Below are 56,158 nucleotides of genomic sequence, written 5' to 3'. Positions count from 1 at the left end.
ATTCATGTGATCGAACCCATTGCACAGCTTGTCTGGTCACCGGATCGCGCATTCGACAGCCCGAACGAAGATTCCCCACAGGCAGAATTTTCCGAAAACAATCTGTTTTCCACTGATCGGTTTCAAGGATTTGACGAATCCGAACGTGGTTTGCGGTTAAATGTCGGGGTGAATTATCTGCGTTATGATCCGCGCGGCTGGGAATTGGGTGTCACTGTCGGGCGGGTGTTTCGCCAGCGTGATTTAAACCAATTTCCAGACAGCGTATCAGCGGGGCTAGATGGTATCGTATCCGATTATGTTGGCGCGTTTAACCTTCGCTTTCCAAATCAATTCAGCCTGTCCAGCCGCGCATTATTCGATGGACGGGGCAAGGTTTCCAAAAACGAAACGCGGTTTTCCACAACTTATAAAAAGCTGGATTTGGATGCGTCATATGTCTGGCTTGATGAACAGGTGGTATTGGACGAAAATGATCGCCAGCACGAAATCGCGCTGGATGCTCGGTATCAAGCCAATCAAAATTGGTTGTTCAATGCCGAATGGCGCCATGATCTCGAGGCAAATGATGCAACCGAACGTACTTTGGGCGTGGAATATGAAAATGAATGTGCAAAAATAGCCTTTTCGGTCTCGCTTCAAAACGAAGCCCTTGGTAAGCTAACGCGCGAATTCGGGCTTAAAATCTCACTCGAGGGATTGGGCGCGCGTAAATCGAAACCTAAATTCGCCCGTCGCTGTGGGCTCTAAGTTGGTAATGTAATATGAATAAATTGATGTCATTGGTCTTGGGTTGTTTTATGGTATGTGCGCAAATCGCATATGCACAAGCACCGTTTAACACGGCGATCGCCGTGAATGACGGCATCATCACCAATTATGAAATTTCCCAACGCACAGCGATGATTACGGCATTTGGCGGTGGTGGCGACACACGTGATACCGCGGTGAACCAATTGATCGACGAGCGCCTGTATCAACACGCTGCAAATCTGATCAACGTCACTGTCGGCGAAGACGAAATCGCCGAGGGCATGGAAGAATTTGCAAATCGTGGTAACCTAAGCACCGAACAGATCATTCAATATTTGGCCGCGCGCGGAATTGAAGAACAAAGCTTTCGCGATTTTGTCACCAACGGTTTGTTGTGGCGCCAAGTTGTACGCGCACGGTTTTCACGCCAAGCGACCGTTACAGATAACGAAATTGACAATGCATTGGGCGGTGCAAATCAGGGTGCGTTATCCCTGCTAATTTCAGAAATTGTTATTCCACACATCGAACGTGGCCCCGATGGTGCTAAACAATTGGCGCAACAATTGTCTGATTCAATCAAGAGCCAAGGCGCGTTTTCATCCGCGGCGCGGCGTTATTCACGTTCGCCATCTGCGCGTAATGGTGGGCGTTTGGATTGGGTGCCAGCGGCGAACCTGCCGACATCCATCATCACACAATTGCTCGCGCTTGAAAATAACGAGGTCACAGGCCCCCTTGAATTAAACAATGCCACAGCGATTTTCCAACTGCGAGGTACACGGCGCGATGCAACCGCAGCCAAGGAAACAACAGTATCCTATGCACAGGTTCCCCTGCCTACGGGTGTTGAACTGAAAAAACAAATCGCGGCCGCTCGCGTGTTGATCAACAAATCTGATCGGTGTTTGGATTTGCGTGCAAACGCGGAGAAATACGGCGCAAACGCATATCAAGAATCCGCGGCGTTACAATCCGAATTGCCCCAAACCATCGCAATGGAATTGGCAAAACTGGATCGTAACGAGGCAGGATATTACGCTAATTCCGCAGGTGGCATGTCTGTGATTATGCTGTGCAGCCGCACAACAGAATTACAAGAAGGTGAGCGTGAAGCGTTGCGTGGCAACATTTTCAATCGCAAAATCGCAGGGCTTGGCAACGGTTATTTGCAAGAGCTCAAGGGCTCAGCATATATCGAATACAAATGAGTGCGCCCATCGCATTGACCAGCGGCGATCCAAGCGGCGTTGGTCTGGAAATTGCCCTGTCTGCGTGGGGCGCATTGCGTGAAAAACTGCCGTTTTTCCTGATTGCCGATGTCGATTACATGCGCGAACTGGCCGCGACATCAGGACAAATGGTGGTGCAAATCGCAACACCCGATGAAACGACCACGGCGGCGAAAACAGGGTTGCCAGTATTGCATTGTCCATTTGGTGAACGTCCAAAAATCGGTGTGGAACATCCCGCAAATGCCACCAGCACCATCGCATCCATTGATCGCGCCGTGGCATTCGCACAATCTGGCGCGGCTAGTGCGGTATGTACATTGCCGATCAATAAAAAGGTTTTGTATGACGGCGCTGGGTTTGCATACCCAGGGCATACAGAATATCTGGCCCATCTGGGCGGTGTTGATCGATCATTTATGATGTTGCTCGCACCCGAATTGCGCGTGGTTCCCGTGACCATTCACATCGCCCTATCCGCTGTGCAATCTGCCCTGACACCTGAATTGTTAGGCGCAACGATCAGCGCAACACATCACGCATTGCAGCGTGATTTTGGTATCAAACAGCCCCGTCTTGCGATTGCGGGATTAAACCCCCACGCTGGCGAAGGTGGTGCCATGGGGCATGATGAAATCGACATGATCCGCCCCACGGTTGATCAATTACGTAGCGCTGGATTGGATATTGCAGGCCCACTGCCCGCCGATACGATGTTTCACCCTGCCGCGCGCGAAAAATATGATACCGCCATCTGCATGTATCATGACCAAGCATTGATCCCATTGAAAACGCTTAACTTTAGCGAGGGTGTGAACACAACATTGGGCTTACCCTTTATTCGCACATCACCCGATCATGGCACCGCATTTGATATCGCTGGCAAAGGCATTGCAGATGCAAGCAGCTTGATCGCGGCATTAAAATGCGCAGGCGATATGGCACAGAACAGGGCACGATATGACGCTGAATAACCTTCCACCGTTGCGCGAGGTGATCGCCGAACACGGCTTGAATGCGCGAAAATCGCTGGGGCAAAATTTTTTGCTGGATTTAAACCTCACATCGAAAATCGCGCGGATGGCAGGTGATTTATCGGGCCATGACGTGTTGGAAATTGGTCCGGGTCCCGGTGGTTTAACCCGTGGTCTGTTGATGGAAGGTGCGCGAAAGGTCGTTGCGATTGAACGCGATGAACGCTGTTTGCCAGCACTCGCAGAGATCACAGATGCGAGCGATCATCGTTTACAAGTGATCAGTGGTGATGCGCTTGAAATCAATCCGCTTGACCACATGCAAGCCCCGATAAAGGTCGTGGCCAACCTGCCCTATAACGTGGGCACAGAATTATTGATCCGTTGGCTCACCCCCGATAATTGGCCGCCATTTTGGGATAGTCTGACCTTGATGTTCCAAAAAGAAGTCGCACAGCGCATCGTCGCAAAACCAGGGTCCAAGGCATATGGGCGTCTGTCGATATTGGCGCAATGGCGCAGTGATGCAAAAATCGTGATGGAAATTCCACCACAAGCATTCACGCCCCCGCCCAAGGTCACATCCGCCGTCGTGCATATCACACGTTTGGATCAACCCAAATTCGCGGCGGATCGCAAAACATTGGAACGTGTTGTGGGTATGGCATTTGGCCAGCGTCGCAAAATGTTGCGCGCTAGCCTGAAATCAATTCATCCAAATATCGAAGATATTTTATTGGCCTCAGGGGTGAAACCAACGGAGCGTGCAGAACAATTAACAATTGAACAATTCTGCACGATTGCGCGCAACCTTTAGCTGGCTTTTTCGTCCGCAGAAGGTGTTGTTTCCACGGATTTTTCTATCTTTTTAGCGCTCGGTTTTTTCAACGGCTCGGTCACGAAAGTCGGCATTGCGGGCTGTTCGTTTTGATCTGTTGTGGGCTTTGGCTTGGGTGTGCGTTTTGCGCGTGGCTTGGGCGCTGGTTTTTCCGCCTTTGCATCGCTTTCTGGTGTTTGTACCAGATCGCTGGTTTCATCTTGGGCTGGGAACAAATCATTTGAATTTGAACCTGAAACATCTGGCTGATCGCCTGTGCCATTCGCCGCAGTATTGCGAGGCTGTTGGTTGTTATTCTGTTGATTATTATTGTTCTGCTGGCTTTGTTGTTTTTGCTGCGCTTCTTTGCGTTCTTCGATTTCGCGCTGTGCTTCGTTCAACATGCGCAAATAATGTTCCGAAAATTGCAGAAAGCTTTCATGTGCAATACGATCACCTGACAATTGTGCGTCACGCGCCAAGGTTTGGTATTTTTCAATGATTTGCTGGGGCGTGCCGCGCACCTTGCCCTCTGGACCAGAAGAGTCGAATACACGATTGATGATATTGCCGCCTTGATTACGGCGATTATTATTATTCTTATTTCGTGAACGCTTGTTCGAAGGGCGCATAAATAGAAAGTCCTGTTTTGTGAATTGGCGCGCTTTGCGCGAGGTCCAAGAATGTTTTGCTTGGTTGCGACGAGACCCCCGTGATCAATCGTCTGGAATAGCTTATACTGTTGCTTGCGATAATGACAAGACTAAAGGTTTCATTTCATCATTTGAGCGGTTGTTTTGCCCGAATTTTCGGTGGTTTTGCACAAATTACACGCGTATTCCCGCCTAAATCACGCAAAATGCGTAAATCAGCCCAACCATGCTGTTTTAACAGATCGCTAACCGATTCTGATTGTTGCCAACCGATTTCCAACATCAGGTTTCCACCCTCGTTTAAATACGCCTGTGCTTTGGCCGCGATGATGCGATACGCACCCAAGCCATCCCCGCCCGGTGTCAGCGCCAAATGGGGTTCCCAATCGGCCACATCACGCGACAGATCATTCATTTCGCTTGCGGTGATATAGGGCGGATTGCTGACGATCAGATCAAACTTTTCATCCAACGTGTTAAACCAATCGCCCAACTGCAATTCCGCACGATTGGCGACATGCAACGCATTTGCATTCTGTTTGGCCACTGCCAGCGCGGCGGGTGACACATCAATCCCAACGCCCGTCGCATTGCGCCATTCCGCAAGCAATGTAAACAGGATACAGCCCGTCCCCAGCCCCAAATCCAAAATGCGATTGGGTGCGGGTAATTCCAATGCCGCCTCGATTAAGGTTTCGGTATCGGGGCGCGGGTCTAACACATCGGGGGTGACCAAAAATTCACGCCCCCAAAATTCGCGCGTTCCAATGATTTGCGATACGGGTTGAAACGCCGCGCGTTGTGCGATTTTTGTATTGAACGCCAGTGATTGATCGCGCGTTACATCATCCGTCATGCGCATACGCAAACTGGCCGTCGAAATCCCCAAAACATGCGCCAAAATGATCTGTGCATCGCGCGCACAATCATCACCCAAAATGGGGTGCAGCGTTGCAAACGCGCCATCCAACAGGTCCTGAACGCTGGTGGTCACGGGTTCATTTCGGCCAATCGCGTGGCCTGATCATCCGCTATCAATGCATCAACGATTTCGTCCAAATCGCCCTGCATAACTTGATCCAGCTTATAAAGCGTGAGGTTAATGCGATGATCCGTCAAGCGCCCCTGTGGGAAATTATAGGTGCGAATGCGCTCTGATCGATCGCCTGATCCCACCTGATCTTTGCGTGCCTCGGCCCGTTCATCTGCCGCCGTCTGGCGTTGCAAATCATAGAGCCGTGTACGCAATACATTCATCGCAATTTCACGATTTCGGTGCTGTGATTTTTCTGCGCTCACAACGATAATCCCCGTTGGCAGATGAGTAATGCGCACCGCGGAATCGGTTGTATTCACGTGCTGACCACCCGAACCAGATGCTCGCATTGTATCAATGCGAATGTCGGTTGCGGGGATATCAACGTCAACGATCTGTGCCTCTGGCATGATCGCAACGGTGGCGGCCGATGTGTGCACCCGCCCCCCGCTTTCGGTTGTGGGCACACGTTGCACACGGTGCACGCCCGATTCAAATTTCAATCGCGCAAAAACACCGTCGCCGCGAATATTGGCAATCACCTCTTTGTATCCGCCAAGCTCTGTTGCGCTCTCGGATACCATTTCGAATTTGAAACCCGTTTTTTCGCAAAACCGTTGATACATGCGTAACAAATCAGCGGCGAATAAGGCCGCCTCGTCCCCCCCTGTGCCTGCACGAATTTCAAGAATTGCGGGGCGGTCATCCGCCTCGTCCTTGGGCAGCAATGCCAATTGTAAATTATGTTCCGCCGTTGGCAATTCGGATTTAAGGCGCGGCAATTCTTCTTCTGCCAGCGCTTTCATTTCGGGATCAGATAACATGTCCTCGGCCTCTGTCATTTCATTGACAAGGGCGCGATACGCCTCGATCTGTTCCACAACGGGGCGCAGATCGGAATATTCCTTGGACAAGGTGGCGATTTCATCCGCCGCAGACCCATCGGCCATTTTCGCCTCTAGAAATGCGAAACGGGACAGGATCTGTTCTAATTTATGTTCTGGTACCATGGCGTCACATTGCGTGTTGCGCGCGTTTGGTCAAGGGCACAGGTGATTTTTGCTTAAAAATATGTTACGCTGTTGGGATGAACAGGTTCATTTTGATCTTTTTCGTGGGTTTTCAGGGCATTGCCAACGCAGACCCAATTGAATGGCCCGAATGTTATTGCACAGATCGCAACGGTGCACGCATCGAGCTTGGCCAGCAAATTTGTATGCAAGTTGACGGGCGCAGCTATACCGCGCGGTGCGAAATGTCGCTCAATGTGCCGATGTGGCGAGAGGTGAGCGCGAATGAATGCCTCAGCTCATCGCGCGATTTGGGCGAAACTGTCCAACCATTGCAAAGCGCGCTTTTGGTTCACCCCTAAATCAGAATGGCCGACAACGGAACGCGAAAACATTGTAAACGTTGAATTATCCGCATCGATTTCACGAAAACGCACCGTAATCACATCGGGATAGCGCATCAATTTCGTGCGTTGAACATATGTGATTTTACCTGTTTCAACATCCCCAGACAGGCGCGTGGTCGATGGCTGTGCCATTGCAAAATCATCGAATTTTTGCGCCAGTTCGGTTGCATGAATTGGGAATACACCCGCGTCATCCTCCGACAAAGTATAGCCGTTCGGCTTGGTCAGTTCAGCCGCTTGGCTTTCGGAATTGATGTGCCAGATTTCGCTGTCCAACACCAAACGATCCATACGGAACCGCATGTAAAAATACCCACCCAAGGCAATTGCCAAGACGATTAATCCAACCATTTTCTTGCTCACCTATTCTGCCGCCGTGTCCTGAGCGTTTTGCGCATCAAGCACCGCGGCGCGTTGTTCAACCAAATCAACGATATGATCAACCATACCCGCATTATCGGTTTTGTGATCTTGCTTACCAGCCATGTAAACCATACCAGAGCCAGCACCACCACCCGTGAAACCAACATCTGTCATCAATGCCTCACCTGGGCCGTTCACAACACAGCCAATAATTGACAAAGACATAGGCGTTTTAATATGTTCCAGACGTTTTTCCAATTCGGCAACGGTGTCGATCACGTTAAACCCTTGGCGCGCACATGATGGACAGGAAATGATATTCACGCCGCGATGGCGAAGCCCGAGTGATTTGAGGATTTCAAAGCCAACTTTGACCTCTTCCACGGGATCGGCGGACAGGGAAACGCGCATCGTATCGCCAATGCCCATCCACAATAAATTGCCCAATCCAATGGCGGATTTGATCGTGCCCGATGTTAATCCCCCTGCTTCGGTAATACCGATATGGATGGGGGCATCTGTCGCCTCGGCCAAACCTTGGTACGCGGCGGCGGACATAAACACATCAGATGCTTTCACCGAAATTTTGAATTCGTGAAAATCATTGTCCTGTAAAATGCGAATATGATCCATCCCACTTTCGATCATCGCATCGGGGCATGGTTCGCCGTATTTATCCAACAGATGTTTTTCCAACGACCCGCCATTCACGCCGATGCGGATGGAACAATTGTGATCACGAGCGGCCTTGATCACTTCGCGCACACGCTCAGGCGACCCAATGTTGCCAGGGTTGATCCGCAAACAGGCAGCACCCGCCTCGGCGGCCTCGATTGCGCGTTTGTAATGAAAATGAATGTCTGCAACCAATGGTACTGGGCTTTCGCGGACAATTTCGTGCATAGCATTTGTCGCCGCCTCGTCTGGGCAGCTGACCCGTACGATATCCGCCCCCGCATCGGCACAGGCCTGAATTTGCGCAATGGTTGCCTTCACATCATGGGTTAATGTGTTGGTCATGGTTTGCACGCTGATCGGAGCATCCCCGCCAACAGGCACATTGCCCACGTGAATTTGGCGGCTTTTGCGGCGATAGATATTTCGCCACGGGCGAATTTCATTCAATGACATAACACTGGCCTAATTTGTTCTGTGTTCTGGTTTGATATACGCGGAATTAGCGTGGTTTCACACCGAAAAATATCACATTGGGGTGATGAATTAATCGGTCGTGATTTCCGCCACGTCGGCCAATTGCGCGGTGTTCACCGGTGGCGCGAGCGGGGAATCAAACAAATCCGTCACTTCGGCAAATTTTTCGGAGACTTCGCTGGCCCCCAATGGCACCTTGCGCGCAACACCTGTTTTTACCCCAACGGGGCCATATGTTTTATCGCCAACCATGACGTAAACGGAACCTGAATTACCCGCGCGTAACAATGCATCTTGCACATCGGCTGGTACGCGATACCGCTCACCTGCATCCAATGTTTTTTCAAACAATATGCCACCAGATTTTTGAAAAACTCGCACCCATGCTGGGCGCAATGCAACGATATCAACGGCCGGTGGGCCATCTTCGACAACTTTTACCTTGGTTGGTTGCTGTTCCACCTCGATCGCGGCGACCTGAATTTCGGGTTGCTGTGGTGCGACGGGCATTGTGCCAACCAATTGCGGATCAAGTGCCACAATCGGGCCATCACGTGCGACAAGCTGTGGAATTTCCAATTCTTGCGGACGATACAAATCTTCTAATGTCATGCCAGAGCTTTCGGCGACATTGAGTGATGTTGTTTCGGTGCTGATGTCGTCAATCAGCGCCAGATCAAGGTTCACCGTATCCGATGCGACGCCTGGTGTTTCGTTGATCGGTGCGAATTGTACGCGCTGCACTTCTTGTAAAACCGAATAACCACCGTAACCAACGCCTGCGATCAATGCACATAACAGCGCCGTTGAAACGATTCCTGATACGGAAATCATTTCAAACACGCCCACTGGCGCGGGGCGATTGGGAACGCGTGGGTTGAAAATCGGGTCGTTCATCAACGCTTGTGAACGTGGGCTTAATGCAGATGTTTTTGACTTTTTCGATTTTGCATCTGCTTCGCTGAGCGCAGGGCGCACCCCGTCAAATCCGCTTTGCTCGCAGAACCGTTCAAACGATTTTTGCGGATCCATGCCCAGATATTTAGCATAGGAACGGACATGCCCAGAAATAAAGCTGGGTGTTGGAAAAACGGTCAGATCGCAATTTTCAATCGCTTCAAGATATTTTTGATTGATTTTCAGGGAATCCGCGACGTCATGTAAACTTTTGCCAAGAGTCGCGCGTTCACCCCGCATTTCATCGCCTAGGGTAATCTCAAACTGATCAAAACCAAGTAGTTCTTCAGTATTTGTTGCTGGATCGACAGCGTCTGTCATACCCATTTTCCCTCTTACCTCAAAGTGTAGACGGCGTAGAATCCGCGTCACCTTTTTATCATTACGATAACTATATGGCCAAATAGTGACTTTTGCAAAGTCTTCAAGTGTTAATAGGCACTTAACAGGCGATTTCTGACCTATTCAATTCGCAGTGCGCCCATAACTGATCCATCGCATCAACCAAATCGTTAATCATTTTCTGGTCGTGCACTGGCGATGGCGTGAAACGCAAACGTTCGGTGCCGCGCGGAACCGTGGGGAAATTGATCGGTTGAACGTAAATACCAAAATCAGATAGCAACCGATCCGATATCATTTTGCACATCTGCGGGTTGCCAACATGGACAGGCACGATATGGCTCCCGTGATCATCAAGTGGCAGGCCAAGCGCGCGAAAACGATCCTTTAATTCGGATGCAACGGCTTGGTGTTTTGCACGTAATTGCGTATCCAATTTCAGATGCGCCACCGATGCCTGTGCACCTGCCGCAATCGCGGGTGGTAATGACGTGGTGAAAATAAAACCCGGTGCATATGATCGGATTGCATCCACCATATTGGCGTCCGCTGCAATATAACCACCCATCACACCGTATGCTTTGGCCAAGGTACCGTTCACGATATCAACGCGATCTTGCAATCCTTGTAACTCCAATACGCCGGCACCTGTTGCACCATACATGCCCACGGCGTGGACCTCGTCAATATATGTCAATGCATTGAATTCATTTGCTAAATCACAGATTTGTTCAATCGGTGCGAAATCACCATCCATGGAATAAACGGATTCAAATGCGATCAGTTTTGGTGCATCCTTTGGATGCTGCGCTAACAATTCACGTAGATGATCAACATCGTTATGGCGGAAGATGTGTTTTTCACAATTGCCATGGCGAATACCTTCGATCATGGATGCATGGTTCAATGCATCGGAAAAAATCACCAGTCCTGGGAACAATTTTGGCAACGCAGATAGCGTCGCCTCGTTCGCGTTATACGCCGATGTGAACACAAGTGCAGCATCCTTGGCATGCAAATCTGCAAGCTCTGATTCCAACGCCTTGTGATATACGGTATTGCCCGAAATATTGCGCGTGCCACCAGAACCCGCTCCCGCATTTTCAATCGCATCGTGCATCGCATCAATCACGGCGGGATGTTGGCCCATGCCCAAATAATCATTTCCGCACCAAACGGTGATGTCTTTTTCAACACCATCTGCATCTGTCCAAACCGCCTTTGGAAAGGATTGGTTTTTACGACAGATATCCTGAAACACGCGATAGCGCCCTTCGTCATGCAGCTGGTTAACGGCTTGGTCGATGCGATTTGAATAATTCATAACTGATTCCACTATGGTCGATGCCACCATAGAGCAATGCGACCAAGGGCTTAAGTTCCAAATCGCCGCATCGTGCGATTCGTCACCAAAAGCACAAATTATTAGTAAATGTAACGGATTTGATCGCCCCAATACCGTTCCACACGGTGCAATGAATTGGTGATATCTTGCAAAGTACTTTCGGTCAGAACACCGCGTTCTTTCATGCCGACCGCGTGGCGTTGGAATAATTCGGCAACAATTTTACGCACATTTTGCCCCTCGTCGGTCAATTTCACACGTACGGCACGGCGATCAACCTCGCATCGTTTGTGATGCATGTAGCCACATTCAACCAGTTTTTTCAGGTTATAGGAAACATTCGACCCTTGATAATAACCCCGCGATTTCAATTCGCCCGCAGTTACCTCGTTATCGCCAATGTTAAACAGCAACAATGCCTGCACAGAATTGATATCCAACAGATTTAATCGTTCGAATTCATCTTTCACCACATCCAACAATAAACGGTGCAACCGTTCCACCATTGCCAAGGATTCCAGATAATTGCCCAAAAAGTCTTGGGATTCGGGGCCGCTGCCCCGTCCGTTCATGTTTGAATGTATGCTCATGCTCGTTTCTCCGCTGTTGACTGCTTGCGGATGTTTTGAACGATAAATTCAAACAAGTTCTTAAGGCGTCGAAAATTATTTCGATAATTGCAAAAAATGCGATCTAATTTTATGTAAAGCTGGCGCTATTTCTGTTGGAATTTCATCGGGATGCGTGATCCAATAGTATAAATCCTGATCATGCTCTGCCATCATGGATTCATGCGCATCCAGTTCTGCATCGGTCAACTTTGCCATTTCTTGATCGGCAAAATTCCCCAAAATCAGATCCATTTCTTTGATTCCCCGACGCCACGATCGCAGGCGTAGGCGTTTCAGGCGTGTTTCACGATCTTCTGACATATCTATCCTCTTTGGCGTCGATTGCGTTTATCACGCCCAATCGCGTGGTCAATCATGGCTTGCCGTTTCAATGCGCGCTGGCTAAACATTTCATGATTTATTGCGGAGCAACACCCATGACTTTCTTGGCCAAATCATTATCACGTGTCAAACCATCGCCCACCATTGCCATCACCACCAAAGCAGGTGAATTGAAAGCGGCGGGGCGTGATGTGATTGCGCTCAGCGCGGGTGAACCCGATTTTGATACGCCTGATAATATCAAGGATGCTGCAAAGGCTGCGATTGATGCAGGGAAAACCAAATATACCGCCCCCGATGGTATTATTGAGTTGAAACGCGCCATTTGTAATAAATTCAAGCGCGACAATAATCTGGATTACACACCTGAACAGGTGTCCATTTCCACAGGCGGCAAACAGGTCCTGTATAATGCATTGATCGCCACGCTGAATCCTGGGGACGAGGTGATCATCCCTGCCCCTTATTGGGTGTCATACCCTGATATGGTGTTGCTTGGTGGTGGCACACCCGTACCCGTTGCGGCACAGATCGAGGATAATTTCAAACTCTCGCCTGCCGCCTTGGAAACTGCCATCACACCAAAAACCAAATGGTTGATTTTCAACTCACCGTCCAACCCAACGGGTGCGGGATACAGCCGCGCAGAGCTGAAAGCATTGACCGATGTTTTGGTTAAACACCCCCATGTATGGGTCATGACCGATGATATGTATGAACATCTGGCCTATGACGGGTTTGAATTTTGCACACCAGCCGAGGTAGAGCCAAAATTATATGACCGCACTTTAACCGTAAATGGTGTGTCCAAGGCATATGCCATGACCGGTTGGCGCATTGGTTACGCCGCCGGCCCTGTTGAATTGATTAGCGCCATGCGCAAAGTCCAAAGCCAAAGCACATCAAACCCCAGCAGCATAAGCCAATGGGCAGCACTTGAGGCATTGACAGGCCCCCAAGATTATTTGGACATGAGCCGCCCGATTTTCCAAAAACGCCGCGATTTGGTGGTGGATATGTTGAACAAGGCCGACGGTCTGGTCTGCCCCACGCCAGAAGGTGCGTTTTACGTTTACCCATCCATCGCAGGATGCATCGGTAAATCCACGCCAGAGGGTGTGAAAATCGAAAATGACGAAGTTTTCGCAACCGAGTTATTATCAAGCACAGGTGTTGCCGTTGTCTTTGGCGCGGCATTTGGTTTATCACCCAATTTTCGCGTAAGCTATGCCACATCAGAATCCGAATTGATCACCGCCTGTACGCGTATCCAAGAATTCTGTGCTTCACTAAATTAACATATTTCAAACACAAAAATGCTAATTCAAACCTTACTTAACATGATGTATCACGAGTAAAGGATTGAAATCATGGGAAAAGTCGTCGCAATGAAAAAACCAGACAGTCTATTCTTTCGCGTCAAAGAAAACGGTGCCGCTGTTTTTCGCGTTGATACGGAAAACCGCCAGCGCCGTTTGGAATTACAACAAATCGCCAATGTGAACACCAAAACGGGTGAAATTAAATCGCAAGGCGATGCGATATTAACCGCCGCTGAAACCCAATCCATGCAAGAATGGATTAGCGCGCGCCAAGAATTGATCGCACAACAACAAGCGGACGAAATTCGTCAAACCATCGATACGATTTCATTAACTGCGCATATGTTTCAATCACGCGCCACCGACGCAGAGGTCGATGCATTCGCCGATGATTTATTGATGGCTATGCATGATTTGCGATCCGTGATTGTGCGCAAAAAATCAGAGCGTTTGGAAAAATCCAAGAAGTTGAAATAAATCTTATACAGGTAGGAACGTCGTCGATTTAATTTCTTCCATCGACAGCAATGCCGTGACGTTGAAAATTTTCACCTCACCAATCAATGCTTGGTAAAATTTATCATATGCTTTGGCGTTTCGCACGCGCACCTTAAGGATGTAATCAATATCCCCTGCAAGGCGGTGTGCTTCTAATACTTCGGGTCGTTCTTTTAATGTTTTCAAAAACTTATCCTGCCATGATTTTTCATGCTCGGATGTGCGCACCAGTACGAAAAAACATGCTTCTAACCCCAATTTATCCGCATCCAACAACACCGTTTCCCGCTTGATTAAGCCGCTATCGCGCAGTTTGCGAATGCGGTTCCAAACGGGGGTTTTTGATGCGCCAACCTTTTTCGCGATTTCATCAAGCGATTGCGAGGCGTCGATCTGCAATTCTACCAAAATTTTCCGATCTATCGCGTCTAATTGGGCGGTCATTCTGCTTTTCCCTTAAATCATGGATTTTTTCACTTACAATCGCAATTGTGAGAAATTATTTCCTTTAAAATCTGCTTTCGACAGGTCTTTCTTGGAAAATTATTCCAAATCGCCTATATCGTCTACGAAACCAATTTAATGAAAGCAAGCCCAATGCGACACTTTCCAGTCTTTGTCGATCTCTCCAACAAACGCGTTGTCGTGTCTGGCGCGGGCGAATGCGCTGTGGCCAAGCTACGTTTGTTGTTGCGTACAGAGGCGGATATTCACGTATTTGGCGCAGATCCTGTCGATGTTGTGCGCGATTGGGCGGATGCGGGTAAAATCACACTTACATCGCGTGCATTGCAAAATGATAACATTACAGAAAGCGTATTGTTTTACGCCGCAAATGATGATGCGGCCGAAGATGCGCGTGTTGCCGCCATCGGACGTGGTGTAAGCCAGCTAACCAATATCGTTGATAATCTGGACGACAGCCAATTTATCACCCCTGCCATTGTGGATCGTGACCCTGTGACCGTGGCGATTGGGACAGAGGGCGCCGCCCCTGTGCTCGCGCGCAAAATCAAACAACAGGTCGAAGAATCTTTGCCCGCGAATCTTGGCATTTTGGCGCGGATCGGTCAGGCATTTCGCCCTGCCGCCGATGCATTGCCCATGGGGCGCAAACGCCGCGATTTTTGGTCACGGTTTTATTTTAACGCAGGCCCGCGTGCATTGGATCGTGGCGGCAAGATTGCTGTGCAAGAAACCCTGAATCACCTGTTGGATGATGCGCTGAACACACGTGCGGCGTCTGGCCGTGTGCATTTGATGGGCGCTGGCCCCGGTGATCCAGAATTGCTCACCCTTAAGGCGCGTAATTTGTTGCACGAGGCCGATGTTGTGATCCACGATCAATTGGTATCTGCGCCGATTTTGGAATTGGCGCGACGCGAGGCGATTGTTGTTGAAACAGGTAAGCGCGGTTTTGGAAAATCATGGAAACAAGACGATATTAACGCCTTGATGATTAAACACGCGGCACAGGGGCATCATGTTGTGCGCCTAAAATCAGGTGATCCCGTGATCTTTGGCCGCTTGGACGAAGAAATGGATGCGCTATCAAACGCGGGCATTCCGTTTGACATTATCCCTGGCATCACATCGGCCAGTGCGGCGGCGGCCAGCATTGGGCAATCGCTTACCAAACGTGGGCGCAATTCAACATTTCGCATCCTGACGGGCCATGATGTTGATGGCTTTGCCGATCACGATTGGCGCGCACTTGCAAAATCAGGCAGCACCGCCGCCATTTACATGGGCAAACGTGCATCGCGTTTTTTGGCGGGGCGTTTGTTGATGCATGGCGCAGACAGTGCGATCCCAATCACCATTGTTGAAAACGCATCACGCGCGGATCAACATATTCTTTCCACATCCCTTGGTGCGTTGCCCGATCTGATGGATCAGGTGGCATTGGATGGCCCTGCCATTATCTTGCTGGGTCTTGCGCCCCGCGCCGCATTGGATGCAATCGACACATTAGAAGAACAGGAATTCGCATAATGGCACGCCCATTTAAACCCAAAGTTTTAACCGCCAATCGTTTGATCGAAGGCGACGTTGTGTATTACGCCGCAAATGGCGAATGGGTCAGCGCCCATGAAAACGCGATGTTTATCGAGGACGAAGCCGAGGCAAATGATTTGTTGGCACAGGCCAATGCGCAATCTTATTTGCTGGTTGGCCCTTATTTGGCGGATGCCGTATTGGAACGCGGCAAACCCGTTCCCACCCATTTTCGCGAAGCATTTCGCACCCGTGGCCCATCAAATTACGACCACGGCAAACAGGCAGAGGCATAATACATGTACAGCTATTCCCAGTTTGACAAAGATTTCGTTCAAACCCGCGTTGATCAATTCCGCGCGCAGGTTGAACGCCGTATCGATGGTTCACTAACCGAAGAAGAATTCCGCCCCCTGCGTTTGATGAATGGTCTCTATTTGCAATTGCACGCCTATATGCTGCGCGTGGCGATCCCTTATGGCACGCTGAATTCTGCAAAAATGCGTCAGCTTGCGATGATTGCCGATAAATTTGACAAGGGTTACGGCCATTTCACCACACGCCAGAATATCCAATATAACTGGCCAAAATTGAACGAAGTGCCCGATATTTTGCAAGCACTTGCCGATGTGGAAATGCACGCTATTCAAACATCTGGCAACTGTGTGCGCAATGTCACCGCCGATCATTTTGCAGGTGCTGCCGCCGATGAAATCGAAGACCCACGCCCAACAGCAGAATTGTTGCGCCAATGGTCAACCGATCACCCCGAATTTGCATTCTTGGGGCGTAAATTCAAAATTGCGATCACAGGATCACCAAATGATCGCGCTGTGACCAAGGCACATGATATTGGCCTGCGCATGGTGCGCAATGATGCTGGCGAACCCGGTTTTGAGGTGATCGTTGGTGGTGGTCTTGGCCGCACACCGATGATTGGCAAAGTCTTGCGCGAATTTTTGCCCCGCGAAGATTTGTTGCCCTATGTGGAAAGCATCCTTCAGGTTTATAACATCCTTGGGCGTCGCGATAACAAATACAAAGCGCGGATCAAAATCACCGTGCATGAAAACGGTATCGAAAGAATCCGCGAATTAGTCGAAGAACGCTTTGTCCTGCAACGCGCAGCATTTGGTGAATTCAACCACGCATTGTTTAACGATATCGAAGCCGCATTTGCTCCACCCCCCTATATCAGTGCATCCACCGATGCGTTTGATGCGGCAAAATCATCTGACCCAGCGTTTCGTTCATTCGTGGATACCAACCTATCCGCGCATAAAAACGATGAATATGCGATTGTTTCGATTTCGATAAAAAAACAAGGCGACACGCCGGGCGATGCCACATCCGAACAGATGCGCGTGATGGCGGATTTGGCCGAAAAATTTGGCCACGATGAATTGCGTATCAGCCACGAGCAAAACGTGATACTGCCACATGTGCATAAATCCCATCTGCATGAGGTTTACAAAACCTTGCAGGCCGTTGGCCTTGGCACTGCGAATATCGGTCTGATTTCCGATATCATCGCCTGCCCCGGCATGGATTACTGTGCGTTGGCAACGGCGCGTTCAATCCCCGTGGCCCAAGAAATCGCCACCCGTTTTGATGAATTGAAACTTGAACATGAAATTGGCGCACTGAAAATCAAAATCTCTGGCTGTATAAATGCCTGTGGTCATCACCATGTGGGACATATCGGGATTTTGGGTCTGGATCGCGCAGGCGTTGAAAACTATCAAATCACGCTGGGTGGTGATGGTACAGAAACCGCTGCCATTGGCGAACGTGCGGGCCCTGGGTTCAGTGCCGATGAATTGCTGCCAGCGATTGAACGCTTGATCTATGGTTATCTTGAAATTCGCGCGGATGAGCACGAAACATTTTTACAAACATATCAACGTCTGGGCGCCGAACCGTTTAAGGCGGCGCTTTATCCTGAAACCAAAATAGCGGCGGAATAATCCCATGCCATTTGAAGCACCAGAATTGACGATTGAGGAGCGTGTTGAACAGCTTAACCATAGCTATCGCCATCACGCGGCCATTCCGATCTTGACCCATGCGCTGAACGATCCAATGGTCGGGCGCGTGGCGATGGTGTCTTCCTTTGGGGCCGAAAGCGTTGTGTTGTTGCACATGATTTCGCTGATCAATCCTGATACGCCCGTTTTGTTCATCGACACGCAAATGTTGTTTCAAGAAACGCTGGATTATCAAACAGAGGTCGCACAAAAACTGGGCCTGACCGATGTGCGTACCATTCGCGCCGATGCCGCACAGGTAAAAAAACGCGATCCATTTGCACGCCTTCATCTGGCCGATACAGCAAGCTGTTGTAACCTGCGCAAGACCGAGCCATTGTCAAATGCACTGAATGATTTTGATGCATGGATCACAGGGCGCAAACGGTTTCAGGCAGGTACGCGCACAGCGCTTGATCTGTTCGAGGCAGAGGAAAACAAACGCCTTAAAATCAATCCGCTGGCGCATTGGCGCCGCGAAGATTTGCAAGATTATATTATCAATAACCGCCTGCCCCGCCATCCGCTGGTGGATCAAGGCTATCCATCCATTGGCTGTTCGCCAACCACATGCACATCCAAAGTCGCTGCTGGCGAAGACCCGCGTTCGGGTCGCTGGCGTGGATCTGACAAGGTGGAATGTGGCATTCATTTTTCAGACGGCGGCGCAACCCGCACAGGAGACCAAGCATGAGCGTAATTGTAACAGATACAGGGTTTGCACCCGACGATTGGACGGATGGTTTCCACGCATGGGACGATACCGCCCTGTCACGCTGGCAACATGCCAATGGTTACGCCATTGATGTGCCAAACACATCAAACCCTGCCGATTTGGTGCCATTCTTTGACGATTGTGCCATGATCCGCATCGCATTCCCAAGCTTTGCCGATGGGCGCGGTTTTTCCATAGCACGTCATTTGCGCCTGTTGGGCTATACGGGGCGTTTGCGTGCGAACGGTCATGTTTTGGCCGATCAATACGCAATGGCGCGCCGTGTTGGCTTTGACGAAGTTGAAATCAGCGACGATCTGGCCAAACGCCAACCCGCCGATCAATGGCAATTCCGCGCTGATTGGCGCGACCATAGTTACCTTGACCATGTGAAAAAAGCTGGCTAAGCCAAAGCCGCAACAAATTCCTCCCTTGTATTGCAGAGATTGAACCGATGAACGAACAAGTCAACGTTACCAAAGCAAAGCCCGTATTGCCCGATGCGCAAACGGTTACCAAAGTTACCCATTACACGGATCGTTTGTTTTCGTTCCGCGTGACACGCCCGCAATCATTGCGCTTTCGCTCTGGCGAATTTGTGATGATCGGGTTGATGGGCGACAATGGCAAACCGTTGCTGCGCGCCTATTCCATCGCATCCCCATCATGGGACGAAGAATTGGAATTTTATTCGATCAAGGTCCAAGACGGCCCGCTGACATCTAAATTGCAGAATATTCAGGTTGGCGACGAAGTCATCGTGCGCCCCAAACCCGTGGGAACATTGGTTTTGGATGCATTGCTGCCCGCCAAACGCATGTATTTCATCGCAACAGGCACAGGCATTGCGCCATTCGCATCATTGATGCGCGACCCTGACCTCTACGAGCGTTATGACGAGGTCATCATGTGCCACACCTGTCGCGAAGTGGCAGAGCTGAAATACGGTGCTGATTTGGTCGCGAGCCTTGCAGATGATCCATTGATTGGTGAATTTGTCGGCGATAAATTGAAATATTACCCCACAACAACCCAAGAAGAGAGCCAAAAAATGGGGCGCATTACCACCCTATTGAAGGATGGAACGGTTGCGGCAGACCTTGGGTTGCCGCCTCTGAATCCAGCAACAGATCGTGTGATGATTTGTGGGTCAATGGGGTTAAACGTGGACATCAAAGAAATCTGTGAAAATGCAGGCTTTACAGAGGGTTCCAACAGCAGCCCCGCCGAATTCGTACTAGAAAAAGCATTCGTTGGTTAAACCAAAAACGAACAATTCATTGCATCAAGGGTGGGCGTTTGCCTGCCCTTTTTTGTGGCACTGCTTATAAATGTTACAACAGATAAACCACGCGTGTATAACAACCATGTGAGTGGCGCGTTATAAAAAATCTTTGCTAACACTATCCCATCGCAAGAACGCGATACTTGTTCAACAGTTATACCAGAGGAAAAATCTTATGGCGAAATCAGTTAAAAAGGTGGCAATCGCATCAGCAGTTGCAGCAGCAGCATCAATCGCAGGCGCTGCCCACGCAGCAAACGTAAAATGTTACGGCGTTGCATTGGCCGGTGAAAACGGTTGTGCGGCGGGTCCAGGCACATCATGTGCAGGTACATCAACAGTTGATTACCAAGGTAACGCTTGGAAATTGGTTGCAGAAGGCTCGTGCGTAACAATGGAATTGCCAGCGGCCGACGATGGCATGGCGCGCAAAGGTTCATTGGAAGCCTTGGATCGCGACATCCCATCCTAAGCCATTTGGGGGTGGCAATGCTGCCCCCATTTATTTTCAAGGGGAGCTTTTTATAATGTTGGATCAATCAAAATCCGCACCTAATCCCATGCCCAACCGTGCGGGCGTTGGCTATAAGGCGCAACATTTAAACGACATTTTAAAAGACACCTCTGTCATTTCTTGGCTGGAAATCCACGCCGAAAATTACATGGGCGATGGCGGACGACCGATTGCCCAACTTAAACATCTGGCCGAAATTTACCCTATTTCTTGCCACGGTGTTGGCCTGTCTATCGGTGCTGAGGGTCCGCTCGATGCGGATCACCTTGCGCGTTTGAAACATCTGGTCGACTGGCTCAACCCTGCCCTGTTTTCGGAACATCTGGCGTGGTCCACGCATGACACGCATTTTTTGAACGATCTCCTCCCTGTGCCCTACACACAGGATGTGGTTGATCGTGTGGTTGATCATATCAATCAGGTGCAAGACACCGTTGGGCGCCAAATGTTATTGGAAAATCCCAGCACATATGTCGCCTTTGCCGAAAGCGATATGTCAGAAATTGATTTTCTGTCGGCGGTTGCCAAACGCACGGGCTGTGGCTTGTTACTGGATGTAAACAATGTGTTTGTCTCCGCCACCAACCAACAGTATTCGCCACAAGGCTATATTGATGCCTATCCTCTTGAACATGTTGGGGAAATCCATCTTGGCGGGCATGAAGAAGACGCCGATGATCACGGTGAGACCTTGCTTATCGACAGCCACTCGCGCGCGGTCGTCGATCCCGTTTGGGCGCTTTATGAATACACGCTTGCCCGTTCTGGACCACGTCCGACATTGATCGAATGGGACAATGATATCCCATCATGGGACGTTCTGGCATCAGAGGCTGCACAGGCCGACGCATTGCTGGCAAACACCGTGCAAAAGGTCGCGTGATGGCCGATCCGATGGTGGTTAGCCAACCGATTTTCACCGACGCGGTTCTCGACCCAGATTTGCCAACACCACCTGGATTGATTGATCCAACCGGTCGCCCCGCCGGCAAACGATTTGACGTTTATCGCAATAATGTTGTCACCAGCTTGATTGATGCGATGCAAACCGCATTTCCCGTTATTCACAAATTGGTTGGCACCGAATTTTTCAACGCGATGGCGGGTGTTTATGTGCGCGAATTTCCCCCTGAAAATCCAATGCTGATGTTTTATGGCACTGAATTTCCAGCATTTTTATCCACATTCGAACCCGTGGCGCATCTGGCCTATTTGCCCGATGTGGCGCGGTTGGAATTGGCGCGGCGACAATCATACCACGCAGCAGATGCGCTTGGCTTTGATCCACAAACACTGGTTGATATGCCCGAGGATGCATTGTTGCAATCCCGTTTTGATCTGGTACCAGCGGCGCAGATTATTCGGTCCGAACACCCGATTCAGAGCATCTGGCATCACAACATGATCGACAATGCGCACCCTGTTGCGCCACACGGCGAAACCGTGTTGATATTCCGCCCCGAATTTGACGTGGACGCCGCGCTAATCAGCCCGAGCATCGCGCACTTTCTGGAACATATCCAATGTGGCGAAACACTTGAAACTGCGTTTGAACAGACGCAACAGATTGATAACGAATTTGATATATCAAATGTCATCACTATGATGATTTCTACGGGTATCATCAATAAAATAAAGGGTTAAGGGGAAAACATGACTTGGATTTTACAGCTACACGATCGCATTTTTGCACGGATTTCGGCGATGTTGGCGGGGTGGTTTTTACCCACATTTGCGCGTTTCATTTTTGCAGCGACCCTGTTGATGTATTTCTGGAAATCCGCCGCCACCAAATTGGGCGAAGGCTTTAGCGGGTTGTTCGCGCTTGACCCAAACGGATATGTGCAAATTTTCCCCAAGGCAATGGAGGCGGTTGGTTATGACCCTAGCCAACTTGGCTTTATCTACAAACTGATCGCGATTGCTGGGACTTGGGCGGAATTGATCCTGCCTTTGTTTATCGTGCTTGGCCTGTTCACGCGTTTGGCGGCACTTGGCATGATGGGGTTCGTTGCGGTGCAAACATTGGTTGATGTCACAGGGCACGGCGCGAAATTTGGCGGCTGGTTTAACAACCAATCAGGTGAGCTGATCGCCGATCAACGCCTGTTTTGGTATCTGCTGTTTGCCACACTTTTGATCAAGGGCGCGGGGCCAATTTCATTGGATCGTTTTTGTAAAACGCCCTAATCTTCTTTTTTCAAAAGTCCCGCTGTTAACGCCAATATTCCCGCCACCAAACATAGCGTGATGGGGAACATGGTGAAGGCTCCGAATTCAAAGCCAAGATACATGCCAGCGGCGGATAATAACAGCAACACGCCTGCCACCAACGGCAGGCTCACTGCCATGCCACCACCGACCAGCGCAAAGATTGGTGCGATCAACGCCAGAAACCGTGTTTTATTAACGTTATCAACCTGTTCTGCGATGTCAGGAATTTCACCAAACCAGTTGATAAATTCGGTATAGCCATATCCGAAAAAGCCAACGATCATTCCCCAAATGCCGGAAATAATCCCCAAGATCAGTGCTGTTCTGCGCATAAACTTATCCTTATCTTACGCCATCAATGTGGGGATGAAACCTTGTGTTTTCAAGCGGTGAATTTCGCCGCGACATCAGCGCCCCACCCCAAAGTTAGATCACCATCATGATCAATCACGGGGCGTTTCATCAATGCGGGATGTGCCATCAACAAATCAATCGGATCGCGCGTGCGTTCCGCGTCATCCAAACCACGCCAAGTGGTGGAACGGGTGTTTAACAATGCTGCGCCAAATGCGCCGTAAAACCGTTCCAGATCGGCGCGGCTGATACCATCGGCGCGCACATCAACAAAGGTGGTTTCATCGTCAAATGCACGACAAACCTTTAGCGCCTTGCGGCACGTATCGCAGTTTTTCAAACCATAAAGTGTCAGTGCCATTTCACGTATCCCATTCACTTAAATTTTATCCCTATCCATGTTGGCATAAATCCGCACATAGAAAAACCACCAATCGGTGATTATCGTCACTTTCATCAAACCCCTTATTTTCTAGGGTGAAATCACTGTATCTTGGTGGCCTTCTCTCCCCGTTTGCACCCACCAGATCGGCGGCAACGCACGGCCCCGTTCGCGTTGCCGCCCCCCGTTACAGATTACTTGACTTTGAATCGGAATGCCCACAACTTGATGGTGTGAGTTTACTATTCGCCGATCCGATGACTTCTACAAGTAGCATAGACCGAGATAGACTAAGCTACACATTCAAGCCTTGGCATAATGTCGGGGCATATTTTAGGAGACTACGGAAATGGCTAACGGCACCGTAAAATGGTTCAACCAAACCAAAGGTTATGGTTTCATTGCACCCGAAGATGGCGGCAATGATGTATTCGTACATATCACCGCTGTCCAGGCGGCCGGCCTGCAAGGTTTGAACGACGATCAGAAAGTCACTTATGACCTTGAAGAAGGTCGCAATGGCAAACAGAACGCGGTCAATATCGCATTGGTTTAATCATTTGTTAATTAATTATAAGCGGCGCCCCCTTCGGGCGCCGTTTTTTTGTGTGATTTCAAATATTTGGCCCGTGGGACAACTGTCGGACATCCGTCGGACACATGGGGGACATGTGGCGGACGGTATTATGCAGTGGCAAAGGGTTTGATTGTGGCAATTTTTTCGTGAAAAACCGCATCTTGGGCAACCATTTCCAGATCATATTGCATTTGCAGGTTCAACCAAAATTGCGCAGTTGTGCCAAAGGCGGCGGATAGCAGGCTGGCGGTTTGCGCGGTGATGTTCGCCTGCCCGTTTATCACGCGGGTGATGCGATTGGCGGGCACGCCCAAACGATTGGCCAGCGCATTGGCAGAGAGGCCAAGTTCATCCAGAAATTCCACACGCAGGATTTCACCGGGATGAATCGGTTTAATGATAGTCGCAGATTTCAACATCGTAAGCATCCTTGTCTTTCCAGCGAAAACATATTCGCCATTGCGCGTTGATCCGAATGGAATATCACCCTGCCCGATCACCAACAAGTTTTTCCAAACGATTGCTGGGCGGTGTTCGCAAATCCGAAATATTGACCGCCGCATGTAACATCATCAATTTGCGTTTTGCCGCAGGTGCAAATGCACGAAACTGGCGATGCGCAATATTGTTATAGTGCAATTCTTTGGTTTTGCGGCAAGCAAAGGTCTGAATCATTTTTACGCTTTACGTAATATGTAAAATTTGGAGTTCTGTCAAGATGTGCACGAATGATGCGCGCTGTGGTTTAAGGATTGGTTAATGGGTGGTTAAGTCCGAAGGGTTGCGGCAATCACCAAGGGCGGCGCAAGCCGCCCGCGCCCGAACCTCCCCCATGGGAGGGCGCAAACGCCCACCCGAGGTTCTGGCGCTGGTTTTACATCACAGCACGTTTCTTTTTGCCCCAAAATGTAATCATAGAGTTTCCACAGCCTGTCAAACTAACAGTTCACTGATGTCCTTTTGTTCCGCCCAAGTAATCTTAATTTTCCCATGTTCTCTAACGATGACTTCGAAAGATTGAAGGGCATTCATTGCCTTGAGCAGGTCTGACTTTAGTCCCGTAATTATTTGATTTAGTAATAAATTCATTTCCGCGAGCAAAGGAGCGATAGCTCTGAATTCTTCTTCATTAAAAGTGGATGTTCCAATTTCGCCGTCCATCTCTGCGGGTACGGTACTGCAAAAACGCTCGCGCAACTCCCCATACTTAATAAACGCTCCAATAGTTGAATTGTGCAAGTCATCAATCTCGGAAATTTCGCCAAACTGGTCATGAGCTCCTAATCTTAGCAAGGTAGCTTTTTCAAAGCTTGTGAACTCAATTCTCTCTGGGTGGCTAGCTAATCCCCGCACAAATGCAGCTGGGTTGGGGGCTGAATAATCTCCCCCAACGAGAGCGTATGCATCTTCTACATACTTACCTAAAGTGTAAAAATTATTAGCAATCTTTTGTAGCTTAGCAAAAATTTCCAATACAGTGGCAGCATCCGCGTCCTTTCTAGCCTCAATTCTTGCGTTCCTCGCCTCTTCAATGGACATAAAGACACCGATAAGCCCTATCAGCGCGACGATTACAGCAGTTATGATTCCCGCAACCCAAGTTTTGTCGTTGGCTAATTTCCCTAAAGAACCATCAAAAAATAATGACCCTACTATTGCTAAAACAAGCCCAATAAAAATTCCTTGAGCAAAAATTCCATCAAAATAATTCTTCACCCTACCCCAACATCCCCTCAAACTCGCGCCACTCACCTTTGCTCATGCCGCTGTTCTCTTGCGTGACTTCTTCACCAGCCAAGCGGCGGCGGATGCAATCGAGACCTTTTTCGGAAATATTCGCGCCACCCATGCGGTAATCCTCAAAAGCGCTATAGGCCGCTGGCACCCAATCTTTCACAATCTCGCACATTTTTTCGGCATAGACTCGGATTTCGTATTGGGCGTGGCTATCGGCGCGCAGGCGTAGGAAATGGAACAGGTTGTGCAAATCAACCTTCCAATACCATTGGGTATAGACATTGGCGGGCAGGTTCATGCGGGCAAGTTCGCGTGCCAAACCTTGTTTATCATCATCGCCTTCGGCCATCATTTCTTCGTAATGATCATATGCTTTGTCGCTATCATCGCGCAGGTATTTTAGCACGGCTTCGGCCTCTGCCCCTGTCAACGCTTCGCCGCGCCCCTGATTATTGATCACGGATTGTGCGGCCAGATGTTCGGGTTTTGGGATGTAAAATTCGCGATCCAAAATGGAATAACGCGCGGAATATTCATTCACGTTTGCGGTGCGGTGGCGGATCCATTGGCGGGCGACAAATACGGGGAGTTTGACGTGGAATTTCACCTCGCACATTTCAAACGGTGTGGAATGCCAGTGGCGCATCAGATAGCGGATCAAACCCTCGTCATTGGAAACGGCCTTGGTGCCCTTGCCGTATGACACGCGCGCGGCCTGTGTGATCGCGCTATCGTTGCCCATGTAATCAATGACGCGGATCAGCCCGTGATCCAGAACCTCGTGCGCCTTATAAAGATGTTCTTCCATGCCCTCGCTTATGGCGCGGCGCGTGGTGCCCGTTTGGGCGCGTTGCTCTTCGATTTCTGCAGCTTGTTCGGCGGTTAATGGCATTGCTATCCCCAATTTCGCGATGTTTTATAGTCTTTTTTATGATTCAATCATCACTATATCTTGAAGATTGCAAATCGTGAACCACTATATTGTCCAAATTGGTGGTGTTTTTTGAATTTTCTGCGGGTGTTAGAGGAATTTGTATCAATGGGCTGTGATCACCCCTTTAAATCCACACTAATTGGGCGTATATTCATAATGTTCCTTCGGGGACTATGGTAATAAACGCGCATGTAATAAGCGGATCGGACCCGGGGGCGGTACCCGGCGACTCCACCAAACATATCGTTCATTTGACGGTTGGCATGGGGTCGAAATAGGATCGACGGACGTCTAAAGATGTTTGCTTTTGCCCGGTGCGGTGTCGCTGTTATCGACCCACTTAAGCTAGTTGCAAATGACAACAAAGCACCGATGGCTGTAGCTGCGTAAGCAGTTCCAAATATTGGAAAACTTAGCCTTGGGCCTGCTGGCCTAAGCGGGGTTCGGAGGTACCTGGCAACAGAAACCTCCACTTAACTCCCAGCGATTGCAGCATTCCGATATTTTGCCTGTCGGCAAAAATCGTGGGCAACAGAAACCTCCACTTTCATACATAGTCCGTGTGCGTTGCGATATTTTGCAAATCCATGGCATCCATTTTCATTTTCGCACTTCCCTCCGTTTCTGACTTTGCTATGCTATGCACAAACTAGGGACTGAATTTATGAACGACACGATCAATTACGGACATTTGATGCATAATGCCATGCGCGGTTTGCTGGCGGAATTGTTGCGCGATATTTCGGCAAATGGATTGCCAGGCGAGCACCATTTTTTCATCACCTTTGATACAACGCATGAAGATGTCAAGATCGCGAATTGGCTGCGCGAGCGTTACCCCGAAGATATGACCGTGGTTGTGCAACATTGGTTCGAAGATTTGAACGTGTTTGACGATTACTTCACCATCACGCTAAATTTTGGCGATAGCCCCGAACCATTAGTTATTCCATTTGATGCGATCAAAACATTCGTGGATCCATCGGTTGAATTTGGTTTGCGGTTTGAACATGCGGATATTGAACCGCTGATCGATGACGATGAACTGGAAAGCCCAATGATTGAAATCGATACCGAGCTGGATCAATTGGATGAAAAACCACGCGGCGATGCCGAGGTGGTTTCATTGGATAGTTTCCGAAAATAGCCCCCTGCCGTGTTGATTTTTTTTAATGGCATTGACATGCACTCATTATATCAATAATTCATGATATATGGATACAACTAAAGCAACCACAGCCTTTGCCGCATTAAGCCAGCCCACACGGTTGGATGTTTTTCGCCTGTTGGTGCAGGCGGGGAAAACTGGATTGCTCGCCGGTGAGATTGGCGAAAAACTGAATGTGCGCCAAAACACCATGTCGGCCAATCTGTTGGTGATGCTCAATGCTGGGCTCATTCGCAAAACCCGCGAGGGGCGCGGCATCCGCTATTTCGCGGATATGCCCGCGATGGCCGATTTGATCGGGTTCATGTTGAAAGATTGCTGTGGTGGCAATGTTGATGAATGCAAACCCTTTTTGGAACAAGTCGCGTGCAAATGTTAGCGCCGCGACGAATAGAAAGAGCAATACATTGGATACCCTCCCCAACATCGAAAATGACTGTTTAAACCCAACGAGCCAAGACGCACTGTTCCCAACCGATCGCGCCACACATGCGCCGCGCATCCTGTTGTTATACGGATCACTGCGCGAACGATCATTCAGCCGCCTGATGACGGAAGAAGCCGCACGCGTTTTGCGCAAATTGGGCGCAGAGACCCGCATATTTAACCCAACCGACCTGCCCCAACCCGATAGCGTGGACGCCGATCACCCCAAAATTGCCGAGCTGCGCGATTTGGTCACTTGGTCAGAGGGCATGGTGTGGTGTTCGCCTGAACGTCACGGCGCCATGACTGGGATTATGAAATCGCAAATCGACTGGATCCCGCTATCCTTGGGCGGTGTGCGCCCCACACAGGGCAAAACGCTGGCCCTGATGCAAGTCAACGGTGGATCACAGAGCTTTAACACTGTGAACCAGTTGCGCATTCTTGGCCGCTGGATGCGCCTGTTAACCATTCCCAACCAATCATCGGTGGCCAAGGCATTTTTAGAATTTGATGAAGATGGGCGGATGAAACCCAGCCCTTATTACAATCGTATGGTTGATGTGATGGAGGAATTGGTAAAATTCACCACACTGACGCGCGATATCAAGGAACATCTGGTGGATCGTTATTCCGAACGCGTGGAAACCGCTGCTGAACTTTCGGCGCGCGTGAATCAAAAGGCGATCTAAATCATTGGGTCAAGACAATCTGCGCAATTGGCAATTGGCATTTTCCATATTATAGATCGCTTGATTTTTAATTATGGAGAAAATCCCCATGTCCGCCATTCGCACCGAAACAGATAGTTTTGGCCCCCTTGATGTTCCAGCACATAAATATTGGGGCGCGCAAACACAGCGTAGCCTGATGAATTTCCCCATCGGTTGGGAAAAACAACCCGTTGCCATCGTGCGCGCACTTGGCGTGATCAAACAGGCCTGTGCCGAGGCAAACCGTGATCTGGGCAAAATCCCCGCCGATTTGGCCGATGTGATGATTGCCGCCGCGAACGAGGTGGTTACAGGAAAACTGGATGATCATTTCCCATTGGTTGTGTGGCAAACGGGTTCTGGCACACAATCCAACATGAATGCGAACGAGGTGATTTCAAACCGCGCGATTGAAATGTTGGGCGGTGAAATGGGTTCAAAAACCCCCGTGCACCCCAATGATCACTGTAACATGGGGCAATCATCAAACGATACGTTCCCCACGGCCATGCATATCGGTATCGCCATGACCGCGCATGACGTGTTGATCCCAGGTTTGGAAAAATTGCACGCAGCATTGGATGCCAAAGCAAAATCATTCAAAGACATCATCAAAATTGGCCGCACGCATACGCAAGATGCAACACCCCTCACCCTTGGTCAGGAATTTGGCGGTTATGCGTTTCAGGTGGAACAGGGTATCAAACGCGTCAAACACGCGCTGGAAAATATCTATCCATTGGCACAGGGTGGCACCGCCGTTGGCACGGGTTTGAACACGCCCATTGGTTGGGGTGAAAAGGTTGCGGCGAACATGGCGGCAATCACGGGTTTGCCATTTGTGACCGCGCCCAATAAATTCGAAGCCCTGGCCGCGCATGACGCATTGGTTGAAATGTCAGGCGCATTGAAAACCGTCGCAGGTTCATTGTTCAAAATCGCCAATGACATTCGCTTGCTGGGATCTGGCCCGCGTTGTGGTCTGGGCGAATTGATGTTGCCCGAAAACGAACCTGGTTCATCCATTATGCCTGGCAAAGTAAACCCAACACAATGCGAAGCATTAACCCAAGTTTGTGCGCATGTGATGGGCAACGACGCCGCTGTTGGTTTCGCAGGCAGCCAAGGCCATTTTGAATTAAACGTCTATAAACCAATGATGGCCTATAACGTTTTGCAATCCATGCAATTGCTGGGCGATGCATCCGTTGCATTCACCGACAATTGCGTTGATGGCATCGAGGCAGACGAAGACCGTATCAGCACATTGATGTGGGAATCATTGATGCTGGTCACCGCACTTGCGCCCGAAATTGGTTATGACAATGCAACCAAAGTGGCCAAAACGGCCCATAAAAATCGCACAACTTTAAAGGAAGAAGCGATTAATTTGGGTTTTGTTGACGCCGAAACATTTGATCGTGTGGTTCAGCCAAAAGATATGATTGGCCCTAAGTAACCAAAAATAAACACTATTTTTTACGCCGATGCGGGTTTCCCCCGTGTCGGCGCATTCATTTTAACCATTTGGCACAATATCGCCCTAATTCAGCCCTGAAAATTCACATTTCCCAGTTCATTTAGGGGGTGAGCGAAAAACTTAATTGGGAACTTAGTATTATGCCTTTGGATTATATTTCACATTCTAACGACGAAAACCGCAGCAACGTTATCATGCTTCCGCTGAAACTTGGTGGTGCAAATGCACCACGTGTGGATGTATCAATGTTGAAAATGATTGGTTCAACCTTCGAAGGCACACCGCGCGAAATGGATTACACAAATAACGTTTTTGCAGGCGAATAATTGCCGCTGTGCGGTCTGATCTGGGGGGATCGGACCGCACAACGCAATGTTACTAGACAAACCATATTCAATCCGCCAATCAAACATCATGGCCGATGACGCAAGACCACAAAAACATTCTTTGACACTCAAGGGGCACCGTACAAGCGTGTCGCTGGAAGAACCGTTTTGGCGGGCGTTCAAACACATCGCCCAGCAACGCGGATTGCCAATCAATGTTTTGGCCGCAGAAATCGACGCAGATCGCGGTGTTTCAACAGGATTAGCCTCTGCAATACGGTTATATGTTCTGGCGCATTACCAAGATCAAATCACCCCCCGTTGAACATATTGTTACCTAAATAAGAACGCAAAAATCTTAAATTTGGTTCCTATCTAACTAAGTATAACAAAACAAAAACAAGGGTATCGAGCAATGACACGTTTTTTGAAATTCGCTGACTTTAAATCTGCAACACCAGTCGGTTCTAATCAGGCAAGCGCCAAAAACAACGTTGATGCTGTTAAGAAACGCAAATGGCTGACCCCTGCCGAAGAGGACGCATTATTCGCGGAAATCTATGGCAAAATGAATTATCGTTTGGTCAGCCGTACATAAATTCCATCCTTGGCACGCACCGTCAGATGCGCAACGGGTGTAGGAATCTGTCCAGCAACCACTTCAAATTTATATGCTCGTATTAAGGTGGTGAGCAAAACAACACCTTCGACCATTGCGAAACCTGCCCCCGTGCACACGCGTGTACCCGCCGAAAACGGCATATAGGCTTCACGTGCGCATTTGCGGGTTTCATCCGTTTTCCAACGATCAGGATCAAAAACATCTGGGCGATCCCACAGGCGTTCGTGGCGTTGGATGTGCCATGGCGACAGGATGATTTGTGACCCCACCTTTATCTTACGTTCGCGAAAAATTTCAGGGCGCGTGGTTTCGCGCACCATCATCGGCACGGGCGGATACAAGCGCAGCGTTTCACGAAACACATCGCGGGTGAATGGCAGTTTCGAAAGGTTGCCAAAAGTGAATTCATCAAGTGTTGATATTTCATCAAACACCCGCGCCTGCGCATCTTGATCCAGCGCCAACAGATATAATGCCCAAGCCAGCGCAGAGGCCGATGTTTCATGCCCCGCAAGGAAAAAAATCGCCACCTGATCCACCATTTCATTGGATGTAAACAAATCACCGGTTTCAGGGTCGCGTGTCGTCATGATTTTTGTCGCCAAATCATCGGGTGCAGCGCCATTTGCAATCATCGCCGCGCGATCCATCGTCAAACGGGTGAGCATCGTGCGTACATCGTGCGCGGCGCGTTTGGTGGCGCGTCGCTGCATTTTTGGCACCCAGCTTGGGCGTTTCAAGAATGCCGCGATATTTAACAAGGGCTGTGTGCGTTGATAGGCACGGAATTTTTCAAATGTTTCACTGGCGATTTCATCGCTGATCGGGATGGAAAACAGGGTACGAAAAATCACATCGGCGGCCAATTGCGATGTTTGCTCTTCTATTTCAACGGGCGTTCCATCCGCCAAGGGGCCTAAACGCCCCACACTTTCATTCGCCGCCGCCAACATGGATGGGAACACATCGCGCAGACGCCCGCCCTCGAACGCGGGATCAATGATACGGCGTTGTTTTTTCCATAAGTCACCATTGGTGACAAAGACACTTTTGCCCAATAACGAAAACAAACCCGCCGTGACGATTTCCGATTTTGGAAAATCATCGGAGCGTTTTTTTAACACGGTTCCAACCAAATTGGGATCGTTGATGAAATAGGATTTGAATAACAACATGCGAAATTCTGCCATCCATGCACGGTATAATTTCGCAGGTTGTGATGCAAAAATATCCTGTCGAAACAAACGGATATGGGTAAAAACTGAAACGCGTTCCTTGCGCGCGCTGGGTTTTGGTGGGGTGATATCATCACTCATACGCTTGGTTCCATGGACCGATATTTCGCATATGGTTTTTCAATCCGCGACGGGCTTGGGTTGCGCCCATGATACCGATCCCGCAGGGTTAATGGCCCCGCCGTGATCTGGAAATAATCGTAATCTTTTGGCTGATCAAATGCGCAAAGATATTGAAAATGCATTCGGAAAAATTGATAGCGCAGCTTTTTGAATGTTTCGGGTTTTAGAGATTGCGAAAATGATGCCGAAATCACCAAGGGCCAACGTGCATCTGCGGGAGCAACACCCGACACTTTGACAGGATCACACAGCGCATGACAGGCGCCATCACCAGGGGCGGTCACATCCACCCATGTGATGTCATCCCGGTTTGAAAGGAAGTTCAAATCACGGCGCAATCGCCACGCATTGGGCAGAAAGCTAACCATTGGCGTGACCTGTCCCAATGACAAAAACGCCAGCTTGGGCGCATTATCGGGCATTCCTTTGCGCAACACATCCGCAAGGATCGTAACGGACAAATGCGCACCGCAAGAATGGCCAACGATCAAAACCTCGTCCACATCTTCGGTCATCGCGGCGTGGATCGTATTTGAAAATTCCGCCATGCGTGCGGACATATCGGGCGAATATTCCCCCGCCTTGTAGGATGCAAATGCATAATCGGTCAGCAAATAATTGACATAGGTTTTATTGTCATATCGCTTGATCCAATGTAAAAAACCCCACGCCAATGCAATACCAACCAACGCGCCAATCCAACCCAACATGGCCGCGCCACCCCACACGATCAAGGCCGCAATGATTATCTGTAATATCAATGCGATGGATGGATAAAGTGCTGCAATCATTGGCATATTTGGCATGCGGAACAATTGCCATACAGCACCTGAGCCAATGTAAATCCAATGGGTTTTTAACAGGGTAATGAAACTAGCGAACACGCTGGTTTTCATCTGGTTTTCAACGATATCCGACCAAAGCAGGAAATCAATTTGGGTTTCGGTTTCATGTCCATCAATTTGCGCATTCACCGACCAGCCGTAATTGTCACGCCCACCTGTGCGCCCCTTAATTGCCAATTCATAGCCTGAGATTTCGGCCTGTGCTGCGCCTTCACTGCGATAGCGTTCGCGGTATCGACGCGGCAACATCGGATCATAGCCCGGCACGTAAAACACCTTGCGCTTTTTCACGAATGAATTTTGATCTGCCATGCTCGCCTTACATATCTTTCGCCATCATATAAGCAGAGAATTTCCAGAAAGTAACCCTGTGCAATCACTGGACAATTTTACATTAACGCCCTAGATCACAGCCATGGATTATGATGCTGAACTTGATGCGACGGGCCTGTTGTGCCCCCTGCCCGTATTGCGTGCGCGCAAACGGTTGATGGCATTGGATTCAGGACAAGTGTTGCGCATGTTGGCCGATGACCCTGCTGCCATCATTGATGTGCCCCATTTTTGCACTGAACAAGGCCATCAATTGGTCGCATCCGACACCGATAGCGATCCGCAGGTCTATTTTCTGCGCAAAAGTTAACTTTGCGTCACTTTCGTACTTTCCACGCTTTGAAAATTCGCATAACTTTGCAAAAAATGCATAGCAGAACTGTGCAGCCAACATAGCTTCTCAGGGAGGTTCCCACATGGATTGGGACAAGTTACGCATTTTTCATGCAGTGGCCGATATTGGCAGTTTGACCCATGCGGGTGACAAATTGCACCTGTCGCAATCCGCTGTCAGCCGCCAAATTCGATCGCTCGAAGAAAGCCTTAACGTGATCCTGTTCCACCGACATGCGCGTGGGCTTATCCTAACGGAACAAGGCGAATTGTTATTTACCGCAACCCAAGACATGTCCAAAAAGCTGGAAACAGCAGAGGCACGCATTCGCGATAGCGAAGATGAGGTGTTTGGTGAATTGCGCGTGACCACGACGACGGGTTTTGGCACGCTTTGGCTCGCGCCGCGTATGGGACGATTATACGAATTATACCCAGAGCTGAAAATCGATCTGATCCTTGAAGAGCGCGTTTTGGATTTACCCATGCGCGAGGCCGATGTTGCCATTCGTATGAAAGAGCCATCACAGGCCGATCTGGTGCGCCGACGCATCATGACGGTGAATATGCAGCTTTATGCCAGCCAACCCTATTTGGATAAACACGGCACCCCCGAAACGGTGGAGGATTTGCAAAGCCACCGCATTATCAGCCAAAGTTTGACCGCACGCCAAGTGAACGAAAGCGTGTCATGGTTGAAAACCGTTTTGGCCGATGAACAGCATATCAAACATATGACCGTGAATAATTATTTCGGCGTGATGCAGGCCACAATGCATGATGTTGGAATCGGAGTCATGCCCGATTATGTCTCATCCTTGGTGCCCGAATTGGTGCGCGTTTTGCCCAATGACGAGAGCAAAGAAATCCCCGTATTTTTGGCCTATCCAGAGGAACTTCGCCATTCAAAACGCGTCAATGCATTCCGTGATTTCGTCGTAGAAGAGATAAAAGCGTACCGCCGCGCCGTTGATCAACGCGAAAATGTGATGTAATTGCGTAACAATTAACCCGCATTATCAATGCGTTGCACAAATAATGACCAAGTTATGAATGAACTGCATAACGGTTATGCAGTTTCGGAAGTTGTTATTAACCCTTCTAACTTATAGTTTCATTCATGAAGACGACAGTAGAGCTTCGTGCTCCTGTTATCTTCACCTCCCTGTTGGACTTAGGCCGAGCTTTTGCTCGGCCTCTTTTTTTGTCCAATCGAAAATTAACTTCAACACTCTGTGATACATTCACCTTGGTGTTGTGACTTGCATACCTTCAAAGTAAGCAATGCTAACAAACTCGAACCCCAGAGGGAAATACATGCCACAAACATCAAAAACCAACCGCCGTCTTGTCTTGGCCGAACGGCCCAACGGTGAGCCAAACGAAAACACATTGCGCATGGAAACTGCCGATATTCCAACACCACAGAATGGTGAAATGTTGCTGCGCACGCAATTCTTGTCGCTCGACCCTTACATGCGTGGGCGCATGAGCGCGGCGAAATCTTATGCTGATCCGGTAGAAATTGGCGATGTGATGGTTGGTGGTACGGTGGCAGAGGTGATCGCGTCCAACAATCCAAAATTCAGCAAAGGCGAATATGTCGTATCGTTCAGCGGCTGGCAGGATTATGCGATATCGGATGGTACGATGGTCAATTCATTGGGCACAACACCCCAAAACCCGTCATGGGCGCTGGGTGTGTTGGGCATGCCGGGATTCACCGCCTGGGCGGGTTTGACCCAAATTGGGATGCCAAAGGCGGGTGAAACCGTGGTGGTCGGCGGCGCAACGGGCCCTGTTGGTGCAACCGTTGGGCAGATTGCCAAAATCCTTGGCTGTCGTGTGGTTGGCATTGCGGGGGGCGCAGAAAAATGTGCTTATGCCGTTGATGAACTGGGTTTTGATGCCTGTGTAGATTACAAAACCGATACGTTGAACGGTGATCTAGCCGCGGCCACCCCCGATGGGATCGACATTTATTTCGAAAACGTCGGTGGCAAAGTGTTTGATGCGGTGATGCCGTTGTTAAACACGGGTGCGCGTATTCCGTTGTGTGGTTTGATTTCGCAATATAACGCCACATCCCTACCCGATGGCCCTGATCGGATGGGAATGTTGATGGGGCAATTGTTGACGCGTCGCATTACAATGCGCGGTTTTATTATCTTTGACGATTTTGGTCATCTGTACCCAGAATTTGCCGCACAAATGATTGGTTGGATCAAAGAAGGAAAAATCAAATACCGAGAAGAAATCATCGACGGGTTGGAAAACGCCCCAGAGGCATTTATCGGATTGCTCAACGGTGAAGCCTTCGGCAAACGCGTTATTCGCGTTGGTAACGTCGCCTAAACCCACCCAAATGCGATAAAAATTCGCGTTTTTTGACATACGCGCCAATTTGCCCGTCTTTTCTGGCTTTTCCCCAAGGCTTGGAACCCATAAAAGGCGGGCAGAGAATCCTATACTGAGGGCGCCCCATGTCGAACGAACCAGAAATCAACCAAGAACTGATCGCATCACACGGGATTTCGCCCGACGAATACGAACGTTTGCTGGAAATCATTGGCCGCGTGCCAACATATACCGAGCTTGGTATTTTTTCTGCGATGTGGAACGAACATTGTTCATATAAATCATCAAAAAAATGGCTACGCACCCTGCCCACAGAAGGCCCACAGGTTATCTGTGGCCCTGGTGAAAACGCAGGCATCGTGGATATAGGCGATGGTCAGTGCATCGTTTTCAAAATGGAAAGCCATAACCACCCATCATATATCGAGCCCTACCAAGGTGCGGCCACGGGTGTTGGCGGCATTCTGCGCGATGTTTTCACCATGGGTGCGCGCCCGATTGCAGCGATGAATAGCCTGTCATTTGGTGAATTTTCACACCGTAAAACAAAATCATTGATCAATGGCGTGGTCGAAGGCGTTGGCGGTTACGGCAATTGTTTCGGTGTCCCCACCGTGGGTGGCGAGGTGCGTTTTCATTCCGCTTATAACAACAACTGTTTGGTTAACGCGTTTGCCGCAGGTCTGGCCGATACGGACAAGATTTTTTATTCTGCGGCCTCTGGCGTTGGTATGCCCGTTGTTTATCTGGGTGCAAAAACGGGTCGTGATGGCGTTGGCGGCGCAACCATGGCATCCGCAGAATTTGACGACACGATCGAAGAAAAACGCCCCACTGTTCAGGTGGGTGACCCATTCACAGAAAAACGCCTAATGGAGGCAACCCTTGAATTAATGGCAACGGGTGCGGTGATTTCAATTCAGGACATGGGTGCGGCTGGTCTAACTTGTTCCGCCGTTGAAATGGGTGACAAGGGGAACCTTGGCGTCAAGCTAAACCTCGAAGATGTGCCGCAACGCGAAGAGAATATGACAGCCTATGAAATGATGCTGTCAGAATCCCAAGAACGCATGTTGATGGTTCTGAAACCCGAATTAGAAGCAGAGGCACGCGCCGTGTTTGAAAAATGGGATCTGGATTTTGCCATCGTTGGTGAAACCATCCCAGAGGATCGTTTCTTAATTGTTCATAATGGCGAAGTGAAGGCCGATTTACCGCTCAAGGCATTGTCAGGCACCGCCCCTGAATATGACCGCCCATGGGTGGAAACACCCGCAGCGGCACCATTAACAGATGTACCAAGCGTTGATGCCGCCGATGCGTTGCACCAATTGCTGGGCAGTGCCAATTATTCGTCCCGTCGCTGGGTCTATGAGCAATACGATTCAATGGTAGGTGCGGATACAATCGCGCGCCCCGGTTCCGACGCGGGCGTTGTACGCGTGCATGGCACGGACAAGGCGGTTGCATTCACATCTGATGTGACCCCACGATATTGCAAGGCCAACCCGTTCGAGGGTGGCAAGCAAGCCGTGGCAGAAGCATATCGCAACCTGTGCGCCACAGGTGCGCGTGGGCTGGCCACCACCGACAACATGAACTTTGGTAATCCAGAAAAGCCCGAAATCATGGGGCAATTCGTGGGCTGTATCAAAGGTATCGCCGAGGCTGTTTCTGCACTTGATATGCCCATCGTTTCTGGCAACGTATCATTGTATAACGAAACCGATGGTGCGGGTATCTTGCCAACCCCCACAATCGGTGCGGTTGGGTTGTTAAACCATATCGATGAAATGATCAGCAATGTACCAAATGATGGCGATACGCTGGTATTAATCGGCAAAACAGATGGTCATCTTGGGCAATCTGCCCTTCTGAAAGAGCTTTTTGACCGCGAAGATGGCGATGCCCCTCATGTTGATCTGGCGGCGGAACGCAATGCGGGTGAATTTGTGCGCGCTGCTCATGGCCAAAACCTAATCACATCGGCACATGATTTGTCTGATGGTGGTTTGGCGCTGGCCGCGGCAGAAATGGCGATGGCGGCGGGCGTTGGCGTGAAACTTAACGCAGGTGACACTGGCTGGTTCTTTGGCGAAGATCAGGCGCGGTATTTGTTGGGTACAAAAAATGCAGATGGTTTGATCGCAGCGGCAAAATCAGCGGGCGTTCCCGCGGCCGTTATTGGCACATTTGGCGGCAAAGACATCGCATTGGGTGATGCGAAACTATCTCTGTCCGATGCAAAGGCCGCATTTGAAAATGGTCTGCCATCACGCGTGATGTAATTTGACAATCGGGGTTATCCCCCACTAGGGTTTTCCAAAGATTGGGAAACCCAAATGACCCAAACCAAGCAAACAAATCGCATCCTTATTGTCGGCGCTGGCCCTGCGGGATTAACGCTCGCATTATTATTGGCACGTGCGGGCATCATTGCGGATGTGATCGAACAACGCCATGCGCCAAATAACCTGAGCCGTGCGGTGGGTGTGTTTCCCAAAACACTAAAATTATTGCCCAATGATTTGCGAAAAACGATCTGTACCGCGTCGCATCAAATGAACGGTGCGACATTACATATGAACCGCAAACCTTTGATCAGAATAAATTTTCCCGAAGGTGACATGCACAAGGTTTATGGCCTACCCCAAGATGAAACCGAAACATTGCTCCGCCAGGATTTCGAAACGCATGGTGGCACGGTTCGGTTTTCGCACCATCTGTCCGAATTATCCCAAACTTCGGGCGCGGTTCATGCAACCATCAATGATCGGTTGGAAATCTATCACCACGTGATCGGCGCAGATGGGGTCAATTCGGTGGTACGCGAACAGGTTGGGCAAGAACACCATGGTTTCACCCTGCCCGACCCGTGGTCGATTGCGGATTTTTATGCCGACAATTTGCCCGACGATTTGTCGGTCTGGCTATTGCGCGGCGGGCATTTCGCCGGTGCTGTGCCCATTGGCAACAAACGCTATCGCGCATTTTCAAGCCATACGGATGCGCTGGCAGCGATCCCAAGTGATGTTGGATTGCGCAAAACCAACCGCGTCGCGACCTTTCACGCAGGGGTGCGCGCAGTTGACAAATTTCAAATCGGGCGGGTGTTTTTAATCGGGGATGCAGCGCATATTCACACCCCCCTTGGGGCGCGGGGTATGAATTTGGCAATGCAGGACGCGGCGGCGTTGGCACAGTGTTTTATCAACAATGATTTCACACAGTTTAGCACAGATCGCGTGGCCCAAGCACAGTTTTACGCGACAATCACCGAACGCATGCGTTACGTTCTGACTCTGAAAAACCCCATCGCAGTGTGGATGCGCAATATCATCATGCGTGGGATATTTTGCATCCCACCGCTGCGACGACGGGTTGAAGCGCTGTTCACCAGCTTGTAAAGTTGATGCAAAGACAAACACAAAGGACATTCCAATGGCAATGCATGCATCACAAATAGAAGCCTTGTTGCGCGAAACGTTTCCCACCGCCGATATTATCGTATCGGGCGATGACGGCGTTCACATGACCGCCGAAGTGGCTGCAACCGAATTTGCGGGCAAAAATCGCGTGCAACAACAACGCATGGTTTACGCAGCACTTAAGGGCAAAATGGACGGACCAGCGGGTGAATTACACGCGCTTGCCTTAACCACTCGGGTCAAAGAATGAACAGCCTTCTGTTTTGGGTTGGTATTGGTGCGATCATCCTGATCTTCGCTGTCGGGATCGAGGCTTACCTGCGCCGCAACCGCCCAAAACGGAATCTGTCCGAATATTTTGGTGCGACCGAAAACGAAGCGACCGAAACCAAACCAGAATTGGGCACCGAAGAGATTGATATGGATCAGTTCAGAGCAGATATGCAGATGAACCGCACAATTGAGGATCGCAACAGATACGCCCAAAAAGGTGCGGCAAAGATCAAACCCCAATCGAAATAGCGCCACAAAACACCCCGCCCTATCAATTCTGGGTGACAGGGCTTGCGTTGGCGCGAAACTGCGCTAAATGTGGCAGGTAAATCAGATCACTATCCAAGGATGAACGCCATGAGCGACGCACAAGCGCAAATCAAAGAAACCGTAGACGGCAACGATGTTGTTTTGTTTATGAAAGGCACATCAGAAATGCCGCAATGTGGGTTTTCATCCCGCGTCGCTGGCGTGCTAAATTATATGGAAGTGAAATACCAAGATGTGAATGTGTTGGCTGATGAAAATATCCGCCAAGGCATCAAAGACTTTTCCGATTGGCCAACAATTCCCCAGCTTTATGTAAAAGGTGAATTTTTGGGTGGCTGTGACATCATCACCGAAATGACCCTGTCTGGTGAATTGGACACATTGTTGGAAACAAATGGTGTGACATTCAACAAAGATGCGGCCGATAAAATCCGTGAATCAAACGCCTAAGCTTTTCATCAAATAAACGAAAAAACGCGCCCGATTGTTTGGCGCGTTTTTTTGTGTCTTGAATAATGCCAATATACTTACGCAACTTGTGACAACCTCGTGGGTACAGCGCGACGCCCCAATTGCCACTTTCATGACAAGTATTTCGGACATGCCATTTATTATCTGCGCCATATTTGATCCTCACGTGTGAGGTGAATCCAAAATGTCATAAGATAAAGAATTCGCCCAACGTGACTGCTTCGAAACCCTGCTCTCACCACTCTTTGTGGGCGCGTATCCGTGGTATATAATGCGCCTTTGGTTAATCAGAAATTCCAGCTAAATGCGGTTGCCTTTTCCGACACGTCCCACAACTTGGTCATAACATCCTTATCATATGCGTGGGGTTCTAACGTGCCTTGACCGACTGCGCCGACAACTTCCATGCGTCCAGTGGGGCCGTGAAGCGCACGCTGTTGCAATCCATCTTGGGTGGCACACATGACTTCGGGATATGCACCCTGTTGCGCGGTTTGAACCATGGGGGATTTGGTCATAAGCCACCATGCAAACCTGGTCAATAAGCCACCGCTTGTGCTGATCAACGATGTCGCCGACGCGCCTGGATGACAGACATAGACCTCCACATTCTTTTTTGCCGCCTTGATGCGATCCTGCAATTCATAGGCAAACATCATCTGCGCGAGCTTGCTTTGACTGTAAACGGAGTTTGCACTGTAGTTTTTATCCCAATTCATGTCGTCGAACTGGATTGTTCTACTCCCCAACTTATAACCAAGGCTAGCGACGACCACGATCCGACCTTTCGATTCCTCGATACGATCAAACAGCATCCCACAAAGCAGAAAATGGCCGTAATGGTTGGTTCCAAGTTGGCTTTCGAAACCGTCAACAGTGAGCTTTTGTGTTGGCACCTGCGCGATTGCCGCGTTGCAAATCAGCGCGTTAATCTGGGGAACGGTTTTGCGCAATATTTCCGCTGCATTCCGCACACTGGCGAGTTCGGCCAAATCCATACGGATGAAGCTCACTTCTGCGCCCGCGCCAAACTCGTCTTTTAGCGTGTTCAGGGCAGCGGTCGATTTTTCGCTACTACGGTTTAGCATGACGACACGTGCACCTTTCGACAATAGGATACGAGATGCCTGAAACCCCGCACCGGCGTTGCCCCCAGTTATGACGTAAGTTTTGCCACCAAGTGAGCCGAGGCGTTCGGGCGTCCAGCCCTTTGGTCCAAATGTTGTGTCTGTCATCGTTTTGATCCTTATGGCGCTAAGCCGCGCGAAATATTGTGGTTAACTTGATTATCAAATAGCTCTCATAATCATCAAAAAATAGACGATATCGTCGCAAATACTTGCCTGATTGTATCACAGTGGTTGCCAACACCGTTGTGATGAGCATAGATTTACCGCATGAGCAAACAACACATCATGCAAATAATCCAAAGCAGAATAACAACGGATGGCCTTGTCGAAACTGGGGTCACGGGGGTCAGGTTATTTAGGGCGACCGCTACCATTCCCTGTGCACCAGCCGTATATGATCCCTGTGTGATTGCCATCGTGAGCGGAACAAAAGAGGCCGTGCTGGATGGCGAACATCATGTCTATGACAGCAGCCAGTACATGTGTTGCCCAACCTCGATGCCAGTAAAGGCAGGGACACCAACAGCGTCACCAGACAATCCGTTGTACGGGGTGATTATATCGCTTGAGCAGCGCGTAATGAATGAACTGGTTACAGAGATAGACAACGCAGGTGACGCACCACCGTCGGACGGAGTGAGCACAAACCCACGCGGGATCAGGCTCGCACGTTGGGATGCAGCGTTTACAGATGCGTTGTTGCGTTTGTTGCAATTGGGCGATGATGACACGGATACAGCCGTCCTTGGTGCCACGCGTCTGCGAGAACTTTATTACGCGATCCTGAAAGGCGAAGCAGGCTATTTTTCACGACGAGCTTTTGGTGCAGGAAATGCCATTGCACGGTCGATCGCGCATGTGTCTTCCAATCTGAAAGATCCAGTATCGATAGACGAAATGGCCGCCCGTGCGCATATGAGCCGCGCAGTGTTTCACCGCAAGTTTAAACAGGCAACAACGATGTCGCCAATCCAGTTTGTAAAATCCATGCGTCTCAACACCGCCGCAATGAAGATTAATGGAGGCTTGACCGTGAACGAAGCGGCCATGGATGTGGGATACGTAAGCCCGTCACAGTTCAGCCGAGAGTTCAAACGGATGTACGGACAGTCCCCGAGACAATGGAGCGACACCCAAAGTGGCACTGGGGCCGTGACCTAAAAACGTGGTTTGGTAATCTGTGCTCCAATTGTGGATGGTTCCTGGTTCATGTTAATAATGAGGAGTTGAGCACGACACAGAAATCGATGCACTCGAAAGCGGCTGCACACAAAGACAGGAAAACAACTTCGCATTACAGTTTTAAGCGCCGTAAATTCAATAGTTCGGCATAATCTGGTCTTTGCTCATGCAGGCACTTGGGTCTTTTCTTCGACAGGCGCAAAGCAACTCAGCGATGTAACGCTTGGGAAAGTATTTAAGTCGGAAAAACCCCAAGTGATAGCTCAGATAGATATGCAACCGTCCATAGATTTCGATCAACGTTCCGAGATTGAGTTTCAAAAAAACAGACCAATTCAGAATGGTTTGGTTTTATGTTTCAACCTTGGTCGAGCTAAACTCTTGGTCAGTAAACTAAAACGATATGAATGTTGGTATTTGCGGGAAATATACGTGCCAATAGATAACTATGAAAAATCTAAGCTGTCATACGAAACTGAACTTGAGTGGCAAATGCCCCCCGCTCTACTATCTCAAAGCATCAATTCCGTCCTATCTTCTAGGAAGTGGTCGATTAGTCGGCGGGTGAGTGCTTTCTGCGGACCTATGTCTGGCCAGACCGCGTAGATTCCCAGTTCGGGCAGATTCCAATCTGACAGAACAGGGATCAAGCGACCCTGCGCAAGCTCCTGTTCTATTTCACCCAATGGTAGATGCCAAATACCAAGCCCAGCTAACACAGCGGCCTTTGCGGCCGACACGGTGTTAACCTCCACGCGTATACTCGCCGGATCGATTTGTATCGACCGCCCTTTGTTCTCCACAGTCACTTGCGACGGAATTTGTGTAACGGCAATGAAATCTTGCTCTATGAGATCATCTGGTGACTTTATCGTCTCTCGTTTTGCTAAATACTCGGGCGAAGCAACAAGCCGCCGTTTGAAACTGCCAATGCGACGGCTTTTGAGACTACTGCTGCGCAACGTGCCAAGCCTGATCGCCAGATCAAATCCATCTTTGATCAGATCGGTCGGCGTATCGCTGCAATGCAGAGAAATCGCAACCATCGGGTGTTGATTTGCAAAATCCCAAAGAGCCGCGTGCAATCGGCTCTGTTCCCCAAATGCTGGCATTGCAATGTGCAACGCACCAACAGGTTCGTCATTTTCAGCATTAATTGCATCCAACGCCTCTTCGCCTGCCGCCACCATGCGGCGCGCGGGTTCAAGTGCGATATGACCCTCTGGCGTTAATGACATCGAACGCGTCGAGCGAAAAAACAGCGTGACACCTTGGCGATCCTCTAGCCGCGACAAATGATGGCTGATCACGGAAGTGGAAAGTTTAAGACGGCGCCCCGCCGCGCTTAAGCTCCCAGTGTCGGCAATCGCTACAAACACTGCGAGGCTGCGATAATCATCAATCATCTTTCTAATTCCTGTAAAAATGATTTCTCATTTATTGGGATAATCAAAAAGATAACTTCTGTCTATTTATTGTTTCAGCAGAAAGGACAGAACAATGTTTGTAAGCACCGCCACAATAACGACAAAACGCGCGAGCATTTATTTGCAACAATTGTGCAAACATTTTGGACATAAGGTCGAAGTGCGCTTTGACCCAGTGTCTGGTGATATTGCCTTGACGTTTGGACACTGTGCACTGAGCGCAACGCCAGACAATCTGTTCCTGACCGTTAGTGCCGAAACACAAGCCGGCCAAATGAAGACCAGCCGCGTTATTGCCAGCCACCTTGAACGGTTTGCCTTTCGCGAAAACCCCAACATCACGTGGCACCATAAGACCGCCGCTTAATCAACCAAAAACTGGAAAAACACATGACACTTAAATCGCTTATTACATCTGCAATCATTGCGACATCTGCAACAGGCGCATTCGCAGATGACACCGCAACCGTGACCACATTTTATGACCTACTGAGCAATCCAGGGTCTCAAGAACTCGTTGCCGAATTTCAGGCTGCAACGTCTGAAGACTGGTTTAGCCAAGGTGACTATTCCGGCAACAATAAATCCCGCGAGGCCTTTTTGGGTCAAATGGGTGGCTTTGCCCAACTTATCCCTGATTTAAACTGGGCCATTCAGGACATACACCAAGACGGCGACACAGTCATCGTGCGCAGCCGTGCAACAGGTACACCGGTCGCACCATTCTTTGGTGTTGATGGTGAGGGCCGCAGCTTTGACATCATGACCATCGATATTCACGAGTTGGAAGCCGGTGTTATTACACGCACTTACCACATCGAAGACTGGGCAGGCGCTTTACAACAGCTTGCGGGCAAATAATCAACAACACCGATGGCCCAGATCATTCTGGGCCAAACCAAAGGAGCGCAATATGCAACGCAGAACATTACTCACAACGTCCCTTGGCGCAACGCTAGCGTTGATCCTTGGAACACAAGCAGGAGCACAAGACATGGACGAAACAACACAAGCAAGTTTTGACACGGTCATGGGGTTCATGGGTGCCATGGGCACTGGCGACATGGATGCAATGGGCAAATTGATGGCAGACGACATGATCTGGCACAACGAAGGCGACACGACCCTGCCGTGGGTTGGTGAAACCGTTGGCAAAGACGCGATCTTTGAATTTCTGGGTGTGTTCTCGTCCAATTTTCAAACCACGAAGTGGGAAAACACAGATGCCTTTGCATCGGCTGACACCGTTGCTGTATTTGGTCGCATGAACGGCATCACCACCCATAGCGGCAAGGAAATCGGTGAATTCACCTTTGCACTGCGCGCGAAAGTCCGCGATGGTCAGGTTGTATTGTGGAACTGGTTCGAAGATAGTTTTGCAGTTAGCAAAGCGTATCATGGATAAAACCAAAACATGCGGGCGAATATCGCGCCCGCATCATTCCATTCAAGGTGAGACCATATGACCATCGCAGTAACAGCAGTTTCCGGCCAATTGGGCGGCGCAATCGCCCGTGCTCTGATCGAAACGCAGCCAGATCAAACCATCATCGGCCTTGCGCGCACCCCTGCCAATGTTGGTGATCTTGGTGTCGAAATCCGCGCGGGTGACTATGGCCGACCAGATCAACTGTGTGCCTCTCTTGCTGGTGTTGACACCTTGCTGCTTGTCTCTGGGATGGATGCACCCGATGCGCGCATTCAACAGCACCGCAACGTTATCGATGCCGCCAAATCGGCAGGTGTGAAAAAAATCGTTTACACCAGCATCCAAGGCGTCGAACAAGGTACTGCCTTTTCACCCGTGGTGCAAAGCAATCGCCAGACAGAGTCAGACGTACGCGCATCAGGGCTTGACTATGCCATCGGGCGCAACGGCATCTATATTGAACCAGATGTCGAATATATTGAAAGCTACAAAACACGCGGAGAAATCGCCAATAGTGCGGGTGCGGGTAAATGTGGCTATACCACCCGATCGGAACTCGCTTTTGCGTATACCAGTCTGCTCACCAACGATATCTTTAACGGACAAACAGTTAACCTCTATGGAACACCAATTACCCAATCACAACTGGCCGATTATCTAAACAACGCATTTGGCACGTCTCTCGTTTACCGTGAAATGACACCCGACGAATTTATTGCAGACCGCACAGTTGAGCTAGGTGACTTTATCGGGCCAATTATCGGGGGTATTTATGAAGGTATCCGTCAAGGTATTTACGATACACCAAGCGATTTTCAAGCCGTAACGGGTCGCCCCCATCAAAGCTGGGAAGAATATTTTAGTGCATTATGATTTGCTTGCAATCGCGTTAACTGACGGATGGCAAAATCCTTAGGAACCAGCCGCGCCCTTGCCTGCGCGCCGCCCAAACACCACACCGGAAGTTAAACCAGAGCCCCCAGGGTATCCTTCAAAAAACACACCCCCAACCATTTCACCACAGGCATACAGACCTGAAATCGGCGCACCGTTTTCATGGAGTATACACCCCTGTCCGTTCACCTTTAATCCACCATAGGTAAATGTAATGCCCCCTGTTACAGGATAGGCGCGAAATGGTCCCTGATCTATTTTTTGTGCCCAGTTCGATTTGGCCAACGCCAATCCAGTTGTCGATTTGCCATCTAAAACCGTAGGATCAAATGCAACATCGTCATTCACTGCATCATTATACGCAGACAAGGTAGCCGTTGCGCCCGCCTGATCGACACCGTCCAATTTGGTGATCAATTCATCTAAACTCTCGGCCTCGACATAATGAGCGTCGTGGAAATTATATTCGGCGTAGAGCAAATCGGCCACCTTGGCATCAAAAATTTGCCATGCGAAATGCTCGGGCTGCTCCATTATTGCCGCGCCGAATTGAGCATAGGTATAGTTGCGAAAATTAATGCCCTCATCCACAAACCGATCGCCTTTTGCGTTCAACATTACACCCAGAAAATAACAAATTTTGCGATAATTTTTACGCTCGCCAGCGGGGATATCCAGATTGCCGTAGTCAACCATATGCAAATCCATTGGCGTTGCATGGCACCCACCAAAAAATCCATATGTTTGGGCACCCAATTTTTGTGCCATAACCAAACCATCGCCCGTATTATGAGGGGTTCCGCGAACTTTTGCTTTGTCCCAATCATCGCCGATATGAGTTTTGCGTAAATCGGCGTTAGCCTCAAAACCGCCACAAGCAAGGATCACAGAATCCGCCATCAACGTTTCACGGGTGCTGGTTTTCACACCTGTCACAGCATCGCCATCGGTAACCAATTCCGTTACCGCACAGTTGTAACGGATTTCACCGCCCATGCGGGTGAACGCGTCCAATTCTTGGTCAAACAGACCAACACCTTCGTTTGCACTAGCAAGGGTCAGGCCACCCCAAAACACATCGCGCCCGTCTTTTTTGAAACTTTGACGCGCGTAAATCGGATCGAACTTCACATCGTGGGATGACAACCACGCCATGGCGTCATAGCTTTCGCTCACGAGTGTTTCTTGTTCAACGCTCAATGGACGCCCACCGTTGAAGCCCAACAAATCGCTAGCAAATTTTTCACGTGGATAGCTACCGAAATCGGTGGTTGCAATGCGTGGATCATCTGGGTTTTGCAGCAGTGGCAACAATGAACTCCCGTTTTCATAGGCAAAACGCATCGCACCAGCGGTGTATTTTGTGTTACCGCCTGACATGTCCTGATCAGCCTTTTCCAGCATTAAAACCTTGGCGCCATTTTCAAGGGCTGCGATTCCTGCGCAAAGGGCCGCGTTACCTGATCCAGCGATGATGACATTTTTCATTTTGTGTTCCAAACCTGCGGATTAATCATGTGAATGGGATTGTTGTTATCAAACGCGTTGATTTGATCGAAAATGTCTGAAAATTGCAGATCAAATTCGTCCTCGGTTACATAACCAAGATGTGGCGTCGCGATGACATTTGGGTGCGTTAACAAAATGTTTTTTGTGTCCAGCATTGGCTCTGTTTCAAACACATCGATGGCAGCGTGAATGCGCCCTTTGGCGATTTCTGCCTCTAATGCTCCTGTGGCGACCAAACCCGAACGCGATGTGTTTACAAAAAGGCTTCGCGGTGACATCGCCTCCAAATCATCTGCCGTGATGATCCCACGCGTGCCGGGTTTCAAACGCACATGCAGCGATACAATGTCAGAGCTTGCAAAAAATTCAGCGCGTGACGATGCAACGACTTCGCCATTCTCAATTGCTCGCATTCGCCCCTCATCAGACGACCACCATTGCACATTCATGCCAATCGCGCGGGCATAACCCGCGACAGAGCGCGCTATACGCCCATACCCATAAAGCCCAAGTGTACGCCCGCGTAACGTGCGCCCCACCCCAGATTGCCATTTTCCAGATTTCAGCGACTCTATTTGCTGTGGAATTTGTCGATAACTGGCAAGGATTAACGCCAATGTATGTTCTGCCGCCGCATAAGATGGCGTGTCCGAATGCATATTGGAACAAAGCAAAATGTTATTTTTAGTACAGGCTTCCACATCGATATGGGGATAAACGCTACGCTGTGAAATCAAATTTAGATTGGGCAATTGATCCAGTAATTCAGCAGAAATTTTGGTCCGCTCACGAAACAAAACGAGAGCTTCTGCATCTTGAATACGTGTGGCCAGCGCGGATGGATCGGGTTCATGATCCGTCCAAACCGTCACGTCATGCCCATTCAGTTTCTTGAAACACTGCAAATTGCGCAACGTGTTAAACCAATCATCTAAAATATGAACTTTCATTTAGGAACAGCCCCTGCCTCTGGCGCGTTATGCGCGATTTGTACATATTGTATACACTTGGATACAATATGTACAAGCCCCTAATTTCCACTCCAAACAGATTTGGGGATATATACCTCGCCAGATGCGATTTTGCGTGCTGTGCGCACCAATCCTGCGGAATTTAGCGCAAAGCCATCCGCACCGATTTCATAATCGACCAGAACATCAATCAAACCCGATGGATGTTCCAACGTGACCTTTGCAGGGGTTTCATTGGAACGATCCGCCAGCCCATCGGCGATGGTGTTTGGGGTCAGCAAACAAGATGCCAAACACTGCGCGCCAGTCACGGCCATCGTTGGATGACAATTCCATGGCATGAAATACCGCGCAGCAACGCTCCCGCCTTGGTTGGCAGGGGCAAGCAGACCAAATTTGGGGGCCACGGATTTTGATACATCACCCATGCCCATTTTTTCACCCGCTGCGATGCGCACCGCTTCCATCCGTTCAAAAAACGCTTTGTTTTCATCCAGCTCTGTCGCGGTTTCATACCCCGTAAGACCAAATTCCGATGCGCGTGCAATGACCATCGGCATCGCCACATCCATACAGGTTACCGTAATCCCATTGATCGTATCGGTAAGGTTCCCCGTGGGTGTAAACGCACCCGTAATACCACCAACAGTGTCCATGAAACGCAATGCCACGGGTGCAGATGTGCCAGGGACGCCATCAATCTGTGCATCCCCTACATAGCTCACGTCGCCATTTGGAGTTTGAACACTGGCCGCAACACGCGCACCTGTGTTCACAGCCAAAATATTGACGTTGGTTTCACCATCCTGCGGCGATACCAACCCCATTTCAATCGCGGCGGGGCCAACACCCGACAGGATGTTGCCACAGGTCGGTTTGAAATCGACCAGTTTGTCCGTGACGCTGACTTGGGCGAAAAAGTAATCAACATCCGCCCAGTCGTCATTTGATTTTGATAACATCGCAACCTTGGTGGTGACGGCTGCGCCACCACCAAGCCCATCAATGTTCAATGTATGTCCTGATCCAACGATGGCGATTAACACCTCTGCCAGTTGATCCAGATCATCTGGCAGATCCGCGCGGTTCATATACGGCCCACGTGATGTACCACCACGCATGAGCAGGTATGGAATTGCTGTCTGGGTCATGTGAACGGCCATGGCAGATCAAAATACCCTTGCAACAATCCCGGTGGGAAGTCGCGGTTCAACAACCACGCCATCGCACACATGAACGCCAATCCACATGCGGTATATGCGGCACAATAAAGCGTGCTCATTCCCGCGCGGATTTTAAGGAAGCTGAACAAAAATACAGCCAGCGCGATGATAAACCCAAACAATGACGTCAGGATCAACAGACCCGCAAACCAAGCCAATGTCGGCCAAAGACCATGCGTCGCGGTCGCATCATCACCATCCATTTCACGATCTGCAAAAATCGTATCGGTTTCAGGTTTCATCATCATGCGTATGATCAATGCAATACAGCCAATCAAACAGACGCCTCCAACGAACATCGGGAACACGCGATCACGGCTGTATTCTGGGATCATCCATGCGTTGAAATACGCAAATGCGATATAGCCGGTGATGGCGATCAAGAATATGAACGGCGCGCGTTTGCTGCCTGATTTCACATCACCCTCTGCCATGATGTTCTTTGCCTGACGCAATCCCAAAACAACCGAAACAACGGTAATGATGATCAGCACAATCACGATGGGTGAAAACAGATAATCAATACCTTCGCCAAAGCTTTTGCGAAAACGCGATGAAGCGATTTGCAATGCTTGGTTTGCATATGTTTCTGCGGGGTTGGATAAAACAAACCCGATTAAAAACGCAGGGCGCGACCAATCAAAGCGGCGCATCAAAATGCCCAACAAACCAATTGCAAGCAAGGCCACCAAATCCATCAGGTTTTGCCCAGACTGGAATGCGGCAAAGCTAATGATCATGAACAAAAACGGCGCGAGCAGTGCGAAACGAATTGTTGTGAGCTTTGCAATACCACCCGAGATAAATATACAGATAATCGTACCCACCACATTGGCAAGTGCCAGCAACCAAACGATGGAATATGTGATATCAAGGTTGTTTTTCAACATCGCGGGCCCGACCTCGATCTGACCAGAGCCAAGCAGTGCAATCGCACCAATGAAAATCGCCATGGAACCGGAACCCGGGATACCAAACAATAATGTTGGGACCAAACCGCCGCCCTCTTTGGCGTTGTTTGAACTTTCTGGCCCGATAATGCCGCGCACTTCACCCTTGCCAAAATTGGACTTATCCTTGGTTGTTTGCACGGCATGCCCATAGGCAATCCAATCCACAACCGATCCACCAAGGCCAGGTATAACACCAACAATCACACCAATGATCGAACATCGTACCGACAGCCAGATATTGGCGTACCAATCTTTGATGCCCTCGATCCAGCCACCACCGATTTGTGGTTCTGCGGAAATGGCGCGATCTTGGCGCAACAGCGAAATAATTTCAGGGATCGCAAAAATGCCCAAACCAACGATCACCAATTTCAACCCATCGGCAAGATAAGGCAGATCATATGTCGACATGCGCAAATCGCCCGATGACGCGCCCTCACCGATTGTACCGATCAACATGCCGAGCCCCGCCGCAACCAAACCTTTGATTGCAACGCGCCCTGCCAAGATACCCACCATCGACAGGCCAAAGATAGTGATCATCAACAATTCAGGGGTGCGAAATTCCAACACGATTGGACGTGCGATCAGGATAAAAACCGTAAGAAAAGTTGCGCCAACCAGCCCACCAAATAATGATGAGGCGAAAGCTGCGGATAATGCGCGAGCCGCCTGTCCACGTTTGGCCATTGGGAAACCATCCAACACGGTTGCCTGTGACGCTGATGATCCAGGTATGCCCATCAACACACTGGCAAATGTATCGGACGTTGGCACAACTGCCACCATCCCCACCATCAATGCCAGCCCCAAAATCGGATCCATTCCGAACATGAATGGCAACAGCAAAGACAGCCCAGCGATACCGCCAAGTCCTGGGAAAACGCCGATACACAGCCCCATAATTACGCCAAGTACAAGATAGCCAAGAACAACGGGTTGAAGAATAAGCCCCCAAGCGTCACCCAAGGCAGGCAATGCCGAAAGAAACACGTCCATGTCCCTACCTCCTACGATTTTAAAGAAAAAAAAATGCTCCGCCGCTGAGCGCGACGGAGCGGTAACAAAACGGGGTTACTTAATTGAAACGCCGTATCGTTCTTGGAGCCAATTCACGACAAAGTCTTTAGCTGATTGTGGAACATCAGTCCCACTTTTCAGTGCACCTTTTGCTTTTGCTCCAGTCATCTGTGGGTATTTACCCAGATTGTTTGCAGAAATTTCTGCGAAATCAGCGCGTGCTTTGACCTTTTCAAATGCTTCTGAATAGGTAGCGATTGCCGCTTCTGGCGCGCCTGCTGGCAAAAATACCATCTTTTGCGCTGGGAAACCCGCGATAAAGAATGACTTCCATGCTTCCCATTGATCGCCTGATGTTTCACAAGATGGTGTCGCTTCGCAGATCTCTTTGAATGTTGGCATATCTGGGAATGTTGGGTCACGCACGATGTTGCCATCGTCGTCCAACGCGCCCCAGCTCATCATTGGAACGGCAGTACCAGCCTCGACCAATGGTGTTACACCTTTCAGGTATGAAGATGATGTTTGATAATCGATATTGGCTTCGCCACGTTCGAACATCAATCGGCCATCACCGCGACCTTTGATGCCAAACACAGGCTCAACATTCAGACCCAACATTTCCCAAGCCAGCAATGGCACCAGATCAAGACGTGTTGCACCTTGGCTACCGTAAATAAAATCGGTGCCTTGCAATGGCGTGGCATCCATGCCGTCCATTGATGCAGCCAATTCAGGTGTCAGATAGGCAACGCCCCCTGTCCCTGATGCCAATACAACATTCCAATCAGAATATTCATATTTCACACGTGGATCGCCCAACAAATATGGGAATTGTGTCGAACCAGATGATCCAAAAATCAATGTGCCATCTTTGTATTCTTGACCTTGGAAATAGTTGGCACCTTTGGTTGAACCCGCACCCGGCATGAATTTGACAACAACCGTTGGTTGGCCTGGCAATGCTTCTGACAATAATGGCGCATAAAAATTTGCCCATTTCGCTGAACCACCTGTTTCAGAAAACGGAATCACCCATTCAACAGTTTTACCCGTAAGATCGATGGCATGGTCGTCCGCTTGAGCTTGAAAACCGATAAGCGCCGCTGCAGTCGCAGCAAAGCTTGCGGTCACGCGTTGCGTGGCTTTAAATTTGGACATATGTTCCTCCCTTTAAAATCGGCACAATTCAAAACTGCACCTCGTCATAGAATCGTAAGGGTGTCCGCCCTTGTTGATTTTGCCTTTATGATCTGCGAACCTTGCGTAAAACTTGCATGACAAAGAAAACATAAATGCGCATCACCCTCGTTGAAGATAACATCAGCCTAGCTAAAGGGATTGCCTATCGGCTTGAGGATACTGGCCATGCCGTTGATATACTGCACGATGGAACCGAAGCATCTGCGTTTTTGCTGGATGATCAATCTGATCTAATTATTCTTGATATTAACCTACCTGGCAAAGACGGGCTAACACTACTCAAAGAATTGCGTAGCCGTGAAGACATGCGCCCGATCATCCTATTAACCGCACGCGCACAAACCGAAGATCGTATCATAGGGCTAGACGCAGGGGCCGATGATTATCTGATAAAACCTTTTGAAATCGCAGAGTTAGAGGCCAGAGTTCGCGCACTATCAAGACGCCGCACAACACCACAACGACAATTCCAAAACTTTGGCCGGCTTCGATTTGATGCACCTGCACGACAATTATTTGCAGATGGCAACCCGCTTGAAATTCCACGCCGAGAATTATCGTTATTTGAATGCTTACTCAACGCAGAGGGTCGATTAGTGTCAAAAAATAGTTTGTTGGATTTTTGTTATGGCGTTGGTGCGGATGTCGAGGAAACCGTAGTTGAGGTGTATGTTTCTCGCCTTCGGCGGCGGCTAAAACCATATGGTGTTTCCATTCGCGCCCAGCGTGGCTTGGGCTATCAAATCATGACAAGTGAAGCGGAATGAAACTCAACTCGCTACGCGCACGCCTTATTATCATTATTCTAGGTCCCCTATTGGTGGTGTCGATCGCCGCCGGCGCATGGCAGTTCAAAAATGCAACCGAACGCGCCGAAGATATTTTTGATCGCGGTCTGCTGTCTGCTGCATTGGCCATTACGCGCGATATGTCTGTGACGGGTGGCGATGCGCTCACACCTTCTTCACGCCTGTTGATCAGTAACACGTCAGGTGGCGAAGTATTTTATCACGTTTTTGCGCCTGATGGCGTGTTTGTCACAGGTTATGCAACCCCACCCGTATTATCCAGCAGTGCACTTTCAAGTTTTCAAGAACCAAAATACAGCGATGGACTGTACCAACGCCGAAGCGTACGCGTATTGCGCGTGCAGGACACCGCAAAAATTGGGGAAATATCTGGCCTGTTCACAATTACGGTTTGGCAAAATTCGAATGTACGCCAAGATTTTGTACAAGACGTGGTCACACGGTCATTTTCAGTGATAGCATTTCTTATTGCATCCGTTGCTCTGATTGTCTGGTTCGGTGTCAACCTCGGTTTGCGCCCTCTACTAGATCTGCAAGAAGCCATAGCGAAACGCTCACCAAGCGAGCTGGAACCTATCCAACGAAGTGTTCCCATTGAAATACGTGGGTTAGTTTCAACGCTCAACACATTACTTGATCGTGTATCAAGGCGTATTAGCTCTAAAGATGAATTCATATCTAATGCAGCCCATCAAATGCGCAATCCAATCGCAGGCGTATTAGCGCTCGCAGAATCCGTACAAACCGCCCCAAACGCCAAAGCGATGAGCGAGCGCAGTTCAGAATTGGTGCTGGCCGCGCGTGAGGCAAGCCACCTGACCAATCAATTGCTTTCCTTTGAGCGCGCGAAAGGAACAGAGCGCACAGAAACGATGCAAGAGATCGATTTAACAACTTTGATAAGCGAAACCGTAGCCAAATTTAAATCCAAAATGGCACCCCAAACCATCGCCATACGTTCGAATGTTCCATCCGAACCAGCAACAGTGTTATGTGATCCGCTTATGATGCAAGAGGCGTTGATCAATCTATTAAACAACGCCGTCATTCATGGCGGCGAAAATTTATCAGAAATCGAAATTGTTTTGCAAAAGAAAGCATCGCATGTGGAACTCACGATAGCTGACAACGGTGTCGGCATAAAACCGGAGGATATTTCGCTTGTAAGAAACCGTTTTGGTCAAACAAGCGGAAGTCAGGGCAGCGGTTTGGGCTTGCCGATTGCTATAAAAGTTATTGAAAATCTTGGCGGTGAATTTTCATTCACAAATACCGTTGTTGGTTTGACAATCAACATAAAAATCCCCACAGCCACGTGAAACCATGGTGTCCGTCGTCAGATAAATTGGAACACGTGAGCTTATAAATTAATGGAGGCTCTGGTTCGTCGTTGATTTGATTATGCCGCTTTTCTGAAGTGTTGCAAGCGGCGCTGATTGATGGTGTTGCGTTT

General features: G+C 49.4%; 65 protein-coding genes and 1 other RNA gene (1 of these 66 cut by a window edge). 41 read left to right on the top strand and 25 right to left on the bottom strand.

Going from position 1 to position 56,158, the window contains the following annotated elements; genetic code table 11:
* The 4 genes in view from IE094_RS00325 to rsmA are tightly spaced (at most 14 nt apart) and all read left to right on the top strand, a layout consistent with a single transcriptional unit that may run on beyond the window.
* On the top strand, positions 1–750 hold the 3' portion of the coding sequence (locus IE094_RS00325; RefSeq protein ID WP_189638590.1) for an LPS-assembly protein LptD. Its footprint begins 1,377 nt before the window's first position; 750 of the gene's 2,127 nt are visible here — the last part of the coding sequence; the start codon falls outside the window, past its left edge; its stop codon occupies positions 748–750.
* A gap of 14 nt (positions 751–764) precedes the next feature.
* Complete coding sequence (locus IE094_RS00320) at positions 765–1,964, top strand: peptidylprolyl isomerase (RefSeq protein ID WP_189638589.1); 1,200 nt, start codon at positions 765–767, stop codon at positions 1,962–1,964.
* Complete coding sequence (pdxA, locus tag IE094_RS00315) at positions 1,961–2,959, top strand: 4-hydroxythreonine-4-phosphate dehydrogenase PdxA (RefSeq protein WP_189638588.1); 999 nt, start codon at positions 1,961–1,963, stop codon at positions 2,957–2,959. Before IE094_RS00320 ends, pdxA begins: the two co-directional genes overlap by 4 nt.
* The gene (gene rsmA, locus IE094_RS00310; protein ID WP_189638587.1) at positions 2,946–3,776 is read left to right on the top strand and encodes a 16S rRNA (adenine(1518)-N(6)/adenine(1519)-N(6))-dimethyltransferase RsmA; all 831 of its coding nucleotides are present in this window, start codon (positions 2,946–2,948) and stop codon (positions 3,774–3,776) included. The genes pdxA and rsmA overlap by 14 nt, the downstream gene beginning before the upstream one ends.
* Here the strand turns inward: rsmA and IE094_RS00305 are convergent.
* From IE094_RS00305 to prfA, 3 genes are all read right to left on the bottom strand, one after another.
* Complete coding sequence (locus IE094_RS00305) at positions 3,773–4,408, bottom strand: DUF4167 domain-containing protein (protein ID WP_189638586.1); 636 nt, start codon at positions 4,406–4,408, stop codon at positions 3,773–3,775. The two genes, rsmA and IE094_RS00305, sit on opposite strands and share 4 nt — an antisense overlap.
* 148 nt (positions 4,409–4,556) lie before the next feature.
* Positions 4,557–5,423: a peptide chain release factor N(5)-glutamine methyltransferase gene (gene prmC, locus IE094_RS00300; protein ID WP_229801940.1), complete on the bottom strand. Its 867-nt coding sequence runs from the start codon at positions 5,421–5,423 to the stop codon at positions 4,557–4,559.
* Entirely contained in the window at positions 5,420–6,475 is a 1,056-nt protein-coding gene (prfA, locus tag IE094_RS00295; RefSeq protein WP_189638585.1) for a peptide chain release factor 1, read from the bottom strand. Before prfA ends, prmC begins: the two co-directional genes overlap by 4 nt.
* A 77-nt stretch (positions 6,476–6,552) precedes the next feature.
* On the opposite strand from prfA, the gene IE094_RS00290 reads away from it, so the two are divergent.
* Positions 6,553–6,837 (top strand): hypothetical protein, encoded by a 285-nt coding sequence (locus IE094_RS00290; RefSeq protein ID WP_189638584.1) that lies wholly within the window; start codon positions 6,553–6,555, stop codon positions 6,835–6,837.
* Here IE094_RS00290 and IE094_RS00285 read toward each other — a convergent pair.
* The 6 genes from IE094_RS00285 to IE094_RS00260 all read right to left on the bottom strand — a co-directional run bounded on the left by IE094_RS00285 (position 6,775) and on the right by IE094_RS00260 (position 11,973).
* Positions 6,775–7,245, bottom strand: coding sequence for a DUF1499 domain-containing protein (locus IE094_RS00285; protein ID WP_189638583.1), 471 nt, complete (start codon positions 7,243–7,245; stop codon positions 6,775–6,777). The genes IE094_RS00290 and IE094_RS00285 overlap by 63 nt on opposite strands.
* A complete protein-coding gene (ispG, locus tag IE094_RS00280; protein WP_189638582.1) occupies positions 7,246–8,376 on the bottom strand; it encodes a flavodoxin-dependent (E)-4-hydroxy-3-methylbut-2-enyl-diphosphate synthase in 1,131 nt (376 codons plus the stop codon). It abuts the gene before it with no gap.
* 90 nt (positions 8,377–8,466) lie between these two features.
* Positions 8,467–9,675 carry a helix-turn-helix domain-containing protein gene (locus IE094_RS00275; protein WP_189638581.1) on the bottom strand — a complete coding sequence of 403 codons (1,209 nt, stop codon included), beginning with the start codon at positions 9,673–9,675 and terminating at the stop codon, positions 8,467–8,469.
* A gap of 121 nt (positions 9,676–9,796) precedes the next feature.
* Complete coding sequence (gene hemA, locus IE094_RS00270; RefSeq protein WP_189638580.1) at positions 9,797–11,020, bottom strand: 5-aminolevulinate synthase; 1,224 nt, start codon at positions 11,018–11,020, stop codon at positions 9,797–9,799.
* A gap of 101 nt (positions 11,021–11,121) precedes the next feature.
* Positions 11,122–11,631 (bottom strand): MarR family winged helix-turn-helix transcriptional regulator, encoded by a 510-nt coding sequence (locus IE094_RS00265; protein WP_189638579.1) that lies wholly within the window; start codon positions 11,629–11,631, stop codon positions 11,122–11,124.
* Positions 11,632–11,706: 75 nt separating this feature from the next.
* Complete coding sequence (locus IE094_RS00260; protein WP_189638578.1) at positions 11,707–11,973, bottom strand: succinate dehydrogenase assembly factor 2; 267 nt, start codon at positions 11,971–11,973, stop codon at positions 11,707–11,709.
* Between the two features lie 116 nt (positions 11,974–12,089).
* Here IE094_RS00260 and IE094_RS00255 point away from each other — a divergent pair, with 116 nt between their 5' ends.
* A complete protein-coding gene (locus IE094_RS00255; RefSeq protein ID WP_189639395.1) occupies positions 12,090–13,292 on the top strand; it encodes a pyridoxal phosphate-dependent aminotransferase in 1,203 nt (400 codons plus the stop codon).
* 72 nt (positions 13,293–13,364) lie between these two features.
* Complete coding sequence (locus IE094_RS00250) at positions 13,365–13,793, top strand: hypothetical protein (protein WP_189638577.1); 429 nt, start codon at positions 13,365–13,367, stop codon at positions 13,791–13,793.
* A 3-nt stretch (positions 13,794–13,796) separates the two neighbouring features.
* Here IE094_RS00250 and IE094_RS00245 read toward each other — a convergent pair whose 3' ends face one another.
* A complete protein-coding gene (locus tag IE094_RS00245; protein WP_189638576.1) occupies positions 13,797–14,258 on the bottom strand; it encodes an Lrp/AsnC family transcriptional regulator in 462 nt (153 codons plus the stop codon).
* Positions 14,259–14,411: 153 nt separating this feature from the next.
* On the opposite strand from IE094_RS00245, the gene cysG reads away from it, so the two are divergent.
* From cysG to IE094_RS00195, 10 genes are all read left to right on the top strand, one after another.
* Positions 14,412–15,809: a siroheme synthase CysG gene (gene cysG, locus IE094_RS00240; protein ID WP_189638575.1), complete on the top strand. Its 1,398-nt coding sequence runs from the start codon at positions 14,412–14,414 to the stop codon at positions 15,807–15,809.
* The gene (locus IE094_RS00235; protein ID WP_099593692.1) at positions 15,809–16,108 is read left to right on the top strand and encodes a DUF2849 domain-containing protein; all 300 of its coding nucleotides are present in this window, start codon (positions 15,809–15,811) and stop codon (positions 16,106–16,108) included. Before cysG ends, IE094_RS00235 begins: the two co-directional genes overlap by 1 nt.
* 3 nt (positions 16,109–16,111) lie before the next feature.
* On the top strand, positions 16,112–17,779 hold the full coding sequence (locus IE094_RS00230; protein ID WP_189638574.1) for a nitrite/sulfite reductase: 1,668 nt from the start codon (positions 16,112–16,114) through the stop codon (positions 17,777–17,779).
* 4 nt (positions 17,780–17,783) lie between these two features.
* A complete protein-coding gene (locus IE094_RS00225; RefSeq protein WP_189638573.1) occupies positions 17,784–18,533 on the top strand; it encodes a phosphoadenylyl-sulfate reductase in 750 nt (249 codons plus the stop codon).
* A complete protein-coding gene (locus tag IE094_RS00220; protein WP_189638572.1) occupies positions 18,530–18,961 on the top strand; it encodes a DUF934 domain-containing protein in 432 nt (143 codons plus the stop codon). Before IE094_RS00225 ends, IE094_RS00220 begins: the two co-directional genes overlap by 4 nt.
* 47 nt (positions 18,962–19,008) lie before the next feature.
* Positions 19,009–19,815, top strand: a complete 807-nt coding sequence (locus IE094_RS00215) for a ferredoxin--NADP reductase (RefSeq protein WP_189638571.1) — start codon at positions 19,009–19,011, stop codon at positions 19,813–19,815.
* 199 nt (positions 19,816–20,014) lie between these two features.
* Positions 20,015–20,311, top strand: a complete 297-nt coding sequence (locus IE094_RS00210; RefSeq protein ID WP_189638570.1) for a BufA1 family periplasmic bufferin-type metallophore — start codon at positions 20,015–20,017, stop codon at positions 20,309–20,311.
* Positions 20,312–20,366: 55 nt separating this feature from the next.
* Complete coding sequence (gene bufB, locus IE094_RS00205) at positions 20,367–21,236, top strand: MNIO family bufferin maturase (protein ID WP_189638569.1); 870 nt, start codon at positions 20,367–20,369, stop codon at positions 21,234–21,236.
* Positions 21,236–21,997, top strand: coding sequence for an HvfC/BufC N-terminal domain-containing protein (locus tag IE094_RS00200; RefSeq protein ID WP_189638568.1), 762 nt, complete (start codon positions 21,236–21,238; stop codon positions 21,995–21,997). The genes bufB and IE094_RS00200 overlap by 1 nt, the downstream gene beginning before the upstream one ends.
* A 9-nt stretch (positions 21,998–22,006) precedes the next feature.
* Positions 22,007–22,543, top strand: coding sequence for a DoxX family protein (locus IE094_RS00195; protein WP_189638567.1), 537 nt, complete (start codon positions 22,007–22,009; stop codon positions 22,541–22,543).
* On the opposite strand, the gene IE094_RS00190 is transcribed toward IE094_RS00195, so the two are convergent.
* Positions 22,540–22,899: a hypothetical protein gene (locus tag IE094_RS00190; protein ID WP_189638566.1), complete on the bottom strand. Its 360-nt coding sequence runs from the start codon at positions 22,897–22,899 to the stop codon at positions 22,540–22,542. The two genes, IE094_RS00195 and IE094_RS00190, sit on opposite strands and share 4 nt — an antisense overlap.
* A gap of 50 nt (positions 22,900–22,949) precedes the next feature.
* On the bottom strand, positions 22,950–23,276 hold the full coding sequence (locus tag IE094_RS00185; protein ID WP_189639394.1) for an arsenate reductase family protein: 327 nt from the start codon (positions 23,274–23,276) through the stop codon (positions 22,950–22,952).
* A gap of 376 nt (positions 23,277–23,652) precedes the next feature.
* Between IE094_RS00185 and IE094_RS00180 the strand changes: the two genes are divergently transcribed.
* Positions 23,653–23,859: a cold-shock protein gene (locus tag IE094_RS00180; protein WP_099593709.1), complete on the top strand. Its 207-nt coding sequence runs from the start codon at positions 23,653–23,655 to the stop codon at positions 23,857–23,859.
* A 128-nt stretch (positions 23,860–23,987) separates the two neighbouring features.
* Here IE094_RS00180 and IE094_RS00175 read toward each other — a convergent pair whose 3' ends face one another.
* From IE094_RS00175 to thyX, 4 genes are all read right to left on the bottom strand, one after another.
* Complete coding sequence (locus IE094_RS00175) at positions 23,988–24,299, bottom strand: HigA family addiction module antitoxin (RefSeq protein WP_189638565.1); 312 nt, start codon at positions 24,297–24,299, stop codon at positions 23,988–23,990.
* A gap of 64 nt (positions 24,300–24,363) precedes the next feature.
* Positions 24,364–24,555 carry a type II toxin-antitoxin system RelE/ParE family toxin gene (locus tag IE094_RS00170; protein ID WP_229801939.1) on the bottom strand — a complete coding sequence of 64 codons (192 nt, stop codon included), beginning with the start codon at positions 24,553–24,555 and terminating at the stop codon, positions 24,364–24,366.
* Between the two features lie 258 nt (positions 24,556–24,813).
* Entirely contained in the window at positions 24,814–25,596 is a 783-nt protein-coding gene (locus IE094_RS00165) for a hypothetical protein (RefSeq protein ID WP_189638564.1), read from the bottom strand.
* A gap of 1 nt (position 25,597) precedes the next feature.
* Positions 25,598–26,509 (bottom strand): FAD-dependent thymidylate synthase, encoded by a 912-nt coding sequence (thyX, locus tag IE094_RS00160; protein WP_189638563.1) that lies wholly within the window; start codon positions 26,507–26,509, stop codon positions 25,598–25,600.
* 161 nt (positions 26,510–26,670) lie between these two features.
* Between thyX and ssrA the strand changes: the two genes are divergently transcribed.
* From ssrA to IE094_RS00125, 8 genes are all read left to right on the top strand, one after another.
* Positions 26,671–27,025, top strand: a transfer-messenger RNA (tmRNA) gene (gene ssrA, locus IE094_RS00155).
* 190 nt (positions 27,026–27,215) lie between these two features.
* Positions 27,216–27,698, top strand: coding sequence for an SspB family protein (locus tag IE094_RS00150; RefSeq protein WP_189638562.1), 483 nt, complete (start codon positions 27,216–27,218; stop codon positions 27,696–27,698).
* A gap of 67 nt (positions 27,699–27,765) precedes the next feature.
* Positions 27,766–28,098, top strand: coding sequence for an ArsR/SmtB family transcription factor (locus IE094_RS00145; RefSeq protein WP_189638561.1), 333 nt, complete (start codon positions 27,766–27,768; stop codon positions 28,096–28,098).
* A gap of 28 nt (positions 28,099–28,126) precedes the next feature.
* Entirely contained in the window at positions 28,127–28,837 is a 711-nt protein-coding gene (gene arsH / locus IE094_RS00140; RefSeq protein ID WP_229801938.1) for an arsenical resistance protein ArsH, read from the top strand.
* An 88-nt stretch (positions 28,838–28,925) separates the two neighbouring features.
* Positions 28,926–30,317 carry a class II fumarate hydratase gene (fumC, locus tag IE094_RS00135; RefSeq protein ID WP_189638559.1) on the top strand — a complete coding sequence of 464 codons (1,392 nt, stop codon included), beginning with the start codon at positions 28,926–28,928 and terminating at the stop codon, positions 30,315–30,317.
* Positions 30,318–30,532: 215 nt separating this feature from the next.
* Positions 30,533–30,664, top strand: a complete 132-nt coding sequence (locus tag IE094_RS15570) for a hypothetical protein (protein ID WP_268247192.1) — start codon at positions 30,533–30,535, stop codon at positions 30,662–30,664.
* Between the two features lie 46 nt (positions 30,665–30,710).
* Positions 30,711–30,989 carry a ribbon-helix-helix domain-containing protein gene (locus tag IE094_RS00130; protein WP_229801937.1) on the top strand — a complete coding sequence of 93 codons (279 nt, stop codon included), beginning with the start codon at positions 30,711–30,713 and terminating at the stop codon, positions 30,987–30,989.
* A 90-nt stretch (positions 30,990–31,079) separates the two neighbouring features.
* Entirely contained in the window at positions 31,080–31,262 is a 183-nt protein-coding gene (locus IE094_RS00125) for a hypothetical protein (protein ID WP_189638558.1), read from the top strand.
* Here IE094_RS00125 and IE094_RS00120 read toward each other — a convergent pair.
* Positions 31,238–32,602: a cytochrome P450 gene (locus IE094_RS00120; protein WP_189638557.1), complete on the bottom strand. Its 1,365-nt coding sequence runs from the start codon at positions 32,600–32,602 to the stop codon at positions 31,238–31,240. The two genes, IE094_RS00125 and IE094_RS00120, sit on opposite strands and share 25 nt — an antisense overlap.
* Positions 32,599–33,801 carry a hypothetical protein gene (locus IE094_RS00115; RefSeq protein ID WP_189638556.1) on the bottom strand — a complete coding sequence of 401 codons (1,203 nt, stop codon included), beginning with the start codon at positions 33,799–33,801 and terminating at the stop codon, positions 32,599–32,601. Before IE094_RS00115 ends, IE094_RS00120 begins: the two co-directional genes overlap by 4 nt.
* A gap of 103 nt (positions 33,802–33,904) precedes the next feature.
* Here IE094_RS00115 and IE094_RS00110 point away from each other — a divergent pair, with 103 nt between their 5' ends.
* The 8 genes from IE094_RS00110 (at position 33,905) to grxD (ending at position 40,934) form a co-directional block, all read left to right on the top strand.
* Complete coding sequence (locus IE094_RS00110; RefSeq protein ID WP_189638555.1) at positions 33,905–34,132, top strand: sulfurtransferase TusA family protein; 228 nt, start codon at positions 33,905–33,907, stop codon at positions 34,130–34,132.
* Positions 34,133–34,238: 106 nt separating this feature from the next.
* Positions 34,239–35,150, top strand: coding sequence for a LysR family transcriptional regulator (locus IE094_RS00105; protein ID WP_189638554.1), 912 nt, complete (start codon positions 34,239–34,241; stop codon positions 35,148–35,150).
* A gap of 322 nt (positions 35,151–35,472) precedes the next feature.
* Positions 35,473–36,510 (top strand): NADPH-dependent curcumin/dihydrocurcumin reductase, encoded by a 1,038-nt coding sequence (gene curA / locus IE094_RS00100; RefSeq protein WP_189638553.1) that lies wholly within the window; start codon positions 35,473–35,475, stop codon positions 36,508–36,510.
* 128 nt (positions 36,511–36,638) lie between these two features.
* The gene (gene purL / locus IE094_RS00095) at positions 36,639–38,801 is read left to right on the top strand and encodes a phosphoribosylformylglycinamidine synthase subunit PurL (protein ID WP_189638552.1); all 2,163 of its coding nucleotides are present in this window, start codon (positions 36,639–36,641) and stop codon (positions 38,799–38,801) included.
* Between the two features lie 54 nt (positions 38,802–38,855).
* Positions 38,856–39,920, top strand: a complete 1,065-nt coding sequence (locus IE094_RS00090) for an FAD-dependent oxidoreductase (RefSeq protein WP_189638551.1) — start codon at positions 38,856–38,858, stop codon at positions 39,918–39,920.
* Between the two features lie 34 nt (positions 39,921–39,954).
* Complete coding sequence (locus IE094_RS00085; protein ID WP_189638550.1) at positions 39,955–40,191, top strand: BolA/IbaG family iron-sulfur metabolism protein; 237 nt, start codon at positions 39,955–39,957, stop codon at positions 40,189–40,191.
* Positions 40,188–40,463: a hypothetical protein gene (locus IE094_RS00080; RefSeq protein WP_189638549.1), complete on the top strand. Its 276-nt coding sequence runs from the start codon at positions 40,188–40,190 to the stop codon at positions 40,461–40,463. The genes IE094_RS00085 and IE094_RS00080 overlap by 4 nt, the downstream gene beginning before the upstream one ends.
* A gap of 108 nt (positions 40,464–40,571) precedes the next feature.
* Complete coding sequence (grxD, locus tag IE094_RS00075; RefSeq protein ID WP_189638548.1) at positions 40,572–40,934, top strand: Grx4 family monothiol glutaredoxin; 363 nt, start codon at positions 40,572–40,574, stop codon at positions 40,932–40,934.
* Positions 40,935–41,242: 308 nt separating this feature from the next.
* On the opposite strand, the gene IE094_RS00070 is transcribed toward grxD, so the two are convergent.
* Positions 41,243–42,190: an SDR family oxidoreductase gene (locus IE094_RS00070; protein ID WP_189638547.1), complete on the bottom strand. Its 948-nt coding sequence runs from the start codon at positions 42,188–42,190 to the stop codon at positions 41,243–41,245.
* Between the two features lie 162 nt (positions 42,191–42,352).
* Here IE094_RS00070 and IE094_RS00065 point away from each other — a divergent pair, with 162 nt between their 5' ends.
* Positions 42,353–43,246 (top strand): AraC family transcriptional regulator, encoded by an 894-nt coding sequence (locus IE094_RS00065; protein WP_189638546.1) that lies wholly within the window; start codon positions 42,353–42,355, stop codon positions 43,244–43,246.
* Positions 43,247–43,779: 533 nt separating this feature from the next.
* Here IE094_RS00065 and IE094_RS00060 read toward each other — a convergent pair.
* Complete coding sequence (locus IE094_RS00060; RefSeq protein WP_189638545.1) at positions 43,780–44,673, bottom strand: LysR family transcriptional regulator; 894 nt, start codon at positions 44,671–44,673, stop codon at positions 43,780–43,782.
* 94 nt (positions 44,674–44,767) lie between these two features.
* Here IE094_RS00060 and IE094_RS00055 point away from each other — a divergent pair, with 94 nt between their 5' ends.
* Genes IE094_RS00055 through IE094_RS00040 form a run of 4 tightly spaced genes read left to right on the top strand, consistent with a single transcriptional unit; the run spans position 44,768 to position 46,996 of the window.
* Positions 44,768–45,061 carry a DUF2218 domain-containing protein gene (locus IE094_RS00055; RefSeq protein ID WP_189638544.1) on the top strand — a complete coding sequence of 98 codons (294 nt, stop codon included), beginning with the start codon at positions 44,768–44,770 and terminating at the stop codon, positions 45,059–45,061.
* A gap of 23 nt (positions 45,062–45,084) precedes the next feature.
* A complete protein-coding gene (locus IE094_RS00050; protein WP_189638543.1) occupies positions 45,085–45,555 on the top strand; it encodes an ester cyclase in 471 nt (156 codons plus the stop codon).
* Between the two features lie 52 nt (positions 45,556–45,607).
* Complete coding sequence (locus IE094_RS00045; RefSeq protein ID WP_189638542.1) at positions 45,608–46,099, top strand: nuclear transport factor 2 family protein; 492 nt, start codon at positions 45,608–45,610, stop codon at positions 46,097–46,099.
* Positions 46,100–46,156: 57 nt separating this feature from the next.
* Positions 46,157–46,996 carry an SDR family oxidoreductase gene (locus IE094_RS00040; protein ID WP_189638541.1) on the top strand — a complete coding sequence of 280 codons (840 nt, stop codon included), beginning with the start codon at positions 46,157–46,159 and terminating at the stop codon, positions 46,994–46,996.
* Between the two features lie 39 nt (positions 46,997–47,035).
* Here IE094_RS00040 and tcuA read toward each other — a convergent pair whose 3' ends face one another.
* The 5 genes from tcuA to IE094_RS00015 all read right to left on the bottom strand — a co-directional run bounded on the left by tcuA (position 47,036) and on the right by IE094_RS00015 (position 53,854).
* Positions 47,036–48,505 carry an FAD-dependent tricarballylate dehydrogenase TcuA gene (tcuA, locus tag IE094_RS00035; RefSeq protein ID WP_189638540.1) on the bottom strand — a complete coding sequence of 490 codons (1,470 nt, stop codon included), beginning with the start codon at positions 48,503–48,505 and terminating at the stop codon, positions 47,036–47,038.
* Positions 48,502–49,476 carry a D-2-hydroxyacid dehydrogenase family protein gene (locus IE094_RS00030; RefSeq protein ID WP_189638539.1) on the bottom strand — a complete coding sequence of 325 codons (975 nt, stop codon included), beginning with the start codon at positions 49,474–49,476 and terminating at the stop codon, positions 48,502–48,504. Before IE094_RS00030 ends, tcuA begins: the two co-directional genes overlap by 4 nt.
* Before the next feature lie 80 nt (positions 49,477–49,556).
* The gene (locus IE094_RS00025) at positions 49,557–50,648 is read right to left on the bottom strand and encodes a 4-oxalomesaconate tautomerase (protein WP_189638538.1); all 1,092 of its coding nucleotides are present in this window, start codon (positions 50,646–50,648) and stop codon (positions 49,557–49,559) included.
* Entirely contained in the window at positions 50,645–52,672 is a 2,028-nt protein-coding gene (locus tag IE094_RS00020; protein WP_189638537.1) for a tripartite tricarboxylate transporter permease, read from the bottom strand. The genes IE094_RS00025 and IE094_RS00020 overlap by 4 nt, the downstream gene beginning before the upstream one ends.
* Positions 52,673–52,747: 75 nt before the next feature.
* Complete coding sequence (locus IE094_RS00015; RefSeq protein WP_189638536.1) at positions 52,748–53,854, bottom strand: tricarboxylate transporter; 1,107 nt, start codon at positions 53,852–53,854, stop codon at positions 52,748–52,750.
* 134 nt (positions 53,855–53,988) lie between these two features.
* Between IE094_RS00015 and IE094_RS00010 the strand changes: the two genes are divergently transcribed.
* Together IE094_RS00010 and IE094_RS00005 are read left to right on the top strand one after the other, a co-directional pair.
* On the top strand, positions 53,989–54,663 hold the full coding sequence (locus tag IE094_RS00010; RefSeq protein WP_189638535.1) for a response regulator transcription factor: 675 nt from the start codon (positions 53,989–53,991) through the stop codon (positions 54,661–54,663).
* Entirely contained in the window at positions 54,660–56,024 is a 1,365-nt protein-coding gene (locus IE094_RS00005; protein ID WP_189638534.1) for a sensor histidine kinase, read from the top strand. The genes IE094_RS00010 and IE094_RS00005 overlap by 4 nt, the downstream gene beginning before the upstream one ends.
* The last annotated feature ends 134 nt before the right edge of the window (positions 56,025–56,158 follow it).

This window comes from Paramylibacter ulvae (assembly GCF_014652655.1).
Classification (GTDB): Bacteria; Pseudomonadota; Alphaproteobacteria; order Rhodobacterales; family Rhodobacteraceae; genus Amylibacter; species Amylibacter ulvae.
Note: the sequence above shows the minus strand (reverse complement) of the source record. Positions and strands in the feature narration are given on the sequence as shown.

Coding starts and splice junctions, on each gene's coding strand:
- grxD (WP_189638548.1), top strand. CDS start 40,572: ATGAGCGACGCACAAGCGCAAATCAAAGAAACCGTAGACGGCAACGAT.
- IE094_RS00180 (WP_099593709.1), top strand. CDS start 23,653: ATGGCTAACGGCACCGTAAAATGGTTCAACCAAACCAAAGGTTATGGT.
- IE094_RS00030 (WP_189638539.1), bottom strand. CDS start 49,476: ATGAAAGTTCATATTTTAGATGATTGGTTTAACACGTTGCGCAATTTG.
- IE094_RS00055 (WP_189638544.1), top strand. CDS start 44,768: ATGTTTGTAAGCACCGCCACAATAACGACAAAACGCGCGAGCATTTAT.
- IE094_RS00210 (WP_189638570.1), top strand. CDS start 20,015: ATGGCGAAATCAGTTAAAAAGGTGGCAATCGCATCAGCAGTTGCAGCA.
- IE094_RS00005 (WP_189638534.1), top strand. CDS start 54,660: ATGAAACTCAACTCGCTACGCGCACGCCTTATTATCATTATTCTAGGT.
- fumC (WP_189638559.1), top strand. CDS start 28,926: ATGTCCGCCATTCGCACCGAAACAGATAGTTTTGGCCCCCTTGATGTT.
- IE094_RS00305 (WP_189638586.1), bottom strand. CDS start 4,408: ATGCGCCCTTCGAACAAGCGTTCACGAAATAAGAATAATAATAATCGC.
- cysG (WP_189638575.1), top strand. CDS start 14,412: ATGCGACACTTTCCAGTCTTTGTCGATCTCTCCAACAAACGCGTTGTC.
- IE094_RS00275 (WP_189638581.1), bottom strand. CDS start 9,675: ATGACAGACGCTGTCGATCCAGCAACAAATACTGAAGAACTACTTGGT.
- IE094_RS00105 (WP_189638554.1), top strand. CDS start 34,239: ATGGATTGGGACAAGTTACGCATTTTTCATGCAGTGGCCGATATTGGC.
- IE094_RS00245 (WP_189638576.1), bottom strand. CDS start 14,258: ATGACCGCCCAATTAGACGCGATAGATCGGAAAATTTTGGTAGAATTG.
- IE094_RS00230 (WP_189638574.1), top strand. CDS start 16,112: ATGTACAGCTATTCCCAGTTTGACAAAGATTTCGTTCAAACCCGCGTT.
- rsmA (WP_189638587.1), top strand. CDS start 2,946: ATGACGCTGAATAACCTTCCACCGTTGCGCGAGGTGATCGCCGAACAC.
- IE094_RS00145 (WP_189638561.1), top strand. CDS start 27,766: ATGGATACAACTAAAGCAACCACAGCCTTTGCCGCATTAAGCCAGCCC.
- IE094_RS00040 (WP_189638541.1), top strand. CDS start 46,157: ATGACCATCGCAGTAACAGCAGTTTCCGGCCAATTGGGCGGCGCAATC.
- ispG (WP_189638582.1), bottom strand. CDS start 8,376: ATGTCATTGAATGAAATTCGCCCGTGGCGAAATATCTATCGCCGCAAA.
- IE094_RS00065 (WP_189638546.1), top strand. CDS start 42,353: ATGAGCAAACAACACATCATGCAAATAATCCAAAGCAGAATAACAACG.
- IE094_RS00250 (WP_189638577.1), top strand. CDS start 13,365: ATGGGAAAAGTCGTCGCAATGAAAAAACCAGACAGTCTATTCTTTCGC.
- IE094_RS15570 (WP_268247192.1), top strand. CDS start 30,533: ATGCTTCCGCTGAAACTTGGTGGTGCAAATGCACCACGTGTGGATGTA.
- IE094_RS00215 (WP_189638571.1), top strand. CDS start 19,009: ATGAACGAACAAGTCAACGTTACCAAAGCAAAGCCCGTATTGCCCGAT.
- IE094_RS00220 (WP_189638572.1), top strand. CDS start 18,530: ATGAGCGTAATTGTAACAGATACAGGGTTTGCACCCGACGATTGGACG.
- hemA (WP_189638580.1), bottom strand. CDS start 11,020: ATGAATTATTCAAATCGCATCGACCAAGCCGTTAACCAGCTGCATGAC.
- IE094_RS00120 (WP_189638557.1), bottom strand. CDS start 32,602: ATGAGTGATGATATCACCCCACCAAAACCCAGCGCGCGCAAGGAACGC.
- IE094_RS00290 (WP_189638584.1), top strand. CDS start 6,553: ATGAACAGGTTCATTTTGATCTTTTTCGTGGGTTTTCAGGGCATTGCC.
- tcuA (WP_189638540.1), bottom strand. CDS start 48,505: ATGAAAAATGTCATCATCGCTGGATCAGGTAACGCGGCCCTTTGCGCA.
- IE094_RS00225 (WP_189638573.1), top strand. CDS start 17,784: ATGCCATTTGAAGCACCAGAATTGACGATTGAGGAGCGTGTTGAACAG.
- IE094_RS00200 (WP_189638568.1), top strand. CDS start 21,236: ATGGCCGATCCGATGGTGGTTAGCCAACCGATTTTCACCGACGCGGTT.
- IE094_RS00050 (WP_189638543.1), top strand. CDS start 45,085: ATGACACTTAAATCGCTTATTACATCTGCAATCATTGCGACATCTGCA.
- IE094_RS00080 (WP_189638549.1), top strand. CDS start 40,188: ATGAACAGCCTTCTGTTTTGGGTTGGTATTGGTGCGATCATCCTGATC.
- IE094_RS00070 (WP_189638547.1), bottom strand. CDS start 42,190: ATGACAGACACAACATTTGGACCAAAGGGCTGGACGCCCGAACGCCTC.
- IE094_RS00090 (WP_189638551.1), top strand. CDS start 38,856: ATGACCCAAACCAAGCAAACAAATCGCATCCTTATTGTCGGCGCTGGC.
- IE094_RS00235 (WP_099593692.1), top strand. CDS start 15,809: ATGGCACGCCCATTTAAACCCAAAGTTTTAACCGCCAATCGTTTGATC.
- IE094_RS00010 (WP_189638535.1), top strand. CDS start 53,989: ATGCGCATCACCCTCGTTGAAGATAACATCAGCCTAGCTAAAGGGATT.
- IE094_RS00260 (WP_189638578.1), bottom strand. CDS start 11,973: ATGTCAGAAGATCGTGAAACACGCCTGAAACGCCTACGCCTGCGATCG.
- IE094_RS00150 (WP_189638562.1), top strand. CDS start 27,216: ATGAACGACACGATCAATTACGGACATTTGATGCATAATGCCATGCGC.
- curA (WP_189638553.1), top strand. CDS start 35,473: ATGCCACAAACATCAAAAACCAACCGCCGTCTTGTCTTGGCCGAACGG.
- IE094_RS00085 (WP_189638550.1), top strand. CDS start 39,955: ATGGCAATGCATGCATCACAAATAGAAGCCTTGTTGCGCGAAACGTTT.
- bufB (WP_189638569.1), top strand. CDS start 20,367: ATGTTGGATCAATCAAAATCCGCACCTAATCCCATGCCCAACCGTGCG.
- IE094_RS00170 (WP_229801939.1), bottom strand. CDS start 24,555: ATGATTCAGACCTTTGCTTGCCGCAAAACCAAAGAATTGCACTATAAC.
- purL (WP_189638552.1), top strand. CDS start 36,639: ATGTCGAACGAACCAGAAATCAACCAAGAACTGATCGCATCACACGGG.
- IE094_RS00255 (WP_189639395.1), top strand. CDS start 12,090: ATGACTTTCTTGGCCAAATCATTATCACGTGTCAAACCATCGCCCACC.
- IE094_RS00125 (WP_189638558.1), top strand. CDS start 31,080: ATGACACGTTTTTTGAAATTCGCTGACTTTAAATCTGCAACACCAGTC.
- IE094_RS00115 (WP_189638556.1), bottom strand. CDS start 33,801: ATGGCAGATCAAAATTCATTCGTGAAAAAGCGCAAGGTGTTTTACGTG.
- IE094_RS00265 (WP_189638579.1), bottom strand. CDS start 11,631: ATGAGCATACATTCAAACATGAACGGACGGGGCAGCGGCCCCGAATCC.
- prfA (WP_189638585.1), bottom strand. CDS start 6,475: ATGGTACCAGAACATAAATTAGAACAGATCCTGTCCCGTTTCGCATTT.
- IE094_RS00195 (WP_189638567.1), top strand. CDS start 22,007: ATGACTTGGATTTTACAGCTACACGATCGCATTTTTGCACGGATTTCG.
- IE094_RS00015 (WP_189638536.1), bottom strand. CDS start 53,854: ATGTCCAAATTTAAAGCCACGCAACGCGTGACCGCAAGCTTTGCTGCG.
- IE094_RS00020 (WP_189638537.1), bottom strand. CDS start 52,672: ATGGACGTGTTTCTTTCGGCATTGCCTGCCTTGGGTGACGCTTGGGGG.
- IE094_RS00130 (WP_229801937.1), top strand. CDS start 30,711: ATGTTACTAGACAAACCATATTCAATCCGCCAATCAAACATCATGGCC.
- IE094_RS00045 (WP_189638542.1), top strand. CDS start 45,608: ATGCAACGCAGAACATTACTCACAACGTCCCTTGGCGCAACGCTAGCG.
- IE094_RS00110 (WP_189638555.1), top strand. CDS start 33,905: ATGGATTATGATGCTGAACTTGATGCGACGGGCCTGTTGTGCCCCCTG.
- IE094_RS00320 (WP_189638589.1), top strand. CDS start 765: ATGAATAAATTGATGTCATTGGTCTTGGGTTGTTTTATGGTATGTGCG.
- IE094_RS00175 (WP_189638565.1), bottom strand. CDS start 24,299: ATGTTGAAATCTGCGACTATCATTAAACCGATTCATCCCGGTGAAATC.
- IE094_RS00025 (WP_189638538.1), bottom strand. CDS start 50,648: ATGACCCAGACAGCAATTCCATACCTGCTCATGCGTGGTGGTACATCA.
- IE094_RS00190 (WP_189638566.1), bottom strand. CDS start 22,899: ATGCGCAGAACAGCACTGATCTTGGGGATTATTTCCGGCATTTGGGGA.
- pdxA (WP_189638588.1), top strand. CDS start 1,961: ATGAGTGCGCCCATCGCATTGACCAGCGGCGATCCAAGCGGCGTTGGT.
- thyX (WP_189638563.1), bottom strand. CDS start 26,509: ATGCCATTAACCGCCGAACAAGCTGCAGAAATCGAAGAGCAACGCGCC.
- IE094_RS00060 (WP_189638545.1), bottom strand. CDS start 44,673: ATGATTGATGATTATCGCAGCCTCGCAGTGTTTGTAGCGATTGCCGAC.